The sequence below is a fragment of the Ralstonia flaminis genome, assembly GCF_958415495.1.
Lineage (GTDB): Bacteria > Pseudomonadota > Gammaproteobacteria > Burkholderiales > Burkholderiaceae > Ralstonia > Ralstonia flaminis.
Genome location: NZ_CATZLL010000006.1, coordinates 167,645 through 223,500, shown reverse-complemented (window position 1 = coordinate 223,500; position 55,856 = coordinate 167,645). Strand labels below are relative to the sequence as shown.

55 protein-coding genes and 1 tRNA gene (2 of these 56 running past the window's edge) are annotated in these 55,856 nt (G+C 63.8%); 35 read left to right on the top strand and 21 right to left on the bottom strand.

Features of this window, described 5'->3' with window-relative positions; genetic code table 11:
* The 3 genes from R2N11_RS11725 to R2N11_RS11715 form a co-directional block, all read right to left on the bottom strand.
* A protein-coding gene (locus tag R2N11_RS11725) for an OmpA family protein (protein WP_199026742.1) crosses the window boundary here: on the bottom strand, positions 1–211 show its beginning. The gene continues 707 nt to the left of window position 1, outside the view; the window shows 211 of its 918 coding nt (coding positions 1–211); the start codon lies at positions 209–211; the stop codon falls past the left edge of the window.
* Positions 212–414: 203 nt separating this feature from the next.
* Positions 415–981, bottom strand: a complete 567-nt coding sequence (locus R2N11_RS11720; RefSeq protein WP_199026743.1) for a single-stranded DNA-binding protein — start codon at positions 979–981, stop codon at positions 415–417.
* A 46-nt stretch (positions 982–1,027) separates the two neighbouring features.
* Complete coding sequence (locus R2N11_RS11715; protein WP_316681255.1) at positions 1,028–2,191, bottom strand: MFS transporter; 1,164 nt, start codon at positions 2,189–2,191, stop codon at positions 1,028–1,030.
* Between the two features lie 224 nt (positions 2,192–2,415).
* On the opposite strand from R2N11_RS11715, the gene uvrA reads away from it, so the two are divergent.
* Positions 2,416–5,280: an excinuclease ABC subunit UvrA gene (gene uvrA, locus R2N11_RS11710; protein WP_199026744.1), complete on the top strand. Its 2,865-nt coding sequence runs from the start codon at positions 2,416–2,418 to the stop codon at positions 5,278–5,280.
* A 67-nt stretch (positions 5,281–5,347) separates the two neighbouring features.
* Here uvrA and R2N11_RS11705 read toward each other — a convergent pair whose 3' ends face one another.
* The 3 genes from R2N11_RS11705 to R2N11_RS11695 all read right to left on the bottom strand — a co-directional run bounded on the left by R2N11_RS11705 (position 5,348) and on the right by R2N11_RS11695 (position 8,392).
* Positions 5,348–7,021, bottom strand: coding sequence for a Na/Pi cotransporter family protein (locus tag R2N11_RS11705; protein ID WP_199026745.1), 1,674 nt, complete (start codon positions 7,019–7,021; stop codon positions 5,348–5,350).
* Between the two features lie 15 nt (positions 7,022–7,036).
* On the bottom strand, positions 7,037–7,657 hold the full coding sequence (locus tag R2N11_RS11700; protein WP_199026747.1) for a LysE family translocator: 621 nt from the start codon (positions 7,655–7,657) through the stop codon (positions 7,037–7,039).
* Positions 7,658–7,783: 126 nt separating this feature from the next.
* Entirely contained in the window at positions 7,784–8,392 is a 609-nt protein-coding gene (locus R2N11_RS11695; protein ID WP_199026749.1) for an adenine phosphoribosyltransferase, read from the bottom strand.
* 110 nt (positions 8,393–8,502) lie between these two features.
* On the opposite strand from R2N11_RS11695, the gene R2N11_RS11690 reads away from it, so the two are divergent.
* Both R2N11_RS11690 and R2N11_RS11685 read left to right on the top strand, forming a co-directional pair.
* Positions 8,503–9,081: a DJ-1/PfpI family protein gene (locus tag R2N11_RS11690; RefSeq protein WP_316681182.1), complete on the top strand. Its 579-nt coding sequence runs from the start codon at positions 8,503–8,505 to the stop codon at positions 9,079–9,081.
* 54 nt (positions 9,082–9,135) lie between these two features.
* Positions 9,136–9,540: a ribbon-helix-helix domain-containing protein gene (locus tag R2N11_RS11685; RefSeq protein WP_199026753.1), complete on the top strand. Its 405-nt coding sequence runs from the start codon at positions 9,136–9,138 to the stop codon at positions 9,538–9,540.
* Between the two features lie 10 nt (positions 9,541–9,550).
* Here R2N11_RS11685 and R2N11_RS11680 read toward each other — a convergent pair whose 3' ends face one another.
* On the bottom strand, positions 9,551–11,530 hold the full coding sequence (locus R2N11_RS11680) for a monovalent cation:proton antiporter family protein (protein ID WP_199026755.1): 1,980 nt from the start codon (positions 11,528–11,530) through the stop codon (positions 9,551–9,553).
* A gap of 321 nt (positions 11,531–11,851) precedes the next feature.
* Between R2N11_RS11680 and R2N11_RS11675 the strand changes: the two genes are divergently transcribed.
* From R2N11_RS11675 to R2N11_RS11620, 12 genes are all read left to right on the top strand, one after another.
* Positions 11,852–12,835, top strand: coding sequence for a KpsF/GutQ family sugar-phosphate isomerase (locus R2N11_RS11675; protein ID WP_199026757.1), 984 nt, complete (start codon positions 11,852–11,854; stop codon positions 12,833–12,835).
* Between the two features lie 16 nt (positions 12,836–12,851).
* Complete coding sequence (locus R2N11_RS11670) at positions 12,852–13,451, top strand: KdsC family phosphatase (RefSeq protein WP_316681181.1); 600 nt, start codon at positions 12,852–12,854, stop codon at positions 13,449–13,451.
* A 4-nt stretch (positions 13,452–13,455) separates the two neighbouring features.
* Positions 13,456–14,088 (top strand): LPS export ABC transporter periplasmic protein LptC, encoded by a 633-nt coding sequence (gene lptC, locus R2N11_RS11665; protein WP_199026761.1) that lies wholly within the window; start codon positions 13,456–13,458, stop codon positions 14,086–14,088.
* Positions 14,089–14,156: 68 nt separating this feature from the next.
* A complete protein-coding gene (gene lptA, locus R2N11_RS11660; protein WP_316681180.1) occupies positions 14,157–14,756 on the top strand; it encodes a lipopolysaccharide transport periplasmic protein LptA in 600 nt (199 codons plus the stop codon).
* Between the two features lie 28 nt (positions 14,757–14,784).
* The gene (gene lptB / locus R2N11_RS11655; protein WP_316681179.1) at positions 14,785–15,573 is read left to right on the top strand and encodes an LPS export ABC transporter ATP-binding protein; all 789 of its coding nucleotides are present in this window, start codon (positions 14,785–14,787) and stop codon (positions 15,571–15,573) included.
* Between the two features lie 120 nt (positions 15,574–15,693).
* Complete coding sequence (locus tag R2N11_RS11650) at positions 15,694–17,202, top strand: RNA polymerase factor sigma-54 (protein ID WP_316681178.1); 1,509 nt, start codon at positions 15,694–15,696, stop codon at positions 17,200–17,202.
* 51 nt (positions 17,203–17,253) lie between these two features.
* The gene (gene hpf / locus R2N11_RS11645) at positions 17,254–17,607 is read left to right on the top strand and encodes a ribosome hibernation-promoting factor, HPF/YfiA family (protein WP_199026772.1); all 354 of its coding nucleotides are present in this window, start codon (positions 17,254–17,256) and stop codon (positions 17,605–17,607) included.
* Between the two features lie 346 nt (positions 17,608–17,953).
* The gene (gene ptsN, locus R2N11_RS11640; RefSeq protein ID WP_199026775.1) at positions 17,954–18,409 is read left to right on the top strand and encodes a PTS IIA-like nitrogen regulatory protein PtsN; all 456 of its coding nucleotides are present in this window, start codon (positions 17,954–17,956) and stop codon (positions 18,407–18,409) included.
* 73 nt (positions 18,410–18,482) lie between these two features.
* Entirely contained in the window at positions 18,483–19,457 is a 975-nt protein-coding gene (gene hprK / locus R2N11_RS11635) for an HPr(Ser) kinase/phosphatase (RefSeq protein WP_021196399.1), read from the top strand.
* A 185-nt stretch (positions 19,458–19,642) separates the two neighbouring features.
* Positions 19,643–19,990, top strand: a complete 348-nt coding sequence (locus R2N11_RS11630; RefSeq protein ID WP_199026778.1) for a PsiF family protein — start codon at positions 19,643–19,645, stop codon at positions 19,988–19,990.
* A 106-nt stretch (positions 19,991–20,096) separates the two neighbouring features.
* A complete protein-coding gene (rapZ, locus tag R2N11_RS11625) occupies positions 20,097–20,999 on the top strand; it encodes an RNase adapter RapZ (protein WP_199026781.1) in 903 nt (300 codons plus the stop codon).
* A gap of 98 nt (positions 21,000–21,097) precedes the next feature.
* Positions 21,098–21,751: an LON peptidase substrate-binding domain-containing protein gene (locus R2N11_RS11620; RefSeq protein WP_316681176.1), complete on the top strand. Its 654-nt coding sequence runs from the start codon at positions 21,098–21,100 to the stop codon at positions 21,749–21,751.
* Positions 21,752–21,773: 22 nt separating this feature from the next.
* Here R2N11_RS11620 and mutY read toward each other — a convergent pair whose 3' ends face one another.
* From mutY to mutM, 3 genes are all read right to left on the bottom strand, one after another.
* Positions 21,774–22,922: an A/G-specific adenine glycosylase gene (mutY, locus tag R2N11_RS11615; protein ID WP_316681175.1), complete on the bottom strand. Its 1,149-nt coding sequence runs from the start codon at positions 22,920–22,922 to the stop codon at positions 21,774–21,776.
* Positions 22,923–23,033: 111 nt separating this feature from the next.
* Entirely contained in the window at positions 23,034–24,977 is a 1,944-nt protein-coding gene (locus R2N11_RS11610) for a dynamin family protein (RefSeq protein WP_199026791.1), read from the bottom strand.
* Between the two features lie 252 nt (positions 24,978–25,229).
* On the bottom strand, positions 25,230–26,102 hold the full coding sequence (mutM, locus tag R2N11_RS11605; protein ID WP_199026794.1) for a bifunctional DNA-formamidopyrimidine glycosylase/DNA-(apurinic or apyrimidinic site) lyase: 873 nt from the start codon (positions 26,100–26,102) through the stop codon (positions 25,230–25,232).
* A gap of 100 nt (positions 26,103–26,202) precedes the next feature.
* On the opposite strand from mutM, the gene R2N11_RS11600 reads away from it, so the two are divergent.
* From R2N11_RS11600 to R2N11_RS11565, 8 genes are all read left to right on the top strand, one after another.
* The gene (locus tag R2N11_RS11600; RefSeq protein ID WP_316681174.1) at positions 26,203–28,140 is read left to right on the top strand and encodes a tetratricopeptide repeat protein; all 1,938 of its coding nucleotides are present in this window, start codon (positions 26,203–26,205) and stop codon (positions 28,138–28,140) included.
* Entirely contained in the window at positions 28,140–28,751 is a 612-nt protein-coding gene (gene lolB / locus R2N11_RS11595; protein WP_199026799.1) for a lipoprotein insertase outer membrane protein LolB, read from the top strand. The genes R2N11_RS11600 and lolB overlap by 1 nt, the downstream gene beginning before the upstream one ends.
* An 18-nt stretch (positions 28,752–28,769) precedes the next feature.
* Complete coding sequence (ispE, locus tag R2N11_RS11590) at positions 28,770–29,639, top strand: 4-(cytidine 5'-diphospho)-2-C-methyl-D-erythritol kinase (RefSeq protein ID WP_199026802.1); 870 nt, start codon at positions 28,770–28,772, stop codon at positions 29,637–29,639.
* Between the two features lie 50 nt (positions 29,640–29,689).
* Positions 29,690–29,766: transfer RNA gene (locus tag R2N11_RS11585), tRNA-Gln, on the top strand.
* 81 nt (positions 29,767–29,847) lie between these two features.
* Positions 29,848–30,798, top strand: a complete 951-nt coding sequence (locus R2N11_RS11580) for a ribose-phosphate pyrophosphokinase (protein WP_021196389.1) — start codon at positions 29,848–29,850, stop codon at positions 30,796–30,798.
* Positions 30,799–30,950: 152 nt separating this feature from the next.
* Complete coding sequence (locus R2N11_RS11575; protein ID WP_199026806.1) at positions 30,951–31,577, top strand: 50S ribosomal protein L25/general stress protein Ctc; 627 nt, start codon at positions 30,951–30,953, stop codon at positions 31,575–31,577.
* 191 nt (positions 31,578–31,768) lie between these two features.
* On the top strand, positions 31,769–32,371 hold the full coding sequence (pth, locus tag R2N11_RS11570) for an aminoacyl-tRNA hydrolase (protein WP_199026809.1): 603 nt from the start codon (positions 31,769–31,771) through the stop codon (positions 32,369–32,371).
* A gap of 23 nt (positions 32,372–32,394) precedes the next feature.
* Positions 32,395–33,042 carry a DUF4124 domain-containing protein gene (locus R2N11_RS11565; protein ID WP_316681173.1) on the top strand — a complete coding sequence of 216 codons (648 nt, stop codon included), beginning with the start codon at positions 32,395–32,397 and terminating at the stop codon, positions 33,040–33,042.
* 61 nt (positions 33,043–33,103) lie between these two features.
* Here the strand turns inward: R2N11_RS11565 and R2N11_RS11560 are convergent, their stop codons facing one another.
* The 5 genes from R2N11_RS11560 to R2N11_RS11540 all read right to left on the bottom strand — a co-directional run bounded on the left by R2N11_RS11560 (position 33,104) and on the right by R2N11_RS11540 (position 37,697).
* Positions 33,104–33,364: a YfhL family 4Fe-4S dicluster ferredoxin gene (locus R2N11_RS11560; RefSeq protein ID WP_316681172.1), complete on the bottom strand. Its 261-nt coding sequence runs from the start codon at positions 33,362–33,364 to the stop codon at positions 33,104–33,106.
* 50 nt (positions 33,365–33,414) lie between these two features.
* Complete coding sequence (coaD, locus tag R2N11_RS11555) at positions 33,415–33,918, bottom strand: pantetheine-phosphate adenylyltransferase (RefSeq protein ID WP_199026817.1); 504 nt, start codon at positions 33,916–33,918, stop codon at positions 33,415–33,417.
* 205 nt (positions 33,919–34,123) lie between these two features.
* A complete protein-coding gene (rsmD, locus tag R2N11_RS11550) occupies positions 34,124–34,780 on the bottom strand; it encodes a 16S rRNA (guanine(966)-N(2))-methyltransferase RsmD (RefSeq protein WP_316681171.1) in 657 nt (218 codons plus the stop codon).
* Between the two features lie 77 nt (positions 34,781–34,857).
* A complete protein-coding gene (locus R2N11_RS11545) occupies positions 34,858–36,201 on the bottom strand; it encodes a M16 family metallopeptidase (RefSeq protein WP_316681170.1) in 1,344 nt (447 codons plus the stop codon).
* Positions 36,201–37,697 carry a M16 family metallopeptidase gene (locus tag R2N11_RS11540; protein ID WP_316681169.1) on the bottom strand — a complete coding sequence of 499 codons (1,497 nt, stop codon included), beginning with the start codon at positions 37,695–37,697 and terminating at the stop codon, positions 36,201–36,203. Before R2N11_RS11540 ends, R2N11_RS11545 begins: the two co-directional genes overlap by 1 nt.
* A gap of 59 nt (positions 37,698–37,756) precedes the next feature.
* On the opposite strand from R2N11_RS11540, the gene ftsY reads away from it, so the two are divergent.
* From ftsY to R2N11_RS11520, 4 genes are all read left to right on the top strand, one after another.
* Positions 37,757–38,965, top strand: a complete 1,209-nt coding sequence (ftsY, locus tag R2N11_RS11535) for a signal recognition particle-docking protein FtsY (RefSeq protein WP_316681168.1) — start codon at positions 37,757–37,759, stop codon at positions 38,963–38,965.
* Between the two features lie 278 nt (positions 38,966–39,243).
* On the top strand, positions 39,244–40,233 hold the full coding sequence (locus R2N11_RS11530) for a M35 family metalloendopeptidase (RefSeq protein WP_316681167.1): 990 nt from the start codon (positions 39,244–39,246) through the stop codon (positions 40,231–40,233).
* A gap of 136 nt (positions 40,234–40,369) precedes the next feature.
* Complete coding sequence (locus R2N11_RS11525) at positions 40,370–40,648, top strand: hypothetical protein (protein WP_316681166.1); 279 nt, start codon at positions 40,370–40,372, stop codon at positions 40,646–40,648.
* A gap of 12 nt (positions 40,649–40,660) precedes the next feature.
* Positions 40,661–41,167: an OmpA family protein gene (locus R2N11_RS11520; RefSeq protein ID WP_316681165.1), complete on the top strand. Its 507-nt coding sequence runs from the start codon at positions 40,661–40,663 to the stop codon at positions 41,165–41,167.
* A 39-nt stretch (positions 41,168–41,206) separates the two neighbouring features.
* On the opposite strand, the gene maiA is transcribed toward R2N11_RS11520, so the two are convergent.
* Positions 41,207–41,851 (bottom strand): maleylacetoacetate isomerase, encoded by a 645-nt coding sequence (maiA, locus tag R2N11_RS11515; RefSeq protein WP_316681164.1) that lies wholly within the window; start codon positions 41,849–41,851, stop codon positions 41,207–41,209.
* Positions 41,852–41,860: 9 nt separating this feature from the next.
* On the bottom strand, positions 41,861–42,562 hold the full coding sequence (locus R2N11_RS11510) for a fumarylacetoacetate hydrolase family protein (protein WP_316681254.1): 702 nt from the start codon (positions 42,560–42,562) through the stop codon (positions 41,861–41,863).
* Between the two features lie 423 nt (positions 42,563–42,985).
* On the opposite strand from R2N11_RS11510, the gene R2N11_RS11505 reads away from it, so the two are divergent.
* The 6 genes from R2N11_RS11505 (at position 42,986) to ybiB (ending at position 49,430) form a co-directional block, all read left to right on the top strand.
* Positions 42,986–43,624: an ANTAR domain-containing response regulator gene (locus R2N11_RS11505; protein ID WP_199027627.1), complete on the top strand. Its 639-nt coding sequence runs from the start codon at positions 42,986–42,988 to the stop codon at positions 43,622–43,624.
* Positions 43,625–44,122: 498 nt separating this feature from the next.
* Positions 44,123–45,394 (top strand): CmpA/NrtA family ABC transporter substrate-binding protein, encoded by a 1,272-nt coding sequence (locus tag R2N11_RS11500; protein ID WP_316681163.1) that lies wholly within the window; start codon positions 44,123–44,125, stop codon positions 45,392–45,394.
* A 49-nt stretch (positions 45,395–45,443) separates the two neighbouring features.
* On the top strand, positions 45,444–46,295 hold the full coding sequence (ntrB, locus tag R2N11_RS11495) for a nitrate ABC transporter permease (protein WP_316681162.1): 852 nt from the start codon (positions 45,444–45,446) through the stop codon (positions 46,293–46,295).
* A 10-nt stretch (positions 46,296–46,305) separates the two neighbouring features.
* Complete coding sequence (locus R2N11_RS11490; protein ID WP_316681161.1) at positions 46,306–47,109, top strand: ABC transporter ATP-binding protein; 804 nt, start codon at positions 46,306–46,308, stop codon at positions 47,107–47,109.
* Positions 47,110–47,179: 70 nt separating this feature from the next.
* On the top strand, positions 47,180–47,686 hold the full coding sequence (locus R2N11_RS11485; RefSeq protein WP_316681160.1) for a hypothetical protein: 507 nt from the start codon (positions 47,180–47,182) through the stop codon (positions 47,684–47,686).
* A gap of 733 nt (positions 47,687–48,419) precedes the next feature.
* Complete coding sequence (ybiB, locus tag R2N11_RS11480) at positions 48,420–49,430, top strand: DNA-binding protein YbiB (protein ID WP_316681159.1); 1,011 nt, start codon at positions 48,420–48,422, stop codon at positions 49,428–49,430.
* 10 nt (positions 49,431–49,440) lie between these two features.
* Here the strand turns inward: ybiB and R2N11_RS11475 are convergent, their stop codons facing one another.
* Entirely contained in the window at positions 49,441–50,310 is an 870-nt protein-coding gene (locus tag R2N11_RS11475; protein WP_199027639.1) for a pirin family protein, read from the bottom strand.
* Between the two features lie 18 nt (positions 50,311–50,328).
* Positions 50,329–50,733, bottom strand: coding sequence for an OsmC family protein (locus R2N11_RS11470; protein ID WP_199027641.1), 405 nt, complete (start codon positions 50,731–50,733; stop codon positions 50,329–50,331).
* Between the two features lie 229 nt (positions 50,734–50,962).
* Between R2N11_RS11470 and R2N11_RS11465 the strand changes: the two genes are divergently transcribed.
* Both R2N11_RS11465 and rpoH read left to right on the top strand, forming a co-directional pair.
* Positions 50,963–53,887: a diguanylate cyclase domain-containing protein gene (locus R2N11_RS11465; protein WP_316681158.1), complete on the top strand. Its 2,925-nt coding sequence runs from the start codon at positions 50,963–50,965 to the stop codon at positions 53,885–53,887.
* A 199-nt stretch (positions 53,888–54,086) separates the two neighbouring features.
* Positions 54,087–55,010, top strand: a complete 924-nt coding sequence (gene rpoH, locus R2N11_RS11460; protein WP_316681157.1) for an RNA polymerase sigma factor RpoH — start codon at positions 54,087–54,089, stop codon at positions 55,008–55,010.
* A gap of 80 nt (positions 55,011–55,090) precedes the next feature.
* On the opposite strand, the gene R2N11_RS11455 is transcribed toward rpoH, so the two are convergent.
* Complete coding sequence (locus R2N11_RS11455; RefSeq protein ID WP_199027652.1) at positions 55,091–55,696, bottom strand: SCO family protein; 606 nt, start codon at positions 55,694–55,696, stop codon at positions 55,091–55,093.
* A gap of 69 nt (positions 55,697–55,765) precedes the next feature.
* Positions 55,766–55,856, bottom strand: the 3' end of a protein-coding gene (cyoE, locus tag R2N11_RS11450; RefSeq protein ID WP_316681156.1) for a heme o synthase. 851 nt of this gene lie beyond the right edge of the window; 91 of the gene's 942 nt are visible here — the last part of the coding sequence; the start codon falls outside the window, past its right edge; its stop codon occupies positions 55,766–55,768.

Sequence of the window (55,856 nt, the reverse complement as noted above, 5' to 3'; positions counted from 1 at the left end):
CGGCAAGCCCGATGGCACCTGGCGCTGTGGTGTGCTCGCCCGCCGACGAACCTGTAGACAACGCTGCCGTTGCAGCACCACCGCCCGCCGACGCAGCGTCCTGGCCGCTGATGAATCGCACCGCATAGATGATCACGCCGATCAGCAAAACACCGACCACAGCGGCAACGACGGCAAGGGAAACGCGTTCTGACTGGTCTTCCGTGGACATGCGAAACACTCCCAAGTGGCGCCGCGCAGCCCAGAATGGGCCGGAGCGGATGACGAACCAGCAATCTGACAGATCAGGGATGACTTGTCGACCGCATCACCGTGTTCAACTGTCTGTTGGCAGTGCGGGAAACCCAAATAACAAAAAGCCCGTGGACACAAGGCACACGGGCTTCAACCAACAAAAATTACACGAAGTAGGTTCTAGAACGGAATATCGTCGTCCATATCCTCAAAACCATTCGACGGCGCTTGCTGACGACGTGCACCGCCGCCCTGGCCACCACCTTGGCCGCCTTGGCCACCGCCTTCACCGCCGCGCGAATAGCCACCGCCGCCTTGCTGGCTGCGGCCACCACCGTAGCCGCCACCACCGCCGCCGCCTTCGCCGCCGCGTGAGTAACCGCCTCCACCGCCGCCCTGCCCGCCACCGCCTTCACCGCGGCCGCCGAGCATCTGCATTTGGTCTGCAACGATTTCGGTGCTGTATTGCTTCTGGCCGTCCTTCTCCCACTGACGGGTCTTGAGGCGGCCCTCGATGTAGACCGACGAACCCTTCTTCAGGTATTCACCGGCAATTTCGGCCAGGCGGCCGAAGAAGGCGATGCGGTGCCACTCGGTGGCTTCCTTCATTTCGCCGCTGGCCTTGTCCTTGTAGCGGTCGGTGGTCGCCACGCGAATGTTGGTGACGGCGTCGCCGCTGGGCATGTAACGCGTTTCTGGATCGGCGCCGAGATTGCCGACGATGATGACTTTGTTGACGGACGCCATGATGAGTTTCCGAAGGTAATTGAAGTGATGCCGCCGTAGGCCCGGGTTAGTGTCGGCGCAAAGCCGGCATCTGCATGGGGCTGGCAATTATAAGCCACGCAAGCGCGAGGCCAGCGCATGTCAGGAAAACAGCATGCTGCCCCGCGTGCAGCAAAATCCAGCCGCCGCCGGCACCGCCCGCAAACAGCCCCAATGCCTGCGTCGTGTTGTACACGCCCATGGCCGCGCCCTTGCGCACACCCGGTGCGTACTTCGACACCAGCGAAGGCTGCGATGCCTCCAGCACGTTGAAGCCAAGGAAGTACACCAGCAGCGCGATCGACAGCGCGGTCAGCGTCGGATGCACCTCGCCCAGCGCCAGTTGCGCCACCATGACGAGCGCCACGGCAGACAGCAGCACGATCTTCATCTTGCCGCGCTTTTCCGCAGCAATGATGGCCGGCACCATCAGCACGAACGACACACCCATCACCGGCAGGTAGATCTTCCAGTGCGAGTCGACTGGCAGGCCAGCGGCTTCCAGCATGTGCGGCAGCACGACGAACAACGCCGTCTGGGTGGCATGCAGGGCGAACACACCAAAGTTCAGGCGCAGCAGTTCAGGGTTGTGCAGCACCTCGCGGAACGGCGCTTTGACGTGCTCGGGCGGACGCGGCGCATTGGGCACCACCCACAGCACCACGCCGATGGCGATGACGGCCAGAATGCCGATCGCCAGGAACATGCCCGGCATGCCCACCCAGCGGAAGATGATGGGCGCACTCACGATGGCCACGGCAAACGACACGCCGATGCTGCCGCCGATCATGGCCATGGCCTTGGTGCGGTGCTCTTCGCGCGTGAGGTCGGCCACGAAGGCGATCACCGCAGAAGAAATCGCCCCCGCGCCCTGAATGGCTCGCCCGACGGCGATGCCCGCTACGCTGTGCGAAAAGGCTGCGACAAGGCTGCCGATCGCAAAGATCACCAGCCCCGTCACGATGACAGGCTTACGACCGAAGCGGTCCGACAGCCAGCCGTAGGGGATATAGAGCATCGCCTGCGTAAGGCCATAGACGCCAATGGCGAAGGCGACGAGTTGGGTGTTGTTGCCGTCGGGTAGCGTCTTCGCGAACACAGCGAAGACCGGCATGATCATGAACAAACCCAGCATGCGCAGCGCAAAGATGCCGGCCAGCGAGGCCGCCGCGCGCAGCTCAAGGCCGGTCATGCGGCCGGAAGCGGAAGTCATGGATGGGGAGTCGGAAACAGGGTGCAGAAACCGCCGCAAAAAAGCGGCGGCAAGGACACTTGAACGATCTTTCGGACTGCCCCATCTGGGGCCGGGTACCCGCAAAACCGAAGTTCGGTATATTAGCAGGCTTACCCTTTTCCACCCCCTCCGCTGACTGCTGCACCCAATCTGGGCGGGTGGTCCTCAGCGCCAAGCCGCACATGGACGAAATCAAGATTCGTGGGGCCCGTACCCACAACCTGAAGAACATCAACCTTGATCTGCCGCGCAACCAGTTGGTGGTCATCACCGGGCTGTCGGGCTCTGGCAAGTCGTCGCTCGCGTTCGACACGCTGTATGCGGAGGGGCAGCGGCGCTATGTGGAGTCGCTCTCAGCGTATGCCCGGCAGTTCCTGCAGCTCATGGAGAAACCCGACGTTGACCTGATCGAAGGTCTATCGCCAGCCATCTCCATCGAACAGAAAGCAACGAGCCACAACCCGCGCTCGACGGTGGGCACCGTCACCGAGATTCACGACTACCTGCGCCTGCTGTATGCGCGCGCCGGCACGCCCTACTGCCCCGACCACGGCCAACCGCTGGAAGCGCAGAGCGTGTCGCAGATGGTCGACGCCGTGCTGGCGCTGCCGGCCGACACCAAGCTGATGATCCTGGCGCCCGTGGTCGCCAACCGCAAAGGCGAGCACGTCGATCTGTTTGAAGCGATGCAGGCGCAGGGTTTCGTGCGCTTTCGCATCCGCTCGGGCGGCGGCACGGCGCATGAGGCCGAAGCGAAAGTCTACGAAGTCGACAACCTGCCCAAGCTGAAGAAGAACGACAAGCACAGCATCGAAGTCGTGGTCGACCGCGTGAAGGTCAACCCGGAGCTCAAGCAGCGCCTGGCCGAATCGTTCGAGACCGCGCTGCGCCTGGCCGACGGCCGCGCCATCGCGCTGGAAATGGACACAGGCAAGGAGCACGGTTTCAGCTCCAAGTTCGCCTGCCCGATCTGCTCGTACTCCTTGCAGGAGCTGGAGCCGCGGCTGTTCTCGTTCAACAACCCGATGGGGGCGTGCCCGCATTGCGACGGTCTGGGCCAGATCACCTTCTTCGATCCGAAGCGCGTGGTGGCCTTCCCGAACCTGTCGCTGGCCTCGGGCGCCATCAAGGGTTGGGACCGCCGCAACCAGTTCTACTTCCAGATGCTGCAGAGCCTGGCAGTGTTCTACGACGTCGACATCGACGTGGCGTTTGAAGACCTGCCGCCCGAGATACAGCAGATCGTGCTGCACGGCTCGGGCAAGCAGCAGATTCCGTTCACGTACATCAACGAGCGCGGCAAGACCACCGTGCGCGAGCATGCGTTCGAGGGGATCATCCCCAACCTGGAGCGCCGCTATAAAGAGACCGACTCCATCGCCGTGCGTGAAGAGCTGGCCAAGTACCAGAACAATCAGCCCTGCCCTGAGTGCCAGGGCACGCGCCTGCGCCGCGAGGCCCGCTTCGTCAAGATTGGCGAGGCCGACCAGGCACGCGGCATCTACGAGATCAACGGCTGGCCGCTGCGCGATGCGCTCACGTATTTCCTGACGCTGAACATGCACGGCGCCAAGCGCGAGATCGCCGACAAGATCGTCCAGGAGATCACAGCGCGGCTGAACTTCCTGAACAATGTCGGGCTCGATTACCTGTCGCTGGAGCGCAGCGCCGATACGCTTTCGGGCGGCGAGGCGCAGCGCATTCGCCTGGCTTCGCAAATCGGCTCAGGCCTGACCGGCGTGATGTACGTGCTAGACGAGCCATCGATCGGCCTGCACCAGCGCGACAACGATCGCCTGATCGGCACGCTCAAGCACCTGCGTGATCTCGGCAACTCAGTGCTGGTGGTCGAGCACGATGAAGACATGATCCGCGCGTCGGACTACGTGGTCGACATCGGCCCGGGCGCCGGCGTGCATGGCGGCCAGATCATCGCCGAGGGCACGCCCAAGCAGGTCGAGCAATCGCCCGCGTCGCTCACGGGCGAATACCTCTCTGGCAAGCGCCGCATCGAGGTGCCCAAGCAGCGCACCGCACCCGATGAGGAACGCTGGCTGCGCATCATCAACGCTTCGGGCAACAACCTGAAGAACGTATCGGCGGACATCCCCATCGGGCTGCTGACGTGCATTACGGGCGTATCGGGCTCGGGCAAGTCCACGCTGATCAACGACACGCTGTATCACGCGGTGGCTCGCCATCTGTATGGTTCGACGCCGGAGCCTGCCGCGCACGACCGCATCGACGGGCTGGAGCATTTCGACAAGGTCATCAACGTCGATCAATCGCCGATCGGCCGCACGCCGCGTTCGAACCCTGCCACGTATACGGGCCTGTTCACGCCCATCCGCGAACTGTTTGCGGGCGTGCCGTCGGCCAAGGAACGCGGGTATGACCCAGGCCGCTTCTCGTTCAACGTCAAGGGCGGCCGCTGCGAGGCCTGCCAGGGCGACGGCGTGCTCAAGGTCGAGATGCACTTCCTGCCCGACGTGTACGTACCCTGCGACGTGTGCCACGGCAGGCGCTACAACCGCGAAACGCTCGAAGTGCTCTACAAGGGCAAGAACATCACCGAAGTACTGGAGATGACGGTCGAGCAGGCGCACGAGTTCTTCGCGCCGGTGCCGGTGGTGCGCCGCAAGCTGCAGACGCTGCTCGATGTGGGGCTGGGCTACATCCGCCTGGGGCAATCGGCGACGACGCTGTCGGGTGGTGAGGCGCAACGTGTGAAGCTGTCCTTGGAGCTGTCCAAGCGCGACACCGGCCGCACGCTCTACATCCTGGATGAGCCGACCACCGGCCTGCACTTCCACGATATCGAGCTGCTGCTCAAGGTCATCTACAAGCTGCGCGACCACGGCAACACGATCGTGATCATTGAGCACAACCTCGACGTGATCAAAACGGCCGACTGGTTGCTCGACCTTGGGCCGGAAGGTGGCGCGGGTGGCGGGCAGATCATCGCCAAAGGCACGCCGGAAGATGTGGCGAAGAGCAAGGCCAGCTTTACCGGCAAGTACCTCGCACCGCTACTCAAACGCAAGTAAGGCGCGCAGGTAAGCCCAAGAAAAAAGCGCAGCTTCGGCTGCGCTTTGTCTTTGGCGAGGCGATCGGCTAATGCCCGGCGGCCGCTTCCGGTTCGACTTCCTCAGCATCCTTCATGCGGCTGCGGTTCAGGGCCCCCGCGGCATCCAGCACCGGATACGCAGCCGCACAGAACAGCGAATTCAGACGCTTGAAGTCACTGATGATGTCCAGATGCAGCGAGCTGGTCTCGATGCTCTCGGCGGTCTGCTCCGACACGCGCGCCAGGTGGCTGCGCGCATAGCGCTTCTCCAGATCGCGGAAGTGCACCTTCTGCAGCATCAGCCGCTGGGCACTGGGCAAGTCGCCGATCAGGAATACCGACATCGACAGCTTCAGGTTGGCGACCAGTTGCGTATGCATGTCTTCCAGCTCCAGCAAGCCGGCCTCGGAGAAGGTCAGCTTGTGCGCGATCTTCTTCTCGCGCACATCCTGCAGCAGGCGGTCGATGATGTCACCGGCATGCTCCAGGTTGATGGTGACCGAGATGATGTCGGCCCATCGCTTGCCATCGCGCTCGTCCAGCGCCTCGTGGCTGAGCTGTGTGAGGTAGAACTTGACGCCTGTGTAGAGTGCGTCAACCTCGTTGTCGACGGCGCGTGTAGCCTGCAGCAGGCGCACGTCGTCAGTCTTGAGCACGCGCAGTGTGTTCTCCAGCATCTGCTCCACACGGTCGCCGATGCGCAGCACCTCGCGCGAGGCGTTGCCCAGCGCCAGCGTGGGCGTGGCCAGCGCAGACGGGTCGAGATAGCGCGGTGCGACCAGCTCATCCAGATGCCGCCCACCCGGCAGGACGCGCGTGCACAGGCGAGCCATCTGGTCGGTGAAGCCAATCAGCAGCGCAGCCAACGCCACGTTAAACAGCACATGAAACGCCACCACCACGTGCTGCAACGCCACGCCCGCATGCGGCGCCAACGCTGCCAGATGCCCCAGGAACGGCAGCACCAACGCAGCACCCAACACGCGCGAGAGCAGGTTGCCCAGCGTGGCCCGGCGTGCTGCCTGGCTGGATGCAGGCGTGGTCGCCAATGCGGCGATGGCGCTGCCGATGTTGGCGCCCAGCACAATCGCAAAGGCCACCTTGACCGACACCGCCGCAGAGGTCGCCAGCGTGGCACAGAACAGCACCACCGCCAGGCTCGAGTAGCACAGCAGCGTGAGCACCGCGCCGATCAGCATGTTCAGGCCCGTATCGGCCGAGATGGAGCTGAGCAGCACGCGCAGCGCGTTGGCTTCGACCATCGGGCTGGCCGCCACCGCAATCAGCTCCAGTGCCAGCATGATCAGCCCCAGGCCGATCAGCACGCGCCCGAAGTGCCCGACCGGGCTGCCCTTGCGCGACAGATGCAGGATCACGCCAAAGAAGATCAGCAGCGGTGACAGCCACGACAGGTTGAGCGCAAACACCTGCGCCATCAGCGCCGTGCCCACGTTGGCACCCAGCAGGATCGCCAGTGCCGAAGACACGCCCATCAGCCCCTGCGCAACGAACGCTCCAACAATGGTGGCCGTTGCGTTACTGCTCTGCACCAGGCACGTCACCCCAATGCCCGCCAGCAGCGCAGAGAACCGGTTCGACACGCTGCGCGACAGCAACCGGCGCAAGTCCGCGCCATACAAGCGCAGCATGCCGACCTTGACGGTCTGCGTGCCCCAGACCAGCAGGGCCACGCCCGAGAGCAGCTTGAGCAGTGTGTACATCGGTTCCTGTTGCGCTTACTTGGTCAGCGCAACGCGCAGGCCCAGGCCGATGAAGATGCAACCGCTCACGCGATCCAGCCACAGCGATGCACGCGGCGTGCGGCGCATCCAGCCGCCCAGTGCAGCCGCGCACCAGCCATACAGACTGAACACAACGACGGTCTGCGCCATGAACACGCCGCCCAGCAACAGCATCTGCAGCGCGGCATGCCCGGCCTGCGCATCAACAAACTGCGGCAGGAACACCACAAAGAACAGCGTCACCTTCGGGTTGAGCAGGTTGGCGAACACGCTCTGGCGGAACACCTGCCACAGATCCGGCGCTACCTGCAGGCCACCCTTGTTCAGGCCGACACTGCCTTTGCTGCGCAGCGCCTGCACGCCCAACCAGATCAGGTAGGCCGCGCCCAGCCAGCGGATCGCCTGAAACGCCAGGGGCGAAGACTGCAGCACCGCCGCCAGCCCGAGCGCCGCCAGCGTTGTGTGGAACAGGCAGCCCGAAGCAAACCCGGCCGCCGCCGCCAGCCCAGCCTTGCGCCCCTGGCTTGCGCCACGTGCGATCACTTGCAGGTTGTCCGGCCCCGGCATCACCGTGATGGCAATGGAGGTCAGCAGAAACAGCAGCACATGGGGCATCGGCGCCTCCTGGCAATGGAAGAAAAAACGGAAGCGACCATGCTACCGCGCACGGTCACAAAGTGTCATATTTTTGTCACATGAGCGTATGCCGTGGATGCATCGCTTCAGGGCCGTCCGGGTACGTCAATGGCCGTCGAAATGACAGACCGTGAACAGCGGCAGACCGCCCTCGATCAGCAGGCGCGAGCCGCCCAGTTCAGGCAGGTCGACAATCGCCGCGCCCTCCACCACCGTAGCGCCCAGGCGCTCCAGCAAGCGCTTGCCCGCCATCATGGTGCCGCCGGTGGCGATCAGGTCATCGATCAGCAAGACGCGATCGCCGGGCTTGCACGCGTCGGCGTGGATCTCCACCGTGGCGCTGCCGTATTCGAGCGAGTATTCCTCGGCCACCGTGGTGAACGGCAGCTTGCCCTTCTTGCGGATCGGCACAAAGCCCAGGTTCAGCTCGTACGCCACGATGGAACCCAGGATGAACCCGCGCGCATCGATGCCCGCCACCAGATTCAACCCCTGCCCCATGTAGCGATGGATGAACACGTCCACCAGCACGCGCAAACTCTTCGGGTCCTGCAGCAGCGGCGTGATGTCGCGAAACATCACCCCCGGCTGCGGCCAGTCCGGCACGGTGCGGATGCGCTCGCGCAGATAGCGCGTCACGTCGCCCAGCTCGGTGGACGCAGGCACGGACGACGGCGTCAGCAAAGCCGCCTGATGGTGAGGAACGTTGGTCATGACTGGAATGGGAAAAGACGATCAGCAATCGGCGTGTAGTAGCCGGCTACCACCCACGGCAGGCGGCGCGTCACCACAATGGGCAGACCGCAACCATACAGGAGACAACCGTGGCGAAAAAGATTCTGATGCTGGTGGGCGACTATGTCGAAGACTACGAAGTGATGGTGCCCTTCCAGGCCCTGCAGATGGTCGGCCACACAGTGCATGCGGTCTGCCCCGACAAGCGCGCCGGCGACTCCGTTGCGACCGCGGTGCACGACTTCGAGGGGGCGCAGACGTACTCCGAAAAGCCCGGCCACCGTTTCACCCTCAACACCACCTTTGCCGATATTGACCCGGCGGCGTATGACGCACTCGTCGTGCCCGGCGGCCGCGCGCCCGAATACCTGCGCCTGAACACCCGCGTGCTCGACATCGTGCGCCACTTCGCCCGCGCCGATAAACCCATCGCGGCCATCTGCCACGGGGCGCAGTTGCTGTCGGCGGCAGGCGTGCTGGAGGGCAAGGCGTGTTCGGCATATCCGGCGTGTGGTCCGGAAGTCACCGCAGCGGGCGGCACATTCCAGGATATCCCCGTCGATCAGGCCCACACCGACGGCAAGCTGGTAACCGCCCCCGCCTGGCCAGCGCATCCCGCGTGGCTGGCACAGTTTCTTGAAGTCCTGGGGACACGGGTTCTACACTGATCGGGCTGCCCGCCGGTTGCTCATCCGTGGGCGCCTTATTCGGGAGACCCGGCAATGTGCGAAATCTTCATCCGCGCCAATCCCCACTCGTACGACACCCTGGCCCGCTCGCTGCGCCTGCACGGCGTGGCGACCAGCGTGCGCCTGGAGTGTCTGTTCTGGGAGGTGCTGGAAGAAATTGGCCAGCGCGATGGCCTGACGGTCAGCCAGCTCATCAGCAAGCTGTATGACGAATTGCTGGAGCACCGGGGCGAAGTCGCCAACTTCGCCTCGTTCCTGCGCGTCTGCTGCCTGCGGTATCTGATGCTGCAGCAGGGTGGGCGCATTCCGGCCGATACGCGCGTGTCAATCCGTTCGCTGGATGCCGCTGCCGTGCTGGCGGGCCTGCCACCAAGCCTGGCTGACACCCCGCCGCCACGCCGCTCACGCGGGCCGCTGCTGGAGGCGCTCGCGAAGTAGCGTGCCAGATTCAACGCGGCGAGAGCCGCTCCTCCGCCATCTGCAGCCCCTCGGGGGTGCCACGCAACACGACGATATCGCCAAGCTCCAGCACCGTATCCGGGTCCGGATCAAGCGCGCGGATACCCTGGCGCCGGATCGCCGTGACCGACGTCTTGAAGGTCTCCAGCCCCATCGTGCCGAGCTTGCGGCCGATGGCGGGTGAGCCCTTGGCCAGCGGCACCGAATGCAGGCGCACGGCGTCGCGCTCGAGCATGTCTTCTTCATCGTCCTGGCCGTGGAAGTAGCCGCGCAGCAGGCTGTAGCGCGCGTCGCGCATTTCCTGTGCCCGACGCACCACGCGGCGCAGCGGCACGCCCAGCAGCACCAGCGCGTGCGACGCCAGCATCAGGCTCCCTTCGATGATCTCGGGCACAACCTCGGTGGCGCCGGCCTGCTGCAAGCGGTCGAGGTCGGCATCGTCAATCGTGCGCACGATCACGGGCAGGGTTGGCTCCAATGCCTGCACGTGGTGCAGTACCTTCAGCGCCGAGGCCGTATCCGCATAGGTGATGGCCACCGCCGCCGCGCGGTGAATACCCGCGGCCACCAGCGACTCACGCCGTGCCGCGTCGCCATAGACCACATGTTCGCCGGCCGCTGCGGCATCCCGCACGCGATCCGGGTCCAGGTCGAGCGCCATGTAGCCGATCCCTTCCTGCTCCACCATGTGTGCCAGGTTCTGGCCACTGCGCCCGTAGCCGCAAATGATGACGTGGCGCTCGGTGGCAATGCTCTGCGCAGCGATCTTGGTCATCGCCAGCGATTGCAGCAACCAATCCGTACGCGAGAACCGCATGGCGATCACATCGCTGTACTGGATCAGGAACGGCGCAATCAGCATCGACAGCAGCATCGCCGCCAGAATGGCCTGGCCGAGCACCGGGTCGATCAGGTGCATGCCGTCGATCTGGTTGAGCAGCACGAAGCCGAACTCGCCGGCCTGCGCCAGCCCCAGCGCCGTGCGGATCGCCGCACCACCGCCCGAGCCAAAGCCACGCGCAAGGAAAGCAATCAGTATGAACTTGAACAGCACCGGCCCGGTCACCAGCGCCAGCACCAGCGCCCAGTGCTCGACCACCACGCGCGGGTCCAGCAGCATGCCCACCGTCACAAAGAACAAGCCCAGCAGCACGTCGCGGAACGGCTTGATGTCTTCTTCCACCTGCAATTTGTACGGCGTTTCCGACACCAGCATGCCGGCCAGAAACGCACCCAGCGCCATCGACAACCCCAGCCGCTCGGTCAGCGCTGCCATGCCCAGCGTCACCAGCAGCAGGTTCAGCATGAACAGTTCCTGCGATCGGCGCGCCGCCACCAGGTGGAACCAGCGCGACAGCAGCTTCTGCCCTAGGAACAGGATCAGCACCAGCGCAACGGTGATCTTCACCGCCGCAATGGACAGCGCCAACACCAGATCGGTGGGGTTCTTGCCCAGCGACGGCACCACGATCAGCAGCAGCACCACGGCCAGATCCTGGAACAGCAGCACGCTGATGATGTTGCGGCCGTGCTCGGTTTCAAGCTGCAGCCGCTCGGCCAGCATCTTCGAGACGATGGCCGTGGACGACATTGCCAGTGCGCCGCCCAGCGCCAAGCCCGCCTGCCACGACAGCGGGTACCAGCGCGATAGCAGCATGGTGATCGGCACCGTCAGCAGCATGGTCAGCGCCACCTGCGACGCGCCCAGCCCAAACACCTGACGCCGCATCGAGCGCAGCTTGGCGAGGTTGAACTCCAGCCCGATCGAGAACATCAGAAACACCACGCCAAACTCGGCGAGGTAGCGCGTCTGCGCAGAATCGGACTCCAGCCCCGTCGCCTTCGGTCCGATCAGCACGCCCACCACCAGGTAGGCCAGCATTGGCGGCAACTGCAGCATGCGGAACAGCACCACGCCGATCACGGCGGCGGCCAACAACACGAGGGTGAGTTCCAGCGGCGAATGCATGCAGCGCGAAAAAACAGGCGAAAGGGGTTGGACAGGGTGGACGATACCCGCGCATCAGGACGGTGCACACGGCAAACATGTCGCAGGCAGCACGCAGCGCGCTGCAAGACCGATGCCAGGGTATAGACGAAGAACGCGATACGCGGGACGCCGTAGAGCAAACAATGACGGCGTGGCGACGGGAAGAAAAGTGGTTTGAAAGCTGAATGCCGCGGCGCAGCAAACCGGAGCGCCCGCACGCTCCGCAACTCCCCGCAAGCCCAGGCCCAAAGCGCGGCAAGCGGCCGAGACCAGTGTCAATCGTTGTTATACTTCGCCGCCATGATAGCGAATTTCAACCCAGATCGAGCGCTTGCGCTGGCGCAGCAAACCTTCGACATCGAAGCGCAAGCCGTACTCGGTCTCAAATCCCAAGTGTCCGCCGACTTTGCCCGCGCGGTCGAGATGGTGCTCGGCTGCACGGGGCGCGTGGTCGTCTCGGGCATGGGCAAGTCCGGTCACATTGCGCGCAAGATCGCAGCCACGCTGGCCTCGACCGGCACGCCCGCCTTTTTCGTGCACCCGGCAGAAGCCAGCCATGGCGACCTCGGCATGGTCACGCGTGACGACGTCTTCATCGGCTTTTCCAACTCCGGCGAGGTATCGGAGCTGAACGCCATCCTGCCGCTCATCAAGCGGCTGGGCGCCAAGCTGATCGCCGTCACGGGCAACCCGGAATCCTCCCTCGGCAAGCATGCCGATGTGGTGCTCAATTCGCACGTCGACGTCGAGGCCTGCCCGCTGAACCTGGCGCCGACGGCCAGCACCACCGCCCAGATCGCGCTGGGTGATGCGCTGGCCGTGGCCGTGCTCGATGCACGCGGCTTTGGCGCGGAAGACTTCGCCCGCTCGCACCCGGGCGGCTCGCTCGGCCGCAAGCTGCTCACACACGTGCGTGACGTCATGCGCGCCGGCGATGCCGTGCCGCGCGTGCTGGAAGACACGCCGCTGTCGCAGGCGCTGATGGAAATCACCCGCAAGGGCATGGCGATGACCGCCGTGGTCGACGCCGACGGCCACGCCGTGGGCGTCTTCACCGATGGCGACCTGCGCCGCCTACTGGAAACCCCACGCGACTGGCGTACCGTACCGATGGCCGAGGTCATGCACCGCAACCCGCGCTCCATCGGCCCGGACCAGCTTGCCGTCGAGGCCGTTGAAGTCATGGAAACGCACCGCATCAACCAGCTATTGGTGGTCGATGCCGCCGGCATGCTGGTGGGCGCCCTGCACATCCACGATTTGACGCGCGCCAAGGTCATCTGAGCCTGACACTTCGCTGATGTCCACCCCGGCTGAATCCCCCGTCCACAGCAACATCGACGCACGCTTTCCACAAGCGATGGAACGCGCCGCGCGCGTGCGCCTGATGATTTTCGATGTGGATGGCGTGCTGACCGACGGCCGCCTGCTGGTCGGCCCCGAGGGCGAGATCAGCAAGGCCTTCGACACGCTCGACGGCCACGGTATCAAGCTACTGGCCCAGGCAGGCATCACGCCGGCCATCATCACCGGCCGGCAATCCGAGATCGTGGCCTGGCGCGCCGGGGAACTCGGCATCGAACATCTGTACCAAGGCGTAGCCGATAAGCGCGAGGCGTTTGCCCACCTGCTGACTGCCACTGAACTGCAACCGCAGGATGCCGGCTACATGGGCGACGACTGGCCCGACCTGCCGGTGATGGCGCGGGTGGGCTTTGCCGCCTGCCCCGCCGAGGCCCACATCGAACTGCGCAACCGCGCCCACTATGTCGCCCAGGCGACTGGTGGCCGCGGCGCCGTGCGTGAAGTGGCTGACCTGATCCTCAAGGCCCAGGGCGCCTACGACAACCTGCTCGCCCAAATGCTGCCAACCCCACTGCAGGCCCCGCAAACTTTCTGACCCCATGGCCAGCGAACGCTCCCAACGCCTCGTCTCCACCGTGCTGCAGATCATGCTGCGCGGGCTGCCGATCCTGCTGATGGCGGTCGTCTGCGGTGTCACGTTCCTGCTGGTGCAGGTCAACACCCCGCAAACCGACGAAGCCGCCAACCAGCCCAAGCGCCACGTGGCCGATTACATGATGGACGGCGTCTCGGCCACCGCGCTGGACGAGAAAGGCGTGACCAAATACCGCTTCACCGGCGTCCACATGAACCACTATGAGGACGACCTGACTTACAACGTCACCTTCCCGGCGCTGCGCGTATACGCACCCGACCGCCCGCAGGTGACCGCCCGCGCTGACCTCGGCAAGATGAACGGCGAAGGCACCATCATCGATCTGTACAACAATGCCAAGGTCGTCCGCGCACAAGGCCCTGACCCGCGCCAGGACCCGCTGATGACCGCCGATTCGACCTACTTCCAGGTGCTGCTCAACGACGACATCGTGCGCACCGACAAGCCGGTCGAACTGCACCGCGGGCCGTCGGTCATGAACGCCAACGGCCTCACCTTCAACAACGTGACGCGCCAAGTACAATTGCTGGGCAATGTGCGCGGCCGGATCGAAGGGCTGGGGACGCCGAAGCAGTAGACAGTAAACTGCGCTCACCCCGCCCCTGACCACGCCCATCGACCGCGCTCTTCTCTGAATTGATTTCCATGACCGACTCCCTCCGTGCCGCCGGCCTTGTCATCGCCCAAGCCGTTGCCATGTTGCTGCTCCCGGCCCTGCCCGCGCATGCCGAGCGCGCCGACCGCGACAAGCCGCTGGTGCTCGAAGCCGACAACGCCAGCTATGACGACCTGAAGCAGGTCTACCACCTGACCGGCAACGTCGTGCTGACCAAGGGCACCATGGTGCTGCGCTCTGACGAGGCCGATCTGCGTACCGATCCGGAAGGCTACAACTACGCCATCGCCACCTCCAAGCCGGGCAATCTGGCGTTCATCCGCCAGAAGCGTGACAACGTCGACGAATACATCCAAGGCTGGGGCGAACGCATCGAATACGACGGCAAGCAAGAGATCTCCAAGCTGATCACGCGCGCCCGCATGGAACGCCTGCAGGGCGCCACGCAGCTCGATGAGATCCGCGGCGCCGTCATCACGTACGACGGCCAGAAGGAGTTCTACACGGCCTCGGGCGGCCCGGAGAACACAACCGCCGCCAACCCGTCGGGCCGCGTTCGCGCCGTTCTCGCGCCGCGCACCAGCACACCGGGCGCACCGGGCACGCCCGCGCCTGCCGCCAAGCCCTGATCCGCACGCCTGTCTTTTCGTTTCGCCTATGTCCGCAACTACCCTCGCCCCCAAGACCGCCGCTCCGCAGGCCACGACCTCCAGCACGCTGGTCGTACGCCATCTGAAGAAGCGTTACGGCACGCGCACGGTGGTCAAGGACGTATCGCTCGATGTGAAGAGCGGTGAAGTGGTCGGCCTGCTCGGCCCCAACGGCGCGGGCAAGACCACGTCGTTCTACATGATCGTGGGCCTGGTGGCGCTGGACGCCGGTGACATCGTGCTCGACGGCGAGCACATCAGCCGCCTGCCGATCCACCAGCGCGCGCGCATGGGCTTGTCGTACCTGCCACAGGAAGCCTCGGTGTTCCGCAAGCTCAACGTGCAGGAGAACATCCGCGCCGTGCTCGAGTTGCAGGAGCAGGATGGCAAGAAGCTCCCCCAAGACGAGGTCAACCGCCGCCTCGACGGCCTGCTCAACGATCTGCAGATCGCCCACCTGCGCGACAACCCCGCGCTGTCGCTCTCGGGCGGCGAGCGCCGCCGTGTTGAGATTGCCCGAGCACTGGCCTCGTCGCCGCGCTTCATCCTGCTCGATGAACCGTTTGCCGGTGTGGACCCGATCGCCGTGGGCGAAATCCAGCGCATCGTCAGCTTCCTGAAAGACCGCAACATCGGCGTGCTGATCACCGATCACAACGTGCGCGAAACCTTGGGCATCTGCGATCACGCCTACATCATCAGCGAAGGCACGGTACTCGCCGCCGGCATGCCTGAGCAGATCATCGAAAACGAAGACGTGCGCAAGGTCTATCTGGGCGACAACTTCCGGATGTAAGTCACGCGCCAGGGGTTGGATCACCCTTACGCCGTAAGGACGTGCAAAGGGGCGTGGTAAGGGCGCACCTTAAAGCAAAATCCGTTCCATCGACTGACTGTTGGGCATAGAATAGCCCGCATGAAACAGTCGCTCCAGCTCCGTCTCTCTCAGCATCTTGCGCTCACGCCGCAGTTGCAGCAGTCCATCCGGTTGCTGCAATTGTCGACGATCGAACTGCAGCAGGAAGTTGAACAGGCCCTGACCGAAAACCCGCTGCTGGAGCGGGAAAACGAGTGGCTCGACACCTCCGCGCGCATCGGCTCGGACGGCTCCGTCAACGCGCTGCAAAACAACAGCGCTACGCCGCTACCCACCGAATCACCGCCGCCTTCGCCCAACGGCGCAGACAACTCCGACGCCCCGGACAACAGCTACGACGGCCACGACAACGGCGCCGATTTCGACAGCGATTACGGCTCCGACCGCTCTGACTGGAGCCTCGACGACTTCGCCCGCAAGCCGCAATCCGATGAAGACGATCGCGCCCCGCTGCAGTTGCGCGAAGCCGAACAAAGCCTGCGCGAATTCCTCATGGAGCAGCTCGCGCCGCTCAAGCTGTCGATGCGTGACAGGGGTCTCGTCATCTTCCTGATCGAATCGCTCGACGATGAGGGCTATCTCTCAGCCACGCTCGACGAGATTCTTGGTGACCTGCCCGCAGAACTCGAAGTCGAACTCGATGAACTGCAAGCCGCGTTGCGCATGCTGCAGAGCTTCGACCCGCCGGGCATCGGTGCGCGCTCGGCAGCCGAGTGCCTATCACTGCAATTGCATCGGCTCGACTCACCAGCGAAGGCGCTCGCGCTCATCATCGTCAACCAGCATCTCGAACTGCTCGCTGCGCGCGACTACACACGACTGAAGAAGGCACTGTCCGTCGATGAGCCCGCGCTGAAGGCAGCGCATGAACTGATTCGCTCGCTGGCGCCATTCCCAGGACACGCATTCGGCCGCGCAGAAGCCGACTTCGTGGTACCCGATGTTGTCGTTCGCAAGACCAATGCCGGCTGGATGGCGCAACTGAATCCGGACGTCATGCCGCGCCTGCGCATCAACGACATGTATGCGCAGATTCTGCGCAGCAGCCGCGGTGAAACCGGCGCCGCCAATCTGCAGCAGAAGCTGCAGGAAGCTCGTTGGCTGATCAAGAACATTCAGCAGCGCTTCGACACGATCCTGCGTGTCTCGCAAGCCATTGTCGAACGTCAAAAGAGCTTTTTCACGCACGGCGAAATCGCCATGCGCCCCTTGGTTTTGCGGGAAATAGCTGATACGCTGGGCCTACACGAGTCCACGATCTCCCGTGTGACGACAAACAAGTACATGGCAACGCCCATGGGGACGTTTGAGCTGAAGTACTTCTTCGGCAGCCATGTATCGACGGAAACCGGCGGGGCCGCGTCATCAACTGCGATACGCGCGCTCATCAAGCAACTTGTAGGAGCCGAAGACCCGAAGAATCCTCTGTCCGATAGCAGAATTGCCGAGCTGTTAGGCGAACAAGGATTCGTGGTGGCCCGTCGGACGGTGGCCAAATACCGCGAAGCCCTCAAGATCCCTGCAGTGAATCTGCGCAAGTCTTTGTAGCCGCATCGCGGGCAATTCCGGTGCGGCCCATCCGTGAGAAGGAGAACCGCTATGAACTTCAAACTCAGTGGACACCACCTGGACATCACGCCACCGTTGCGTGAATACGTGGAAACGAAACTGGAGCGTGTGATCAGGCACTTCGATCAGGTGATTGGCGTCAGCGTGTTGCTATCGGTCGATAACCACAAGGAGAAGGACCGTCGCCAGTACGCGGAAATCAACCTGCACCTCAAAGGTAAGGACGTCTTCGTCGAGTCACACCATGAAGATCTTTATGCGGCCATCGACCTCTTGGTCGACAAGCTGGACAGGCAGGTCATCAAGTACAAGGATCGTGTGCAAGGGCACGATCGCGACAGCGTGAAGCACCAGGCCTTCCAGGCCGTGCAGATGCAGCAATAGCAATCCGCACCGCAAAAGACCGCGCCCTCAGATGGCGCGGTTTTTTTATGCCGTGGTGCATTCCCGACGAATCCGATTGCATCCGAATTAAGTCGGGCTAAAATCTGACGAAAGTATGAATGCCGGGCGTGGCGTGGGTTTTGCCGCCATGCTGGCAACAACAGGGTCGATGCTCAGGCGCCATTTGCCTGCACCGACTGATCCGCAGCCTTGGGGGATTCGCCTTCTGCCCTGCGCGGCACACCGCTGGTGCGCCGCACAAAGCCGCGCGGCACGTGGTCTATAATGACCCGATTGTCCGCGCCACTTTGGTGCAGAAGGACGCCGCTCATTTCACGCATTGCACATGAATCGCTTGGCCAAACTGCTGCCGCCCGGGAATATTGCCCTCGACGTCAGCGTAACCAGCAAAAAGCGGGTCTTTGAACAGGCCGGTCTGCTGTTCGAAAACAACCACGGCGTCGCCCGCGCGGTCGTCACTGACAACCTGTTCGCGCGCGAATCGCTCGGCTCCACTGGGCTGGGTGCCGGCGTAGCCATCCCGCACGGCCGCATCAAGGGGCTCAAGCAACCCTTGGCAGCATTCATGCGCCTGGCCGAGCCGGTGCCGTTCGAGTCGCCCGACGGCAAGCCCGTCTCGCTGCTGATCTTCCTGTTGGTGCCGGAACAGGCCACCCAGCAGCATCTGGAGATCCTCTCCGAAATTGCCCAGCTGCTGTCCGATCGCGACATGCGCGAAGGCCTCGCCACCCAGCCATCGCCCGAGGCGATTCACCAGCTACTGACCGACTGGCGGCCCTGAGCGCGGCGCAATCGGCGCAGCAACGCAACCGATTGCGAATGCGCACCGCCCAGCGGCATCACCGCGCCCTGCTATGGAACTGACCGGCGTCACCGCCCAATCGATCTTCGACGACAACGCAGCTGACCTGAAGCTGTCGTGGGTCGCTGGCCTGGAAGGCGCGGACCGCGCGTTCGATGTGGATTTCGCCAAGGAGGCCACCTCGGCGGCGGACTTGGTTGGGCACTTGAACCTCATTCACCCGAACCGCATTCAGGTGCTCGGCAAGCCCGAGATCACCTACTACCAGCGCTTGTCGGAAGAAAACCGCAAGCGCCAGATGGGTGAGCTGATCCTGCTGGAACCGCCCTTCCTGGTGGTGGCTGACGGCGTGGATCCCCCGCCCGATCTGGAACTGCGTTGCACGCGTTCATCCACGCCGCTGTTCACCTCGCCGATTTCGTCGGCGGCCGTCATTGACCACCTGCGTCTGTACCTGTCGCGCATCTCGGCACCACGTGTGACGATGCACGGGGTGTTTCTCGACATCCTCGGCATGGGCGTGCTCATCATGGGCGATTCGGGGCTGGGCAAGAGCGAACTCGGCCTGGAGCTGATCTCGCGCGGCCATGGCCTGGTGGCCGACGATGCGGTCGACTTCGTGCGTCTGGGGCCGGATTTCATCGAAGGCCGCTGCCCGCCGCTGCTGCAGAACCTGCTGGAAGTGCGCGGCCTGGGCCTGCTCGACATCAAGACGATCTTCGGTGAGACGGCCGTGCGCCGAAAAATGAAGATCAAGCTGATCGTGCAGCTTGTGCGCCGCAACGACGGCGAGTTCGAACGCCTGCCCTTGGATTCTCAGTATCTCGACGTGCTCGGCTTGCCGATCCACATGGTGAAGATCCAGGTGGCGGCCGGCCGCAACTTGGCCGTGCTGGTCGAGGCTGCCGTGCGTAACACCATCCTGCGCCTGCGCGGCATCGACACGCTGCGCGACTTCATGGACCGCCAGCGCGCTGCCATGCAGGCCGAAGCGGCGTCACACTCGCCCCAGGGCCGGTTGCTTTAACAAAGTCGTTACAAAGCTTCGCAATTCGAGGGGTTTTACCCTAGTTTTGTCGAGAAACGTCAACCCGACATGCCCCCGCCCCGTTGTGGAGGGGAATGCGCCGGGCACGCACGCGGCGGCGTTCATCGCGAGCGCGGCGGCTTGTCTGCCCCGCTCTTCTGACGGTACCCAAGGAGAACACGACGATGAAACAACTGATTGCCGCTTGCGCCCTGGCGCTCCCGTTCCTGGCTGGCCAGGCTTTCGCCCAAGGTAGCGCACCGGCCGCTGCTGCACCGGCCGCAACCGCAGCCGCCCCGGCAGCCAAGAATTCGCAGCAAGAGAAGATGGCCGCCTGCTCCAAGGCCAACAAGGGTAAGAAGGGCGCCGACTACAAGAAGGCCCAGAGCGATTGCCTGTCCGGCAAGACCGATGCTGCCCCGGCGGCCGCCCCGATGACCCAGCAGGAAAAAATGGCCGCCTGCTCCAAGGCCAACAAGGGCAAGAAGGGCGATGAGTACAAGAAGGCCCAGAGCGACTGCCTCAAGGGCTGAGAACCGCAGCTGAGCATCGGCTTAGCGCAGTGCCAGAAAGGCGGCCACCCAGGCCGCCTTTTTGTTTGGTCGCTGGTTTGCCACAGAGGGATGCTATCCTCGCGGCATGCGGATCATTCTCATCACCGGTGTTTCGGGTTCAGGGAAATCGGTCGCCCTGAACGTGCTCGAAGACGCAGGCTACTACTGCGTCGACAACCTGCCCGCGCAGTTCATTCCCGAACTGGCGCGCTATCTGGCGGACCAGGGCTACACGCACCTGGGCGTTGCCACCGACATCCGCAGCCGCGAATCGCTGCGCAAGGTGCCCGAGACCATCACGACGCTGCGCAAGGAACACGACGTGCGCATGCTGTTCCTGACCGCCAGCACAAATGCGCTGGTGCAGCGGTACTCCGAAACACGCCGCCGACACCCACTCTCCATCCGCAACGGTCGCCCCGCATCTGCGCATGCGAGCGCCGAACCGCCGCAAGCACCGAAAGGCGCAGACACGTCGCTCATCGAAGCCATCGAGATGGAGCGCGAGCTGCTCAGCCCGCTGGCCGACCCGGCACACCGCATCGACACCAGTACGCTGCGCACCAACGCCCTGCGCGCGTACATCAAGGAATTCATCAGTGACGAGCCGCACGACATCACGCTGATGTTCGAATCGTTCGGCTTCAAGCACGGAGTACCGACGGATGCAGACCTCGTCTTCGACGTGCGCTCGCTGCCCAATCCCTACTACGACACGCAGTTGCGCCCGCTGACCGGCCGCGACCAACCCGTCATCGATTTCCTGCAAAGCCAGCCGATGGTGCTGGCGATGGCCGAAGACATCCGCGCGTACGTCGAAAAGTGGCTGCCGAGTTTCATTGCCGACAACCGCAGCTACCTGACGGTGGCGATCGGCTGCACGGGGGGCCAGCATCGCTCGGTGTATATCGCCGAGCGGCTCGCCACGTACTTCCGCGCGCATGGTAATGTGTTGGTGCGCCACCGCGAATTGGCCGTAGAGGGCTGAACCGCGCGCCATGCGCGCCGAGCCGGTCCGGCAGGATGCACGGATACGGCTTGCGCGGCGCCATGCGAAAGTCTTGCCGCCGTCTGCTCCAACCGTTCATGCAAGAAGACATCGCTCTCTCGCCGTTCTCGCCGCTGCCGCCGCTGCCCACCGAGCTGCCGCTGTTTCCGCTGCACACGGTGCTGTTTCCCGGCGGTCTTCTCCCGCTGCGTATTTTCGAAGCCCGCTACATGGACATGGTCCGCACCTGCCTGCGCGACCAGACCCCCTTCGGCGTCTGCCTGATCGAGCGCGGCAATGAAGTTGCCACAGCAGATGCGCCGACCGAGCCGGTGGATGTCGGCTGCATTGCCCACATCGTCGAATGCGACATGGAGCAACTGGGCCTGCTGATGATCAAGGTGCGCGGCACGCAGCGCTTCAAGGTGCTGTCATTCGAGACCACCGCCAACGGTCTGATGCGCGGCACGGTGGAGCCCATCGGCGCCGACGTGCAGGACTGCAAGGGCGAGCTTTTCGACGATTGCGTGAACGCCCTGCGCCGCATCGTCACGACCTTGAGCACGCGCGAAGACGGCCAGGTGCTGATGGCCGAACCATACGAGTGGAACAGCCCAAGCTGGGTCGCCAACCGGCTGTGTGAACTGCTGCCGGTGCCGCTCAAGGCCAAGCAGAAGCTGATGGAACTGATGGATGCCGGCATGCGCATCGAGATCGTCCATCGCTACATGAAGCAGCATCACATTCTTTGATGCCGCACCGGCCAGGTGAGGCTTAGACCAAGCTCGGCTGCACCAAGGTCTCCAGCGCCAATTTCACGGGCGCGGGCAATCCCACCGAACTCAATTGCGCAAGCGGCACCCAGCGCCAGTCATCGTCGAGCGCCGCTGGCTTGGTGATGTTCGCGCGCAGCAGGTGCATGTGCAGACGGAAATGCGTAAAGGTGTGCGTGAGCGCGCCAGCAGCTTCCACATCTGAGACGGTGCCGTACGCCCGCGCGGCCTGGCGCACGGTATCCGCATCCAACGGATGCGCGTCGAGCGCATCGTCCATGTCTCCCACCAACGGCAGCGACCACAGCCCGCCCCAGATACCGCGTTGTGGACGTCGCTGTAGCAAGACAGTGTCAGCATGCAACGCGATCACCAATGTGGCGGCACGCTCCGGGATCGCCTTGCGCGGACGCGGCACAGGCAACGCCATCACCCGGTCGGTGCTGCGCGCCTCGCACAACGATTCGAGCGGACACGCACGCTCGCCTGTCAGACACGCGGGCTTGCCACGCGTGCAGACGGTGGCCCCCATATCCATCAACCCCTGCGTGTACGGCTGAATGCCGTCGGCAGGCGGCAGCACAGCTTCGGCGATCCGCCACATGGTGTCTTCGACACGCTTGTCGCCAGGAAAGCCGTCGATGCCGAACACCCGTGCGAAGACGCGCTTGACGTTGCCATCGAGAATGGCCGCGCGCACGCCATACGAAAACGCAGCGATGGCCGCAGCGGTCGAGCGCCCAATCCCCGGTAGCGACGCCAGCACCTCAGGGTCGCGCGGGAAGACGCCGCCATGCTCCGCCACGACGATCCGTGCGCAGCGATGCAGATTGCGCGCACGCGTGTAGTAGCCCAGGCCGGCCCATGCGGCCATCACGTCGTCGGCCGGTGCTGCAGCCAGGGCCTGCACGGTCGGAAAACGTTCGATAAAGCGCGCGTAGTAGCCGAGTACGGCGCTCACCTGCGTCTGCTGCAGCATGATCTCCGACAGCCACGTGCGATACGCATCGCCGGTGTTCTGCCACGGCAGATGATGGCGGCCATGACGCTGCTGCCAGGCGATCACGCGCACGGCAAAATCGTCGGGGAGCGAGGGCAAGGCGGGGGCAGGTTGCGCGGGTCGGCGCGTGCGGCGTGGGGTGGCGGTCATGCGTGTGATGAAGAAGCGGCGCACGGAAGATGCGCGCTGGCGGCGATCCTACCAGAACGAAAAAGGCGCCCGCAGGCGCCTTTTCATGAGCAACGTTGGCCGACAATCACATCAGGCCGCGACTGAGTGCCGCTCCAGGAGCGTCCCAGCCGCAAGGATGCGATCGGTGTACTGGGCAATCGTGCCGCTGCGCTCATCCAGCGTGTTGAGCAGCGCTTCAAGTTCAGCGATGCGCGCTTCCAGCGTATCGGTGGCCTCGTGGATGCGCTCGATCGAATCCACACGCTTGCGCAGTTGCTTCTGGTGATCGCGCACCTGCGCTTCCAGCGGCGTCATGACCGACTTCAGCCAGATCTCGATATCACGGTTCATGTCCTGGAAGGTATCCAGCACGCGGCTGGCCACCGTCGAGAACGCGCCGTGCACGAGCTGCGGCTTCGGACGCGTCAGGAAGCTGAACGCGCCAAAGTGGTTGTGCGCGAGCATCAGCGTCTCTTTCAGATCGGCGTCGTAGCGCGTGCCCAGGAAGCGCAGCGGCGGCGACAGCGTGAAGCCGTGCTCGGCGTTGAACTTCTTGTACATGCCGTCGACCATCTGGTGCAGTTGGTCGATGCGGTTGGCGGCGTCGCGCACCAGGCCGGTCAGGTGACCGAACAGCTTGTCCATGTCGTCGCGCAGGCCGCGCGAGAACACGCGCTCCTTCATCTTCTCGCGCGCTTCGCGCATGGTCGTGCGGATCTGCTTGAGCTGCACGCTCTTGATGATCTCTGCGCTATGGCGGCCGAACACCGTGCGCAGCGCCTGGAACTTGGCGATGCTCTGCTCGAACTCTTCCTTCTCGCCCTGCACACGCATCAGCATGTGCTTGACCATCGTGTGGTTCTTGCCGCGCAGGCCGCGCAGTTCGAACAGCTGCTCGACGATGTCGCGGCGGCGCATCTGCAGCAGTTGCTGCGCGCCGGCGGCCATGTCCTTCACCGCCAGCTGCACCTGCTCGGTGACAATCTCCCGACGCTGCGGAATCAGTTGATCCGACAGCACCGACTCCAGCTCCGGCAGCCGGCTCTTGGCCAGCAGTTCGTGGTCATGGCTGACCTTGGCCAGCAGGCCCTTCTGCGCCGACACCGGATACACGCGCTCGACATCGATATCGAGCACCTGCGCCGTGGTCATGATCTGGCGGCTGACTTCGTTCTCAACTTCCTGCTCGGTTTTGAGCGGGTCCCACAGGCCGTCGACCTTGTTGAGCACGGCGATGCAGCCCTTGCGCTGACCACCGCCCACGTGCGAGCGCCACAGTTCCAAATCGCTCTTGGTCACGCCGGCATCGGCCGCCAGCACAAACACGACGACATGCGCATCCGGAATCAGGCGCAGCGTCAGCTCAGGCTCAGTACCGATGGCGTTCAGGCCCGGCGTATCCAGGATCACCAGACCCTGCTTGAGCATCGGGTGCGGGAAATTGATGATCGCGTGGCGCCACTTCGACACTTCCACCGTACCGGCGGCATCCACCGAGAACGCGGCATCCGGATCGGCATCGTTGAAGAGGCCGAGCTGCTCAGCCTCTTCCTTGGGCACGCGCACGGTTTCCACCACGTGGCGGAACGCTTCGAGCATGCCCTCGGGCGACGACGGATCGAGCGGCACCGACAGCCAGTGACTGCCGGCATCTCGGAAGTCAGCGGTCGAGGCGTCATGCAGACGCGTCTCGATCGGCAGCAGTCGAATCGACGGCGGGTAGCTTTCGTCGTACATCAGCTCGGTCGGACACATCGTGGTCCGGCCCGCTGACGACGGCAGAATGCGGCGGCCAAAATCTGCAAAGAAAATGGCGTTGATCAGTTCGCTTTTGCCGCGAGAGAACTCGGCAATGAAAGCGACCTTGAGCTTGTCGCTGCGCAGAACGCCGCGAATGCGTTGCGCGCGCATGTCGGCCTGGGCGTCGTACAGCTCCTGATCTTGCAGCCAGTCCTGGAATTCTCCTACCGACTGCAGGACCGAAGCGCGCCAGGTACCGTACTGCTCGAACTGTGTGCTCAGTGTGTTATTCATCGTTCTGTCTTATTTTGTGCGCGCCCCGACATGCAAAATGCACGCGCCCCCTCGGCATTGCTGTTACCGCCCATTACGGCACAGAAATGCACAAATTTAGGTGGAACGATACAGGGAACCGACAGGTTCCGGGAGAACTTTCCGCCGACTTGTCTGGGCCGGACAGCCAAGTGTTGCGGGATGCCATCGACCGCCCGTCACCCCCCTTCGAAAACCTTGCGAAATGACGGGCAAATCGCTCCGAAAGCCGCCTCAGCGCTGGCAGGTCGGGCAATAGAACGTGGAGCGCTGACCCTGGACAATCTGGCGGATCGGCGTACCGCACACGCGGCATGGCAGACCGGCCCGGTCGTACACGAACGCATCAAGCTGGAAATACCCGCTCTGGCCATCCGAACCGACAAAATCGCGCAGTGTGCTGCCACCCCGGGCGATGGCGTCAGCCAGCGTGGCGCGAACGGCCTCAGCCAGCGCGGCGTAGCGCGGCCGGCTGATGCGCCCGGCTGCCGTGGTGGGCCGGATGCCGGCCCGAAACAGGCTTTCCGAGCAGTAGATGTTGCCCACGCCGACCACGATATCGCCCGCCAGCAGCGCCGATTTGATGGCGACGGTGCGCCCGCGTGTGCGGGTGTACATCCAATCGCCGCCGAAACGCGCATCGAAAGGTTCGATGCCGAGGTTGCGCAGCAAAGGGTGGTCGGGCAGGCCGGCCCCATCCACTTCCTTGCCCGCGTGCCAGAGCACGGCGCCGAAACGGCGCGGATCGCGATAGCGCAGCGTGATCGGCACGCCGGCTGCGTCGACCAGTTCAAGGTCCACGTGATCGTGCGGGCCGGGTGAAACCGGGGTCTCCAGTACGCGCAGCGTGCCGGTCATGCCGAGGTGGATCAGCAGCCAGCCGCCGCCGGTATCGGCGTGGCCTGCGTCGGGCATGCATTCGATCAGCAGATACTTGCCACGGCGCAACAGGCGCGTGACGGTCAGGCCGGCGAGCAACGCTGGCAAGGCAGGATCGACCGGCCAGCGCAGCCCGTGATGGCGCACCACCGCGCGCACAATACGCCGCCCCGTAATATGTGGTAGCAAACCCAGGCGGGTGACTTCCACCTCTGGCAACTCAGGCATCGAACCTCCGTCGCATGTGCTGCTCCAACCTTTTTTACGATGCGGGCGATTGTAGCGGTCAGGCTACAATGCCCTGAACCCCATCCGGAGCTTCAAGACCATGCCCCACGCTTTCTCCCGTTCGCCAGCGATGCAACGCCCGCGGCGATTTCCGCGCAGCCGAGCGATCCTGCTCGCCTCGCTGATTGCGGGAGGGCTGGCCGGTCTGCCGGCATGGGCGGCACACCCAACCTCCGCAGCCCCGCTGATCGCCCAGGCAGCGCAGGAAGGCGGCACCGGCAACCGCCCAACCATCACGCTCGAGCGCTCGCGCCCGCGTGGCGGCCTGCTGAATTCGGAGCGCACCGATCTGCCTTCGATCGCACTCGATCAGGACATCATGTACCGCGTGCTGGCGTCGGAGATTTCGCTGCAGCGCGGGCTGGTCGAGCCGGCATACCGCACCTATCTGGATCTCGCGCAAGACACGCGCGACCCGCGCTTCGCCCAGCGCGCCACCGAGATCGCCTTCCTGACCCGCTCACCCGCGCAGGCGCTAACCGCCTCGCGGCTGTGGGTCGAACTGTCGCCGACCTCCATGCCAGCACGCCAGGTGCAGCAGCTTCTGCTGGTGGCCACGGGCAAGTGGTCGGAAGTCGAGCCGATGCTGCAGGCGCAGCTGAACAAGGTTTCTCCCGGTCAACGCGCCGACGCCATCCTGCAACTGCAGCAGCAGATGTCCAAGAGCACCGACCCGGCCGGCGCGGTAGCGGCGCTGCAGCGCATCGCCTCGCACGACATGCAGCGCCCCGAGACGCACTTGGCCCTGGCTCGCGCCAAGGTCGTCGCCAAGGATGTGCCCGGCGCGTTGGCCGAACTGGACACCGCCCTCAAGCTGCGCCCCGGCTATGAAGACGCCGCCATCCTGGCCGCTGAGCTGCGCGCCGACGACGACCCTGATGCCGCCATTGCCGGCCTGCGCACTTTCCTGAAGGCCGCGCCCGCTTCAATCGACGGCCATCTGGCGCTCGCCCGCATGTACCTTGTGCGCGATCAGCAAGACAAGGCCCGCGGCGAATTCGAGGCACTCAAGAAGATCGCCCCCAACGATGCGCGCATCACGCTGGCACTCGGCCTGCTGACACTGCAACAGCGCCAGTACGACGCCGCCGAGCGCTACCTGAAGGAATACGTCGCAGCAACGGCCAAGTCGCCCACGCTGAGCCCCGAACCCGGCTACCAGGGCCTCGCCCAGCTCGCCGAAGAAAAGCACGACTACGCCGGCGCGCTGGCCTGGGTCGACAAGATCACCGGCTCGGCCAACGGCGACGCCGACGGCCAGACCGCGCTGGCAGCCGGTATCAAGCGCGGCCAGTTGCTCGGCAAGCTGCGCCGTATCGACGAAGCGCAACAGGCCTTCGACGAACTCGTTGCCGATTCGGAAGACATTCCCGATGGTCCGCGCCGCCAGGCCCTGATGGATGGCATCCGCCAGGCTGAAATCGGTATGCTGATGGACGCCAAGGCCTTCGGCCGTGCCCGCGCACGCGTCAACGAACTCTTGGCGAACGACCCGGACAACGTCGAATACACGTACCAGCTGGCAATGCTCGAAGAGCACGACGGCCACTACGACAACATGGAAACGCTGCTGCGCAAGGTGATCGACCTGCGCCCCGGTCAAGCCATCGGCTACAACGCGCTCGGTTACTCGCTGGCGGATCGCAACGTGCGCCTGCAGGAAGCGCAGGAGTTGCTGGAGAAAGCCGTTTCGCTGGCCCCGGGCGATCCCTACATCGCCGATAGTCTGGGCTGGGTCAAATACCGCCGCGGCGATCTGCCGGCAGCCACCGACATCCTGCGCAAGGCATGGAGTTCCGCGCCGCAAGCCGAGATTGGTGCCCACCTGGGTGAAGTGCTGTGGCAATCGGGCAAGCAGGACGACGCGCGCAAGATCTGGACGGAAGCCACCAAGCTCGACATCAACGACAACACCCTGCGCGACACGCTGCGCCGCTTCGGCCAGCCGATTCCCGACGTTCCCGTGAGCGCGAACTGATGACGCTGCAGTTTTCCCGCGCGCTCGGCGCATTGGTGCTGGGCGTCAGTTGTGTGGTATTTGCAGGCTGCGCAAGCGTGCGCCCAGCCAACGACCTGTTCGCCGACTCACAAGACAACGACACCACCATCACCCGCTACCAGGGCCGCTTCTCTGCCCGCTACACGCAAGGCAACGCGGAGCAAAGCGCGGTGGGCAGCTTCCTGTGGCGCGAGCGCGGCACCGATGTGCAGCTTGAGTTGATGTCCCCACTGGGCCAGACGCTGGCGGTGGTCAGCCAGAGCAATCAGGGCGCCACGCTTGAATTGCCCAACCAGCCACCGCGTCGCGCGCCCGAAGTCGACACGCTGATGCAGGATGCACTCGGCTTCTCGCTGCCCGTATCCGGCCTGCGCGACTGGCTGCGTGCCCGCCCCGCCCCGGGCACGCCGGCTCGCGTGGCACGCGACGCGCAATCGCGGCCCGAAATCATCGAACAGAACGGCTGGACCGTGCACTACGTCGCCTGGACGGACGACACCTCCGCCGATGCGCATATCCGCCGGCTCGATCTTGATCGTTCGCAGGGCGCCAACGGGCCGCTCACGGTGCGGCTTGTGCTGGACCAGTAACGTCGTCATCGCCTCACCATGACCTCCGCACCCACCGAGCTGCGTGATTGCCCCGCGCCCGCCAAGCTCAACCTGTTCCTGCATGTGGTCGGCCGACGGCCCGACGGCTACCACCTGCTGCAGACGGTCTTCCAGCTCATCGACTGGTCCGACACGCTGCACTTCTCGCGACGCGCAGACGGCCGCCTCGCCCGCACCACCGATGTGCCCGGCGTGCCCGCCGATGAAGACCTCGTGATGCGCGCCGCACGCCTGCTGCAAGCGGAAACCGGTTGTACTTACGGCGCCGACATCGCCATCGAAAAACGCCTGCCGATGGGCGGCGGCATTGGTGGCGGCTCGTCCGACGCGGCCACCACGCTGCTCGCGCTCAACCATCTGTGGGGCCTCGATCTGCCGCGCACAACGTTGATGGCACTGGGCCTGAAGCTCGGCGCCGACGTACCCTTCTTCGTCTTCGGCCAGAACGCGTTTGCCGAGGGCATCGGTGAAGAACTCACGCCCGTCACGCTGCCGCCGGCGGCGTTCGTGGTGATCCATCCGCGCGTGCATGTGCCCACCCCTACAATTTTTTCCGATGAAGGGTTGACACGCGACACGCCACTCACCATAATTACGGACTTTCCTGACCAACAAATTGTTTTCGCTTACGGTCGCAACGATCTGCAAGCGGTGGCGGAAAGGAAATACGGCGAAATCGCCCGAGCACTTGCCTGGCTACGACAGTTCAGCCCTCTGGCAAGAATGACCGGATCCGGCGCCTGCGTGTTTGCTCCGTTCGATAACGTTGAGCATGCGCAAGCGGTGGCGGATCAGGTGCCTTCCGAGTGGGAAGGTCGATGTGCGGCAGGTCTGACGCATCATCCGCTCGCAAGATTTGCTGTGTAAGGTTTGCAGTTATTGCTTCTGCAATGGAAGCAGTAACCGATCGGTTGTGTAGGGGCGTCGCCAAGCTGGTTAAGGCACCGGATTTTGATTCCGGCATGCGTAGGTTCGAATCCTTCCGCCCCTGCCATTTCTTCCTTATGTTTCCAGCAATAGCCCGGTTGGTGCTTCATCCAACCGGCGCGTCTGAAGTCGAAAAACAGGTGCCCCGATGAGCAGCGAAGGCTTGATGGTTTTTACCGGCAACGCCAACCCGAAACTCGCCGAAGCTGTCGTCAAACACCTAGGCATCCCGCTCGGCAAGGCCCTCGTCGGCCGATTCTCCGATGGTGAAGTTCAGGTCGAGATCCAGGAGAACGTGCGCGGCAAGCACGTGTTCATCCTGCAATCCACCTGCGCCCCGACCAACGATAACCTGATGGAACTGATGGTGATGGTCGATGCGCTCAAGCGCGCGTCCGCCCGCCGCATCACGGCTGCCATCCCCTACTTCGGCTATGCCCGCCAGGATCGCCGCCCGCGTTCGGCGCGTGTGGCCATCACGGCCAAGGTCGTGGCCAACATGCTGGAAGTCGCCGGCGTCGAGCGCGTGCTGACGATGGACCTCCACGCTGACCAAATCCAAGGCTTCTTCGATATCCCGGTCGACAACATCTACGCGTCGCCTGTTCTGCTCGAAGACCTGCGCAAGAAAAACTACAGCGACCTGCTGGTCGTGTCGCCGGACGTTGGCGGCGTGGTGCGCGCCCGTGCGCTCGCCAAGCAACTCAACACCGACCTCGCCATCATCGACAAGCGTCGCCCGAAGGCCAACGTGGCCGAGGTGATGAACATCATCGGTGAAGTCGAAGGCCGCAACTGCGTGATCATGGACGACATGATCGACACTGGCGGCACGCTGTGCAAAGCCGCGCAGGTGCTCAAGGAACGCGGTGCCAAGCAGGTGTTCTCGTACTGCACGCACCCGGTGCTGTCAGGTGGCGCAGCCGCCCGCATCGCTGATTCCGCGCTCGACGAAGTGGTCGTGACCGACACCATCCCGCTGCGCGAAGACGCCATCAAGTGCGGCAAGATTCGCCAGCTCTCGACCGCCCCGCTGCTGGCCGAGACCTTCACCCGCATCGTGCGCGGCGATTCGATCATGTCGCTGTTTGCTGAATAATTCAGCAAATATACGGGTCCCTGTTATAATTCAAGGCTTTACTGCAGAAAACGTCGACTAGACGGCACTTCTGTGGTGTCTGCGGGGCGCAATATGGCGCCCCGTTCACCAGACGGCTTGGTCGCGAGTCGTCTTTTTCGTTTGGAGCAATCATGAAAGTTGTCGCTTTCGAGCGTAGCGTTCAGGGCACTGGTGCGAGCCGCCGCCTGCGCAACGCCGGCAAGACCCCGGGCATCATCTACGGCGGTGAAGCCGATCCGAAGATGATCGAACTCGATCACAATGCGCTGTACCACGCGCTGAAGAAGGAAGCCTTCCACTCGTCGATCCTCGATATCGAAGTGGCTGGCAAGGTGGAAAAGGCGCTGCTGCGCGATTTCCAGCTGCACCCGTTCAAGCAACTGGTTCTGCACGTTGATTTCCAACGCGTGTCGGCCAAGGAAAAGATCCACGTCAAGGTGCCGCTGCACTTCCTGAACCAGGAATCCGCACCGGGCGTGAAGCTGGGCCACGGCATCGTGAACCACATCCTGAACGACGTTGAAGTGTCGTGCCTGCCGGCCGACCTGCCGGAGTTCATCGAAGTGGATCTGGGCGCTCTGGAAATCGGCCAGACTCTGCACATCTCCGACCTGAAGCTGCCGAAGGGCGTGTCCATCCTCACCCACGGTGGCGATGAGAACCCGGCTGTGGCTAACATCAGCGTGCCGGCTGGCGAGAAGTCCGCCGCTGCCGAAGAAGGCGCTGCTGCTGCAGGCGAAGACAAGCCGGCCGCCTAAGGTTGCCGCACCGTCGTGCTTTCGGGCACGACACGAAAAAGCCCGCCGAGCTGGTCTCGCCGGGCTTTTTTTTCTGCCTGAGTTTCCGCATCCAAGCCGCCCCGTGTCCATGCCGTGAATCCAGTGGGCGAAAGCGGCTATGCTTGTACGGTCAAGGGGCGCATCCCTCACCCCACCCTGGTATCCATCGCATGATCAAACTCATCGTCGGGCTCGGCAATCCGGGCGCCGAATACGCAGCCACGCGGCACAATGCCGGCTTCTGGCTGGTCGACCAGCTCGCACGCATCGGCAACGTGACCTTGCGCAACGAGACGCGCTTCCACGGCTATGCTGCACGCGCCAACCTGTGGGGCAACGAGGTGTGGCTGCTGCAGCCGCAGACCTTCATGAACCGCTCGGGCCTGTCGACCGTGGCACTGGCGCGCTTCTACAAGGTAATGCCCGACGAGATCCTGGTTGCGCACGACGAACTTGATCTGCCGCCCGGTGCGGTCAAGCTCAAGCTTGGTGGAGGCTCGGGTGGTCATAACGGGCTGAAGGACATTGCCGCGCATCTGACCACGCAGCAGTTCTGGCGCCTGCGCTTGGGCATCGGCCATCCGCGCAACCTGCTGCCGCCGGGCACGGCACCGTCAGGCCAGCATGATGTGGCCAACTTCGTGCTCAAGGCCCCGCGCAAGGAAGAACAGGATCTGATTGACCGCGCCATCGACCGCAGCCTGGACGCGCTGCCCGATCTGATTGCCGGTCATGCCGAGAAATCCATGATGCGCCTGCACACCGCAGGCTGATGCACTCACACTAGGATATCGCCATGAAACCGTTCACCATGCTCAGCTCACGCGCCGCCGCGCTGGCGGGCTTGGCGCTCGGCCTGCTGGTGGCAGCACCAGCGCAGGCGCAGGTCTATCGCTGTAGTGAGAATGGCCAGACAGCGTATTCCGACCGCCCCTGCGGCACACGTGCAAAAGAGATACCGCTGATCGACAACACGCCGAGTGCCGCAGACCAGAAAGCCGCTCGGGAGCGCGCCGCTGCCGAGGCGGCCGAAGTGCGAGAGATGGAATCCTCGCGCCGCAAGACACAAGCCGCCGAGGATGCTCGCCAGGCACAGATCGCTGCGCAGGCCGCCGAACAGGCGCGCCGCGACCAACGGCAGAAGGTGGTGGTGGCGCAGGAAGGCGTGCGCTACTGCCATCGCGTCTACGTAGGGCCGATGCCGTACCCGATGCCCTATCCGACGCCAATGCCGGTGGTCAGCCCGCCGGTTACCGTCACGCCGGCGCCAGCCGCAGGTGCATTGCGCCAACCGAACGGCGGCACCAAACCGTTCGTGCAGGCGCCGGTTACTCCGACACCTGTCGTGCCGCGGCCACCACGGCCTCATCTGCCGCACTACCGCATCGTCTGCGAGCCGGGTTATGCGTATGAAGGCCCGGAGGATCTGCTGCCGATTCAGTAAGCAGTGCGCGAGTCGGCTCGCACCAATGAAAAGAGACGGCCTGAGCCGTCTCTTTTTTTGCTTACGCTGCGCGCGGGGCGGAGGTGAGCTGAATGTACTTCTGCATCAGCTGCTCTTGCGTCTCGGCATGGGCCGGGTCCTTGGGAATGCAGTCGACCGGGCACACCTGCTGGCATTGCGGCTCATCAAAGTGCCCGACGCACTCCGTACATTTGCCCGGGTCGATCACGTAGATCTCCGGGCCCATCGAAATTGCGTTGTTCGGGCACTCGGGCTCGCACACGTCGCAATTGATGCACTCATCAGTAATTATGAGCGCCATGATGCTTTCCTTGAAATGACCGGCGGGAAGGCTCCCGCCAACGTGCCATTTTATTCCGATTTGTCGGAGGCATCTGCCTTGCCCGTCTTCTCCTTGAGCCATTTCTCGACCGAGGGGAACACGAACTTGCTAACGTCGCCGCCAAGAATGGCGATCTCGCGCACGAAGGTGCCCGAGATGAACTGGTATTGGTCCGACGGCGTGAGGAACATGGTTTCCACGTCCGGCAGCAGGTAGCGGTTCATGCCGGCCATCTGGAATTCGTACTCGAAGTCCGACACGGCACGCAGGCCCCGCACGATCACGCGCGCGCCGTTCTTGCGCACGAAATCCTTCAACAGGCCGGAAAACCCTTCGACCCGCACGTTCGGATAGTGGCCGAGCACCTCGCGGGCGATCTCGATGCGCTCTTCCAGCGCAAAGAACGGCCGCTTGTTCGGGCTCTGTGCCACGCCGACGATCAGCTCGTCGAAGATGTTGGACGCACGGCGGACGAGGTCTTCGTGGCCGCGCGTGAACGGATCGAAAGTGCCGGGATAAACCGCGATCACCATGGTTCCTCCACCAAGGGGAAAAGAGTATCCACCGGCGCGGCGTGGGACATTGCCGCGCCAATCTGCGTTTGGACACCGTTGCGTTATCGAGCGCGGCAAGTCCCGAGCCTGCCGCCCGCACGTTCCGGCTGCCTTTCGGCGACCTCACAATCAGACTGTAGCGAGGTGCCGCCAGATGCTCATGCACCGGAACGAGCGGCGTAGTTTAACCGTTTTTGCGCAGCAGCAAATGCGCATGCACCGCGCCGGCGCGCAGGTGCTTGTGAAGTGCCACATCGGACGGCAGTGGAATGCCTGCAGCATCGACCGCAGATTGTGAATCAGCACTCACATCCACCAGGGGCTGCGGCGCTTCTAGATAAATCACCCCGCCCGGCTTCACTACACGGATGGCCGCCTCCAACGCACGCAACGACCAATCCTGCGCAAATGGCGGGTCGATGAACACCGCGTCGAATGCACCGTCAGCCTGGCGCGCAAGCCATGTGAAAGCGTCCCCCGAGACGATGTCGACCATGTGCGCATCGAGCTTGTCGCGCACGGCGTGCAGCGCACGTACGGCGGGCGCATGGTTCTCAACCAGCGTCACGTGCGCCGCGCCACGCGAGGCTGCCTCGAGGCCAAGCGCACCGGTGCCGGCAAAGAGGTCGGCACAGCGCCAGCCGGTCAGGTCCTGGCCAAGCCAGTTGAAGACGGTTTCGCGGACGCGGTCGCTGGTCGGGCGCAGGCCGTCGGCGTCAACCACCGGCAGCGGTGTGCGCTTGTATTGCCCGCCGATGATGCGCACCTGCTGCGGCGCGCGCGCATGCGACGTGGCGGTCTTGGCCTTGGGGCCCTTGGAACTGGAAGATCGGGATGCCATGGGCGCGATTGTAGTGCCAGCCAAAACAAAAACCGGCGGGAATACCGCCGGTTTTTTTCGGTTGAAGGTGCCGTGCGTCAGTTTGTCGCCGGGCCGCCCACCACAATGGTCGCCATGGTCTGCGGCTGCAGCACGCGCTGGAATGCCGTACGCACCTGGTCGCGCGTGACGGCGGCAATGCGCTGCGTCCACGTATCCAGGTAGTCGAGCGGCAAGTTGTACCAGCCGATGTTGGCCACGTTGTCCAGCAGCTTGCGGTTGCTGTCCAGGCGCAGCGGGAAGCCGTTGACGAGGTTGTCTTTCGCGGCCTTGAGCTCCGCGTCGGTCGGGCCGTCTGCGACGAACTTGGCGACGGTGTCGCGCACCACGGTCAGCGCTTCCTCGGTCTGGTCCTTGCGCGTCTGCAGAGCCAGCTCGAACGGGCCGGGCTGCGCGGCCGGCGCGAAGTAGCTGCCGATGCTGTAGGTCAGGCCACGTTTCTCGCGCACCTCGTTGGTCAAGCGCGCGCTGAAGCCACCACCGCCCAGCACGTAGTTGCCGACCAGCAGCGGGAAGTAATCCTTGTCGCTACGCGAGATGCCAGGCTGGCCAACGATGATGGTGGCCTGCTGTGCCGGGTGCGGAATGCGGATCGTCTCGCCCTTGGTCAGCGGCATCTTCACGTCGGGCAGTGCCGGCGGCGCGGCGCCGTCGGCGGGCAGGCCCTGCGTGATCTGCACGGCGATGGCCTCGGCTTCCTGGCGGCTGATCGCGCCAATCAGCGTCACCACCGCGCGCTTGGCCGTGTAGTTAGCCTGGTAGTAGCGCACGATGTCGTCGCGCGTGATGCTCTCCACCGTCTCCGGCGAGGCGGTCTGCCCATACGGATGCGTGCCGTAGATGGCCGTACCAAACGCACGCTCGGCCAGCACGCCCGGCTTTGTCAGCGATTCACGGATGGACGCGACCAGGCGCTGCTTGTCGCGCGCGAGCACCGCGTCAGGAAAGGTCGGTGCGGAGACGATCTGCGTCATCAGCGCGATGGCGGGGCCGCGTTCAGCCGGATCGGACAGCGTGCGCAGGCGCAAGCTCGTGCGGTCACCGCCAGCGCCGCCGCCGAAGCTCGCCCCAACGTCGGCAAATGCATCGGCAATGGCCGCCTCATCGCGTGCAGGCGCGTTGGTCTGCGCGGCAACGCCCTTGTCGAGCATGCCGGCCGTCAGCGACGCCAGACCCACCTTGGCTGCGGGCTCGTAGCGTGAACCGGCATCCACATCGAGGTTGATGTCGAGCATCGGGATCGACGGGCTCGGCACGAAGAACACGCGTGCGCCGGTGGGGGCTGTCCAGTGTTCGATGGGCAACGCGGCCAAGGCGCTCTGCGCCGCAGCCGCAACAATGGCGACCAGCGCCGTCTTCAGGGTCAGGGACATGGCGCGCATCAACGCAGCCCTCCTTCTTCGCGCATGCCGGGAACAGGCTTGCGCGCCGGTTTGTTGGGATCGATCGGTTGCGGCAGCAACGTGGCCACGACGAGGTTGTCTTCACTGAAGTACGTCTTGGCAACCTGCTGGATCTGCGCCGACGTGACCGCCTTGATCTTCTCGAGCTGGCGGTCGATCGAACGCCACGACAGACCACTCATCTCGGTCATGCCGATCTCCATGCCCTGGCCGAACACCGAATCGCGCTTGTAGATCTGCCCGGCAACGACCTGCGCCTTGACGCGCTTGAGCTCGGCGTCGGTCACGCCTTCCTTGGCGATGCGGTCGATCTGCGCACGCAGGGCCTGCTCGATCTCGGCGGTGGTATGGCCATCAGCGGGGGTGCCGTCCATGATGAAGATTGACGGGCCACGATTCAGGCCGTCGTAGCCGGCGTTGACGTCATCGGCGATGCGCTTTTCGCCCTTGACGAGCTGGCTCGACAGGCGCGCATTGTCATAGCCGTCGAGTACAGCGGAGAGCACTTCGAGCGCGTACGGGTCAACGTCCTTCTCCACATCCCTAAGCGCCGGTACCTTGTAAGCCAGCACCACGTACGGGTTCTCCGCCGGCGCCTTCACCCAGATGCGCTTCACGCCGATCTGTTTGGGCTCCTCCTGCGTGTAGCGGCGCGGCAGTGCGTGCGGCTTGAGCTTGCCGTAAGTGCGCTCCGCAAGGCGGAAGGCCTCATCGGGGTTCACATCCCCGGTGACGATCACGGTGACATTGTTGGGCGTGTACCAGGCGTGGTACCAATCCTGCGCGTCCTGCACGGTCATTGTGTCGAGATCGCCCGGCCAGCCGATGGTCGGGTTGCGATACGGCGCGGCATTGAACAGCACAGCGAGCATCTGCTCGTAGACAGTCGAACGGGCGGAGTCGTCGATGCGCATGCGGCGCTCTTCCTTCACCACGTTCATCTCCGGCTTGAACTCCTTGTCGGTGAGCTGGAGATTGGCCATGCGATCGGCTTCGAGCTTCATCACATCGCCCAGGTGCGACTTCTCGATCTGCTGGTAGTACATCGTGAAGTCGCGCGTGGTCATGGCGTTCTCGCGGCCACCCATGGCGGCCACGCGGCGGGAGAATTCGCCGGGGCCGACGTCCTTGGTGCCCTTGAACATCATGTGCTCAAGCATGTGGGCCACGCCGGTGGTGCCGTTGTGCTCGTCGATGCTGCCGGCGCGGTACCAGACCATGTGGGCCACGGTGGGCGCGCGGTGGTCTTCCTTGACGATCAGGCGCAGGCCATTGGAGAGCTTGTATTCGTGCGTATCGGACTGGCTGGCACCGACCCTGGCACCGGCAACAGCGGCCGCCGGGCGTACTGGCGCGGCTGCCAGTTCCTGCGCAGCAACGGGGCCGGCCAACAGGCCCGCCGCCAAGGCCATCGCGGCCAATTGCCAGGCACCCAACCGGGTCCGGCTTGAGACGTTTCGCATGGAAGAGCGCATAAGGGCCGTCTGATAAAATTCGACGCTTGATTCTAACGGCGAATAGACTGCCTTTTACGATGTTTAGTTTCTGGAAGAAGCGCAAGGCAGAGCCGCAGCCGGCTGCCGAATCGACACCGGTGGCAACACCCGCTGCCGCCCCCGAAGCCGTTCAGGCCCCGATACCTGCCCCGGCTGCAATCCCCATCCCCGCGCCTGTACCCGCTGCGGTTGTCGCCCCCGTACCCGTACCGACCCCTGCGCCGGCCCCTGTTACTGCACCGGCCCCCGTGGCTGTGGCGGTACCGGACTCGCCCGCCGAGCCTGCCACGCTCGACATGCAGGCCGACGACATCGAAACCGTGCCGACGCCACAGGTGGTCGAGCAGGCCCGCAAGGGCTGGATGTCGCGCCTGCGCTCGGGCCTGTCGAAGACGAGCAAGAATCTGACGACGCTGTTCGTTGGCGTGAAGGTGGACGAGGCGCTGTTCGAAGAACTGGAAACCGCGCTCCTGCTGGCAGATGCCGGCGTCGACGCCACCGAATACCTGCTGGGCGAACTGCGCCGCCGCATCAAGGCCGAGCGCATCGAAACCGCCGAAGGCGTGAAGACCGCTCTGCGCGACCTGCTGGTCGAGCTGCTGCATCCGCTGGAAAAAACCATGGTGCTCGGCCGCGAGCAGCCGATGGTGATCATGATTGCGGGCGTCAACGGCGCCGGCAAGACCACCAGCATTGGCAAGCTGTGCAAGCACTTCCAGACCTATGGCCAATCCGTGCTGCTGGCTGCGGGCGATACGTTCCGCGCTGCGGCACGCGAGCAGCTCGTGGTCTGGGGCCAGCGCAACAACGTGACGGTGGTGGCACAGGAATCGGGCGATCCGGCCGCTGTGATCTTCGACGCCGTAAACGCAGCCCGCGCACGCGGCATCGACATCGTCATGGCCGATACCGCCGGCCGCCTGCCGACGCAGTTGCATCTGATGGAAGAGCTCAAGAAGGTGCGCCGCGTGACCGCCAAGGCCATGGCCACGGCACCGCACGAAACATTGCTGGTGATTGACGGCAACACGGGCCAGAACGCACTGGCGCAAGTGAAGGCGTTTGACGAAGCGCTGGGCCTCACGGGCCTGATCGTCACCAAGCTGGATGGCACCGCCAAGGGCGGTATCCTGGCCGCCATCGCGCGACAGCGGCCGGTGCCGGTGTACTTCATTGGCGTGGGGGAGCAGGTGGAAGACCTGCAACCGTTCTCCGCACGCGAATTTGCGGACGCGCTGTTGGGGTAAGCCCCTGTAAAACAGGGTCGTGCAAAAACGCCCTGACTTGCTCAGGGCGTTTGTATTTGTGCGCTCACGCATTGCGCATCGGATATCGCCTCGAAATAACGGGCCACATCGCGCACGGTTCTGCTTTCAACCGATATTGACTTTCTTGCCTACGCCATTCGGCAAAGATGGCGGGTGTTTCGTCCTTCATGCTTTAACGGAGACACCGCCATGCAAAACATCGGAGCGTATTCCCCACAAAGAAAGAGGTTGCCAGCCGCGCCTGAAGGATCGGCGACATGATCCGGTACTTCCTCGCGCGAGGCGACCGGGCCGGTAGCGCAACAATCGTGGAGGGACTGCCGAGCATCACCTGCTCCAACCCGCCACCCAGCGTGCAAATCGCCACGCTGTACATGAAAACGTACTGCACGGCGTGCAAGCGAGAAGGGTTCATTGCGCCGAAGGGGCCGCGCCATGCCGGCACCGGGCCCAACGGCAAGCCGTGGGCATTGAGTGGGGATATCAACGTTTGTGGGTGTAATCCGCCGCCAGTCTTTTATGCCGTGCGTGCGATGAAGATGAGTTTCACGAGCGAGGAGGTTGCACGAACGAGCTTGCCGATTGCGCCCGCCTATGTGCCGCAGCGCGAATATACCCACGAAGAGCACGCACACGAGAAGGTCAGTGAGGAAGAACCAAGCACGTTGGAGGATCATCCAGACTTGATTTGTCCAAACATGACGAACGAGGAGTTCGCTCAGAAGGTCATGAAACGACGAGACAAAGCTGTTTCGCTTGTCGATAAGCGCATAGCAGAACTAACACGATGGTCTTCCACTGCGCAGGCCCGCGTCGCCCAGTGGTTCGGGAATAGCGACAGTGCAACGAGGGACTATCTAGCAGCCGGGCTTTCCCGTATACGGCACGTACTGGCCGGACTGACTCCGGGCAATTTTGTCCGCTACTCGGAAGCAGCCATGGCAAACGTCGGCTGCGTATCAGACTCAAAGAAAAAACTCGGGGTGGTTGCAGAAGTATGTGCACCAGATACGGCAACACACACCATCGCCATTCATCTGGATTTCTGCGAATTGCGAGACTTCGCTTACAACGTGGACTCACAAGTCTCTACATTGATCCATGAGGTATCGCACTTCCACGACACCATGAGCACCGGAGACCCGGTCTACTTCATGAGAGAAGCTCTAAAGGCCGCAAGAACCAATCCGGAGATTACGCTCCGTAACGCCGATAGCATCACAGGCTATGTCATCTATGAAGATTAGGCGGACGCTAGCAGCGTTGCTGCTCCTGGGTATCCACCCTGCATATGCTTGCATGCCAGGTCAGAATTTCGATGTGTACTTTCCCCCTGACTCCGCCGCAGTATCCACGTCAGAAGTACTCCGCATGGCGAATTGGATGGTAGATCAGCGCATCAAATATCCCAGGCAAGAGCTATTTCAAATCAATGGACGGGCCGAGGAACGCGAGCACAACGCGCGTTCATTGGCGAAAGCACGCTTGCAGGCAGTCGTATCCATCCTGAAAACTCAGCACTTCAATCAGGTGCCGATGGACGAGCACTACGGCGTCTATCGCTCAGGCGATGTGGAAAACGGGCGACGTGTCGAAATCTCGATTGTGCCGGCGTGCCCTAACCCATGCTGCCCTGGAGTTAAGTCGATCAACGCGCCGTAGCACAGGCCTTCAATGTACCGCCCGGCCAACGCCGGGCACGCCCATTCTCTGAAGATTCAGGCCATGCCACCAATTCTCAACAAGTTACTGGCGCTTTCGATCGCCTTCTGCGCAACAACAGCACTTGCCTGTAGCCCGGTGCAGCAGTTCAACATCACGTTTCCACGTAACTCTGCAGTGCTAGATGCCAGCGTTGTATTCCAACTCAGCGATCAGTTGGCCGATCTGAAAGCGCATTTCCCGAACTACAGCAATTTCTCGATCATGGGGCTTGCAGATTCAAAGCAACCCGCAGACATGACGTTAGCCACTCAGCGCATGAAAACCGTCCATCAGTTTTTGATGCAACAAGGCTTTCTGCCTGAGCGGGTGTACGTCGATCCGGCCGTTGTGGCGGCAGACTCGGTGGGCCATATCGTTCCTGGAAGAGTTGAGATCGAATTCGTTCCGGCCTGCCCGCACTACTGCTGCAACCTACCCACCCACAAGGTCAAAGACCTCGGCGTTCCCATGCCTTGAGGTCAATACAAAAACGGGGGCACTCAGTGCCCCCGCCCATCAAGCCGCATCCGGCTGCGCCGCAGGCGCCGCCCGCTGAAACGCTTCCTGCGCCATGCAGTGCTCAAAGATGCGCGCCAGCGTCGGATATTCCTCCACCGCCACATCAAAGCGCTTGCCGTTGAACACCTGCGGCACGAGGCACACGTCGGCCAGCGTTGGCGTGTCGCCCACGCAGTAGGCGCCCGTGAGCGGCGACGCCGACAGGCGCGTTTCCAGCGCCGCAAACCCCAGCTTCACCCAGTGGCGATACCAGTCGTTGCGCGCTTCCTCTTCCACGTCGAACGTGTTCTTCAGGTACTTGAGCACGCGCGGGTTGTTGAGCGGATGGATCTCGCACGCAATCGCCAGCGCAATCGCACGGATGTGCGCGCGGTTGCTGGGCGAGCCCGGCAACAGCGAGGGCTCGGGATGCGTCTCTTCCAGATACTCGACAATCGCCAAGGACTGGTTCAGCACGTCGGTGCCGTCGCACAGCACGGGCACCAGTGCATCCGGGTTCAGCTTCACGAAGTCGGGCGCCATCTGCTCGCCCTTAAGCAGGTGCACCGGCGCGTAGTCATACGGCAGGCCCTTCACCTCCAGGGCAATGCGCACACGAAACGACGCCGAACTGCGGAAGTAGTTGTACAGCTTGATCGACATGGTTCTGCCTCAGATGACCTTGACGTGCAGCTCGCCCACGCCGTCGATCTTGCCGACCATCAGGTCGCCCACCGAGATCGGGCCGACACCTTCCGGCGTGCCGGTATAGATCAAATCACCGGGCTGAAGCTCGAACAGCTTGGAGAGATACGCAATGGTTTCCGGCACCGACCAGATCAGGTCGGACAAATCCCCGCGCTGGTGTTCACGGCCATTGACCGACAGCGTGACGGCGCCCTTATCCGGGTGGGCGACATCCTTGGCCGGCACGATCGGGCCGATGGGTGCGGAGCCATCGAACGCCTTGCCGGTTTCCCACGGACGGCCACCCTTCTTGGCAGCGTTCTGCAGGTCGCGGCGCGTCATATCCAGGCCGATGGCGTAGCCGTAGATGTGATTGGCCGCAGTTTCCACGGCAATGTCGCGACCGCCCGTACCGATGGCAACCACGAGTTCGATCTCGTAGTGGCAATCGCGGGTCTCGGTGGGGTAGACGAACTGGCCGGTCTCGCCATCAGGGATGTAGCGCACGGCATCCGCCGGCTTGCAGAAGAAGAACGGCGGCTCACGGTCGGGGTCGGAACCCATCTCGCGAGCGTGGGCGGCGTAGTTGCGGCCGACGCAGTACACACGGCGCACCGGAAACTGGCCTTGCCCGCCACGCACGGGAATGCCGTTGACGGCGGGCGGGGTGACGACGAATTCGGTCACATGAGCGGTCATGCAGGTCTCCTCGGACTAAGCTGGAACGAAACAGAAACTAACGGGGACACGGCCACCGCCCCCCCGGCGACCGAGCTGCGAGCATACACCCGCACCGCCCCGGCGCGGTTCTTGCATAGAGCGTGCGATGCCCCTTTTTCGGGAGTGCGAAGCCCATCAAAAGGTCGCAGGGAAAGACGTGGCGAGCGCGGTGTGGCCTGCCACATAAGCGAGTCACAACGCCGCCATGCGGCCTTTTGATGGGCTTCCCGGAGGGTTCGCCGCAAAACGGCCCGCGTGGGGTGTTGCAGCCCTTGCCCTTAGTTGACTAAGGGCGGCGGTCTGCGCCTACCACGCGAACCGTTTTGCGGCGAACGCATCTCCCGAAAAAGGGGCATCGCACGCTCCGTGCACACTGCCCCACATTGCGCCATGCAAGCGAAACCGCCCACCCCATCTGCTCTGCCCGCCGCCGCCCACCCGGGCGCACCGATGCGCGTGCTGCTGGTGCGTGATCCGCTGGATACCGAACCGGTCAACCTGGAGCTGATCCGCGCCGGGCTGGCCGAGGCCGGCTTCGTGGACGTGGGCCTGGCCGACGCCGACCTCACCCTGCCCGATCGCATCGCCCAGACACAGCCCGACATGGTGATCGTTGCGTCGGAATCTGCCGCGCGGGACACCATCGAGCACGTCTGCGTGGCCACGCAGCATGCACCGCGCCCCATCGTGCTGTTCACCGACAACGACGATGCGGCGCGCATCAAATCGGCATTCGCGGCGGGCATCACCGCCTACATCGTCGACGGGCTCAAGCCCACGCGCGTCAAGGCCGTGCTGGACGTGGCCTACGCTCGCTTCGAGCACGAACGCGAACTGCGTGCCGAGCTGGACACCGCCAAGACCCAACTGGCCGAGCGCAAGGTGCTGGAGCGCGCCAAGGGCCTGCTGATGAAGCAAATGAACCTGTCGGAAGACGACGCCTTCAAGCGCCTGCGCAAAATGGCGATGGACCGCAACATCAAGCTGGTGGAAGCCGCCCAGCGGGTGATCGACGTGATGGCGACGTAGTGGCCGGTTGCGCCTCCGGCGCCACCCAGTTCTGGTGCACCGCACAATTTCGGCACCACAAATGCACCAGCCACACGCCACATTCCGCTGTGGCACCCACGCAGATATCCAGACGGTTTGGTCGTTCCTGCCCTTGATGGCGCCTTGAATTTCTGTTGCGAGGAGGAAAAAGAAGGGAGGCTTGTCTGAGCGCAGCGAGTTTGCCTCCCTTCCCTCCCCGCGACATAAATTCAAGGGGAAATCGCCATCTCGGGCGCGCCTTTCTTTGCTTACTTTCTTTGGCAAGACAAAGAAAGTGAGTCGGCCCCGGCAGGGGACGAAACAGGGTGACAACCGATACGCCCTCCGTTGGCACACCCCTTGCAAGTGCTGCTGCGAAGCCGATGCCAACGTGGGTATCGGCACGGGACAACGGCGTCTCGATGCACGGCACCTCACCCCTCTCCTTGCGGATAGGCGGGTGCCGCGCATCGGGGCGCTTTTTCTTTGGAGCCATGGATGGCCGCGCCAGACCAGACCGACACCGTCATCAACCCCAAGCGCCGCAGCGTCATGAAGGTGGCGGCAACCATCGCAGGAGGTAGTGCCGTGGCATTGATCGATCCGCTGGTACGTGCCGGTGCCTGGGCCGCTGGCTCCGATGCGCCCGAGAAGACCGAACTCAAGGTCGGCTTCATCCCGCTCACGGACTGCGCCTCGGTGGTGATGGCGTCCACGCTCGGCCTCGACAAGAAGTACGGCATCAAGATCACGCCGTCCAAAGAGGCGTCGTGGGCCAGCGTGCGCGACAAGCTCGTGTCAGGCGATCTGGATGCAGCGCACGTGCTCTATGGCTTGATCTACGGCGTGCAACTCGGTATTGGCGGCCCGAAGAAGGACATGGCCGTGCTGATGACGCTCAACAACAACGGCCAGGCGATCACGCTGTCATCCAAGCTCAAGGAAGCCGGCGTGCGTGACGGCGCATCGCTCAAGGCGGTCATGGCGAAAAACAAGCGCGACTACGTCTTCGCGCAGACCTTCCCGACCGGCACGCACGCCATGTGGCTGTACTACTGGCTGGCCGCGCACGGCATTCACCCGCTGCAGGATGCGAAGGCGATTACCGTGCCGCCCCCGCAGATGGTCGCCAACATGCGCGTCGGCAACATGGATGGCTTTTGCGTGGGCGAGCCGTGGGGCGCCCGCGCGCTTGCCGACAACATCGGCTTTACCGCCGAGACCACACAGGCCATCTGGAAAGACCACCCCGAAAAGGTGCTCGGCACCACGGCGGAGTTCGTGCAGAAGTATCCGAACACGGCACGCGCGCTCACCGCCGCAGTGCTGGAGGCATCCAAGTTCATTGATGCCTCCGCATCGAACCGCCGCAAGACGGCCGAGACCATTGCCGCCAAGTCCTACGTCAACACCGACATGGACATCATCCTTGACCGCATGCTCGGCCGCTACACGAACGGCATCGGCAAGACGTGGGACGACACCGACCCGATGCGCTTCTATCACGACGGCGCGGTCAACTTTCCGTACCTGTCGGATGGCATGTGGTTCCTCACGCAGCACAAGCGCTGGGGCCTGCTGAAGGCGCACCCGGATTACGCAGCCGTGGCCCGGCAGGTCAACCGCATCGATATCTACAAGCAGGCTGCTGCGGCCACCGGCACACCCTTGCCCAAGAGCGACATGCGCACCGCCAAGCTGATCGACGGTGTGGTGTGGGATGCCAAGAACCCCGCCGCCTACGCAGACGGTTTCAAAATCAAGGTCTGACGCTTCCGGCCTTCTCTGATTGCGGTTCTTCCCGTCGATGGAGCCCGACATGAACACGCTCGTCAAAACGTTGTCCGGCGTGCAGTCCGACGCCGCTGTTCCCACGCGCCGCATCGTTTGGCGTGACTGGTTTGTTGCTGCCGTGGTGAAAGGTTTTCCGCCCTTGCTGGGTCTGATGATGTTTGTGCTGGCGTGGCAGGGCATCGCCACGGCCATCCCCGCATTGCCCACACCGGCTGTGACGTGGAAGGCTGCCGTCGCGCTGTTTTCAGATCCGTTCTATCGCAACGGCCCGAATGACCAAGGGGTCGGCTGGAACGTGCTGGCCTCGCTCGCCCGCGTGGGTGCGGGCTTTGGGATGGCGGCGGTCATTGGTATTCCTGCGGGCTTCCTGATCGGGCGCTTTGCGTTTCTGAACGCGATGGCCTCGCCCATCATCAGCCTGCTGCGGCCGGTGTCGCCGCTGGCGTGGCTTCCGATCGGGCTGCTGCTGTTCAAGTCCGCCAACCCGGCGGCCATCTGGGCAATCTTCATCTGCTCGATCTGGCCGATGGTGATCAATACCGCCGTGGGTGTGACGCGTGTGCCGCAGGACTACCTGAACGTCGCGCGCGTGCTGAACCTGTCGGAGTGGAAGGTGTTCACGCGCGTGCTGTTTCCGGCGGTGCTGCCGTACATGCTGACGGGCGTGCGGCTGTCCATCGGCACCGCGTGGCTGGTGATCGTGGCGGCGGAGATGCTCACTGGCGGTGTCGGCATCGGCTTCTGGCTGTGGGATGAGTGGAACAACCTGAAGGTCGAGCACATCGTCATCGCCATCTTCGTGATTGGCGTGGTGGGGTTGCTGCTGGAGCACGCGCTGCTGGCCATTGCCCGCAGGTTCTCGTACGACGCGGTTTGAGGGGGCGACCATGAGCGATAAATTCCTGCGCATTGAAAACGTCGGGCAGACGTTCAAGACCAAGAGCGGGCCGTTCGTTGCCCTGCGTGATATCGACCTGACGGCGGCGCGCGGCGAGTGCATCGCGCTGATCGGGCACTCCGGTTGCGGCAAATCCACGTTGCTCAATCTGATTGCCGGGCTCACGCGGCCGACCACCGGTGCACTGATCCTGGCCGAGCGTGAGATTGCCGGTCCAGGGCCGGACCGGGCGGTGGTGTTTCAGAACCATTCGCTGCTGCCCTGGCTCACGTGCTTTGACAACGTGTACCTCGCGGTCGAGCGCGTCTTCAGCAAGAGCGAATCAAAGGCTGAACTGAAGGCGCGAACGCATGCGGCGCTGGCGCTGGTGGGCTTGTCGCATGCCGAGCACAAGCATCCGCATGAGATTTCCGGTGGGATGAAGCAGCGCGTGGGCATTGCGCGAGCGCTGTCGATGGAGCCCAAGGTGCTGCTGATGGATGAGCCCTTTGGCGCGCTGGATGCGCTCACGCGGGCGCATCTGCAGGATGAGCTGCTAAAGATCATTGCCGCTACAGGCAGCACTGTTGTGATGGTCACCCATGATGTGGATGAGGCCGTGCTACTGGCGGATCGCATCGTCATGATGACGAATGGGCCGGCGGCCACTATCGGGGAAGTGTTGAAGGTGGAACTTGCGCGGACTCGGGATCGTGTTGCGCTGGCAGATGACCCGACGTATCACGCTTGCCGGACGGCGGTGTTGGATTTCTTGTATCGGAAGCAGCGGCATCCGGTGGCGGAAGCGGCGTGATATTTTGGAGTTGGGCTTTTGATTGTTTGTTGGTGGGAGCCTGTCAGCCATTTCGTCTTCAAGGCACAACATGCTCGCTCGCAACATCGCACTGCTCTGCGCCACGGCGTCTCTCGCTGGGTGCATGACCTATCAGGACCCGCGCACGCCCGAGCAGCAGAAGATTGCGCTGCGACGGGCCGCCAACGCGCTGATGGGCACCTACGAAGTCACAGACAGCCGCAACGACGATGGCCGCGGCTATACGCAGGCCATCGTCAGCAAGCAAGACGGCTCAGACCAGCTCAGCCTGTTGATGATGGGCCCGACAATCGGCGCCACGACGTTATGCGGGTCGGACTGCCGAGGGTGGTATACCGAGAACCGCCGTTACACGGCCATGCAGTGCGATGCGTTGACCGGCGAGGTCAACTTCTTTTCCCTGCAGAGACAGACCAGCCCGGACCCCGTGAACTCCGGCACCATGCCACCCTCTTTTGCAACGATGACGATTCCGGAGGGAAGCTACCTCTTCGACATTGCAGACCGCAGCGGGAGGCATCACTACTACGTGCTGACCAAGACGGCGCAACATTAGATGCGCGAGGCGCCTGGGGCGGACGCGGCTTGATGATTGGGCGTTGGGCTTTTGGTTTTTTTGTTGGTGGTCCATCCCTTGTTTCATCCCCTGCCGGGGCGAGCTTTGGTGGTCCACCCCTTGTTTCATCCCCTGCCGGGGCTGACTCACTTTCTTTGTCTTGCCAAAGAAAGTAAGCAAAGAAAAGCGCGCCCGATGCGGCGAAAGATTCCTTGAATTTCTGTCGCAAGGAGGGGAAGGGAAAAACTCGCTGCGCTCAAACAGTTTCCCTTCCTTTTTCCTCCTTGCAACAGAAATTCAAGGCGCCGCATAGGGCAGCGGAAAAGCAAACAATCTCTTGCCAGCGCACGACTTCGTCTTGAGTCCCACTGCGCGCAGCTCACGATCAACGTGCTTTGGCGCTCGCCTTGGTACTCCGCCGGTTTGGCCTTTGACGTTCCTGCCCTTGATGGCGCCTTGAATTTTCGTAACCGGGCGGAAAAAAGACGGGAAACTGTTTGAGCGCAGCGAGTTTTTCCCGTCTCCGCCCGGTTATGAAAATTCAAGGAGGGGGGTCGCCATCTCGGGCGCGCCTTTCTTTTGCTTACTTTTCTTTGGCAAGACATAGAAAGTGAGTCAGCCCCGGCAGGGGACGATACCGGAGATGGACCGACAACAAAAAAACCACCCCAGCGCCCGCGCCAAACCCACAGCGCTATGATCAACCCCACGCCAATACCACCCACCCACAACAATGCCCGCTCCCCCCATCCTCCCTGACAACGCCGCAGAAGAGGCCCTCAATAACGGCCCCTTCCCCGCCGCCCGCTTCATCAAGGAAATCGGCCGCGGCGCAGACGGCGCCCGCGCGCTCGTCAAGCACGACGCGCGCGCCTTGTTCACCGCCATGCTGGAAGGCCGCGTGGCCGAGATCCAACTCGGCGCCATCCTCATGGCCTACCGCATCAAAGGCGAAACCCCGGAAGAGCTGGACGGCATGCTGGAAGCCACCCACGCGCACTGCCGGCCGCTATCCGCACCGGATACGCCAGAACACGCGCTGCCGGTCGTCATCCCGAGTTACAACGGCGCCCGCCGCCAACCGAACCTGGTGCCGCTGCTAGCCAAGCTGCTGGCACGTGAAGGCGTGCCAGTGCTGGTGCATGGCATCCGCCGCTTCGATGGACGCATCACCACGGCCACGCTGTTCGACGCACTCGGCTGGCCCATCTGCGACCACATGGACGAAGCGCGCGAGCGGTTGGAGAACGATCGACTGGCCTATGTGCCGATCGACGTGCTCTCGCCCGAGCTGGCAACGCTGCTGGACAAGCGCGAGATCGTCGGCCTGCGCAATTCCGCGCACACGGTGGTGAAGATGCTGCAGCCGATAGGCAACCACGCGCCGCACGAAGCACTGCGTCTGGTCAGCTATACGCACCCCGAATACCGCGACACCCTCACCGATTACTTCCTGCGCCATCCGGCCAACGTGCTGCTGGCGCGCGGCACCGAGGGCGAGGCGGTAGCCGATGCGCGGCGCGGCAGCGCTGTGGAATGGCTGCGTGATGGAGCCCACGAAACGGTGATCGAAGCGGTGGAAGGGTCGAGCGATACGCCGCCCGAACTGCCCACCGGCACAGATGCGGCGGCAACGGCGCGGTGGATTGAAGCGGTGCTCGACGGCAGGCAGCCCGTGCCCGAACCCATCGCCAAGCAGGTGCGCGCCATCGTGCGTTGCGCACGACCGGCGCAGCCTGCCTGATCGGCGCGTCTTACTTGGACGGCAGCGGAATGCGCTCCGTCTCGCCGGGCACGTGGGCGAAGGCGTCGCTCTCCCAGCGTTGCTTGGCGTCTTCGATGTCAGCCTTGTCGCTGGCAACGAAGTTCCAGTAGATGTGGCGGTGGCCATCGGTCGGCTCGCCGCCCAGCAGCATCACGCGTGACGACACCTGCGCGGTGAGCGTCACGTCGCCGCCGGGTTCGAGCACGGCCAGGTGCTGCGGATCGAGCGATTCGCCATCAATCGTGACGGCGCCGTCGACGAGATACAGGCCGCGGTCTTCATGCTCGGGGGGGATCACCAACGATGCCCCCGCTGCCAGTTCCAGCGCCACGTACAGCGTGCGCGAATTCACCTTCACGGGCGACGTCAGCCCAAACGCATCCCCCGCGATGACCACGCCCTGCACGCCAGGGCAATCGAGCTTGGGCAGCGTGTCGGCGCCATGGTGCGCGAAGCTGGGGCCGACCTTTTCCTGATCCTTCGGTAGGGCGACCCAGGTCTGGATGCCGTGCAGGCGGGCGCCCTTCTGCCGCGCCTCGGGTGTCGAGCGCTCGGAATGCGCGATGCCGTTGCCGGCCGTCATCCAGTTCACATCCCCGGGGACGATGGTCTGCACGTGCCCCAAGCTGTCGCGGTGGACCATGCTGCCGTCAAACAGGTAGGTGACGGTGGCCAGGCCGATGTGCGGGTGCGGGCGCACGTCAATGCCCTCGCCCGGCGGGAAGTCCACCGGCCCCATGTGATCGAAGAAGATGAACGGGCCGACCGTCTGGCGCGCCGCCGAGGGCAGCACGCGCTTGACAGAGAAGCCGCCCAGGTCGCGCACGTGCGGACCGATGATGTGCTGGATGGAAGTCATGGTGGCGGTCTCCCCTGCTCAGGCGCGTTCGGCCAGTTCAGTGTCGACGCTGATCTCCACCTCGGTCATCAGCTTGTGGACGGGGCACTTGCCAGCCACGCGCAGCAGGTCGGCGCGCTGCTCGTCGGTCAGGTCACCGTGCAGGGTGAGGACGGTGCGCAGCTTGTAGCGCCCCTGGCGCTCCTGGCTGCCGTCATGCTCGACCGCCACGTCGATGGAGTCCAGCGGATATTTGCGCTGCCGGGCGTAGAGCGTGACGGTCAGCGCTTTGCAGCTCGCCAGTGCGGCGTCGAAGTAGGCGTGCGGGTCGGGCGCGCTGCCCTCGCCCGTGGGCTTGGGTACATCGGTGTAGGTCACGCCTTCGGGAAAGGTGACTTTGTGGCGGAACAGGCCTTCGGTGTCCTTGCTAACGACGATGGTCATGGCGGCTCCAGGTGCGGTTCAAGGGTATCCGGGGAGTGTAGCGAAGTTACGTGACGCCACATGAGGTGCAGTACACATCGCATTTCCGGCAAACGACTCCCCCATCTCGTCGGGGGTAGAGCAATTTGCCCCTGCAAACGCTCAAGCAGCGCACGTTTGCGCCGATTTCCCGGTTAGGGCGCGTTCGTCCAAACCCACCCCTCTTCGGGCCCATCTACAGACCGACTGCATGGTTTCTCGCCAGCCGCTTGTCGCCATCGCCGGCGGCATCGGTGCTCTTCTCACGCTGATTGGGCTGACCGTCATGGCCAGCTGGCTGCTGCATTGGCCGTGGGGCGTGAAAGTGGGCAACGACCATCTGGTGATCGTCTTTGCAACGGGGCTGAACCTTCTGCTGCTGGGTGGGGGGCTCGCCGCGCTGCTGGTTGGCACGCTACGGCCCAACAACCGCTGGGCCGACCGGGCTGCACGCTTGGCCGGCGGCGCGGTGGCCGTGCTGTGCACGCTGCGTCTGGTGGAGGTGGTGACCGGCTGGCCCGTGGCGTTCGATTTTCCTGGCGTGCACGTCTGGCTGGAGCGCAACTGGCTGACGGGCTGGATCGGCGGCATGCACCCGAGCCACGCACTGGCGCTGGCCTCCGGCGCAGGCGCGCTGTGTCTTGTCCCGACGGCGCGACAGGCGCATCGCGTGCAGTGGCTGTTTGCGCTGCTGGTCGTGTCGGTCCTGCTCTGCGTCGGAGACCTGCTCGGCCGGGCGATGGCGCTGGAGTATCTGTACCCGGCCTGGCTGCAGTGGCGCGCCTCCGACGTGGCGGCCGGCTGCACACTGCTGGTGGTGGCGGGCGTGCTGTGCACGGCACTGGCCCGGTATCCGCGCCTGTTCCACATCCGATTGTCGCCAGAAGACACCATTGTCTGGATCAGCGGCGGCTGTGTGGTGCTGGCGGGTCTGGGCGCCACCGTTACGGCCTTCATCATCCAGGTCGATAGCGCCAGCGTGGCGTTCGGCAACACGCGGACGCGCGCGCTGTCGAGCTACGCCGAAGAGTTCGACCAGGTGCTGGCCATGCGCGCGGAAAACCCGCGACTGGTGGCCGCCGCGCAGCGCATCCAGGAAGCGCTGCGCGATCCCGCCGACACCGCCGCCCGCCTGCATGGCGAGAGCGCACTGCAGGCCTATCGCGAGCAGGGCTATTCATACCTGCAACTGCGCACGCTGGCCGGCGAGGGCATCATCAGCCTCGGCACGGAGGTGTCGCACCCGGAACTGGCGATTGCGCTGCACGCAGGCCTGGCGCCTGAGCGCGTCACGCTGCAGTGGAACCACGGCTTTGCCATGCGCACCGAAACGCCGGTCCTGGAAGACGGCGTGCAGGTCGGCTGGCTCGTTGCCGAGCAGCCGCTGGCCCACATGACGGCCCGCTACACCAGCCTGCCCGAAGCGGGCACGACGGAAACGCTCGCCATGTCGGGGTTCGATGCGACTGGCCGTGCGATGTCGTTTCCGCAGCGCTTCGATGCGTACATCTTTGAGTTGCCAAGGCAGACGGTCGAACAACGGACGCTGCCCTCGCGCTTGGCGCTGGCGGGCCAGTCGGGCTACGGCCAATGGCGCGACATTCATGGCGTGCCGACCTCGCTCAGCTACATGCCTATCGGCCACACGGGCCTGGCGTTGATCAGCAAGATCTCCAGCGCCGAGCTGTACACACCCATGCGCGCCCAGTTCGAGCGGCTGGCAGCGCTCATGCTGTGCGGGATCATCGGCAGCGTGGCGGCCATCCGGCTGACAGTGCGGCCATTTGCCAACCGTCTGGCGGCGTCTGAGCGCGCACTGCGTATCGCCAACGAAAGCTTGGAACGACGGCGCGACGCCCTGCGCGCCAGCCGCGAGCAACTGCGCCTGGTGGCCGACAACGTGCCAGCGCAGCTCAGCTATGTCGATCCTGAAGGCATCGTCCGCTCTGCCAGCCGCACGCTGCTGGAGGCGTTTGGCCGCACGCAGGACCAGATGATCGACCGCCACGTCAGCGAGATCTACACGCCCGAGGACTACCGCACGCTGCTGCCCTACATGACCGAGGTACTGGCCGGCTACCCGGTGCAGTTCGACATCACCTCGCTGCGCACGGGCAAGCCGCGCTACCTGAGCGGCCACTACTACCCCGACTACGACGACCGCGGCACGCTGCGTGGCTACTTCTCGATGTTGCAGGATCTGACCGAGCGCACCACGGCCGAAATCGCCCTCGCCCGCAGCGAACGCGCGCTCACGCTGGTGCTCGACAACGCACCGCTGCTGGTCTCGCACATCAACGCCGACGGCATCTTCACCTTCTGCAATGTCACCCATGCACGCTGGCTGCAGCGCACGCCCGAGGAGGTCTGCGGCCAGCCGGCGCAGGACGTCTTCACGCCGGGCACCTATGCGCTGCTGGCGCCGTATCTGACCCGCGCGGTGCGGGGCGAGACGGTCGAATTCGAGATCAACGCGCCGTGGTACGAGAAGACGCACGCCGGCAGCCCGCGCCACCGCACGCGCTACCTGCGCGGCCAGCTGGTGCCGGATGCCACCGATACCGACGCCGGCGCCGAGCGCTGCGGCTTCTACGCCTTCGTCCAGGACGTGACCGAGGCCAAGCGCAGCGAGATGGAACTCTCGCGCATGGCGCGCTTCGATGCGCTCACCGGCCTGGCCAACCGCTATGAACTCTACGAGCGCCTGCGCACGGCCCTGGAGCGCCGCCAGCGCCAGCCTGCCCCGATGGGCGTGCTGTACCTGGACGTGGATCACTTCAAACACATCAACGACACCTACGGCCACGCCGCGGGGGACGCGGTGCTGGTGGAAGTCGCCCGCCGCCTGCAGCAGGCCGTCCGCCGCACGGACACCGTCGCCCGCCTCGCAGGTGACGAATTCGTCATCCTCCTGGACCCGATTGACGCCCCGGATGATGCGCTGCACACCGCACACAAGGTGGTGAGCGCGATCCGCCCGCCAATTCCCCTGCGCGGCGATGTATCGCTGCATGTGACAGCCAGCATCGGGGTGGCCTGCCCGGCGCCCGATATCAGTGATCCTGACGTGGTTTTGCGCGAAGCGGACCGTGCACTTTATTGGGCCAAGTCACGCGGACGTAACACTGCGGCATAACTGAGAACCGACGCCGCCGGCGGCTGTCTATGACTGGGTGCGCGGCCATGTCTGTTGCGGCGCAATCATCATACTATTGAGGTTCATCATCTGATTTACGGGAACTATCAACCGGCACAAAATGTCCTATTAGCACTCTTCCGGTTGGAGTGCTAAGATGCCTTTCCAAACTTCCACTGGATTTCGACAGGAGTCCTGAGTGAACGCAGTCATTCCCGTGAATACCGTCTCCCCCATTGCCACGCAGCAGTCTTCGGGCAACGCGTGGGCGCTGGCCTTCCCCGGCAACCTCGGCAACATTGACGCCTATATCCAGAGCGTCAACCGGGTGCCGATGCTGTCGGCTGAAGAAGAACAACGTCTGGCCCGCGAGTACCGCGACAACGACGATCTCGATTCGGCGCGCCGTCTGGTGCTCTCGCACCTGCGCCTGGTCGTGTCCATCGCCCGTCAGTACCTCGGCTACGGCCTGCCGCATGCCGACCTGATCCAGGAAGGCAACATCGGCCTGATGAAGGCCGTCAAGCGCTTCGACCCGGATCAAGGTGTGCGTCTCGTCTCGTACGCGATGCACTGGATCAAGGCCGAGATGCACGAGTACATCCTGAAGAACTGGCGCATGGTCAAGGTGGCCACCACCAAGGCCCAGCGCAAGCTGTTCTTCAACCTGCGCAGCCACAAGCAGGATGCACAGGCCACCTTCTCGCCCGATGAGATCGACGCCGTAGCGGCCGAACTCAACGTCAAGGGCGCCGAGGTGCGCGAGATGGAAACGCGCCTCTCGGGTGGCGACATCGCGCTGGAAGGCCAGATGGACGACGGCGAAGAGTCGTACGCCCCGATCGCCTACCTGGCCGATACGCACAACGAGCCGACCCGCGTGATCGAGTCGCGCGGCCACGACCGCATGCAAAGCGAAGGCATCGAGTCCGCCCTCGCCAAGCTGGACGACCGTAGCCGCCGCATCATCGAAGCCCGCTGGCTGAACGTGAACGACGACGGATCGGGCGGCGCCACGCTGCACGAGTTGGCTGACGAGTTTGGCGTGTCGGCCGAACGCATCCGCCAAATCGAAGTGGCCGCGATGAAGAAGATGAAGGGTGCGCTGCAGGCGTTTGCCTAAGCGGTTACCCCAGCAGTAAAAAAGCCCGCCGGGTTGTGCAAACCTGGCGGGCTTTTTGTTTGGGTGCGTGCTGCGCGCGGTTACTCGTTCAGCAGCAGTTTGACGTCGTGCGCGATCGGCTCGGGGCCTTGACCATGCTTGATGAACAGTCGCAGGTTGCCCTTCGTGTCGAACATATAGCTGCCGGCGGTGTGATCCATCGTGTAGTTGTCGGGCTTGCTGCCTGGCACCTTGCTGTAAAACACCTTGAAGTCGGACGTGACCTTCTTCAGCTCCGCCTCGTCGGCCGGGCGCAGGCCGATGAAGCGCGGATCGAACGCGGGCACGTACTTGCCCAGCAGGTCTTGCGTATCGCGCTCAGGATCGACGGTCACGAACAGCACCTGCACGCGGTCGGCGTCCTTGCCGAGGGTGTCCATCACGCCACGCAGTTCGGCCAGCGTGGTCGGGCAAACATCGGGGCAATGCGTGTAGCCGAAGAACATCACGACGACCTTGCCGCGAAAATCCTCCAACGTGCGGCGCTTGCCGGTGTGGTCGGTCAGCGAGAAGTCTTTGCCGAAACTCTTGGCACCGGTGATGTCGAGGTTCGTGAAAGCCGGCTTGTCGCTGCAGGCCGTCAGCGCCAGCACGGTGGCAGCCAGAGCGGCAAACAGAACGCCGCGGAAGTATCGGAAAGAGAGCATGGTCATCGTGTTGAAGAGGGGCGGTCTAGCGTAGCGCCAATTGCACGCACTCGGCCGCAGCCCCGTGCGTCACAGCGCCGCGCCTTGGGTCAGCGTGGGCCCGAACTTGAAGTAGTGATCCACCAGCAGCGCCGCGAACAGGATCGACAGATAGATGATC

Excerpts from the sequence above, each read along its gene's own strand:
- R2N11_RS11720 (WP_199026743.1), bottom strand. The coding sequence starts at position 981 with ATGGCGTCCGTCAACAAAGTCATCATCGTCGGCAATCTCGGCGCCGAT.
- R2N11_RS11715 (WP_316681255.1), bottom strand. The coding sequence starts at position 2,191 with ATGACCGGCCTTGAGCTGCGCGCGGCGGCCTCGCTGGCCGGCATCTTT.
- uvrA (WP_199026744.1), top strand. The coding sequence starts at position 2,416 with ATGGACGAAATCAAGATTCGTGGGGCCCGTACCCACAACCTGAAGAAC.
- R2N11_RS11705 (WP_199026745.1), bottom strand. The coding sequence starts at position 7,021 with ATGTACACACTGCTCAAGCTGCTCTCGGGCGTGGCCCTGCTGGTCTGG.
- R2N11_RS11700 (WP_199026747.1), bottom strand. The coding sequence starts at position 7,657 with ATGCCCCATGTGCTGCTGTTTCTGCTGACCTCCATTGCCATCACGGTG.
- R2N11_RS11695 (WP_199026749.1), bottom strand. The coding sequence starts at position 8,392 with ATGACCAACGTTCCTCACCATCAGGCGGCTTTGCTGACGCCGTCGTCC.
- R2N11_RS11685 (WP_199026753.1), top strand. The coding sequence starts at position 9,136 with ATGTGCGAAATCTTCATCCGCGCCAATCCCCACTCGTACGACACCCTG.
- R2N11_RS11680 (WP_199026755.1), bottom strand. The coding sequence starts at position 11,530 with ATGCATTCGCCGCTGGAACTCACCCTCGTGTTGTTGGCCGCCGCCGTG.
- R2N11_RS11675 (WP_199026757.1), top strand. The coding sequence starts at position 11,852 with ATGATAGCGAATTTCAACCCAGATCGAGCGCTTGCGCTGGCGCAGCAA.
- R2N11_RS11670 (WP_316681181.1), top strand. The coding sequence starts at position 12,852 with ATGTCCACCCCGGCTGAATCCCCCGTCCACAGCAACATCGACGCACGC.
- lptC (WP_199026761.1), top strand. The coding sequence starts at position 13,456 with ATGGCCAGCGAACGCTCCCAACGCCTCGTCTCCACCGTGCTGCAGATC.
- lptA (WP_316681180.1), top strand. The coding sequence starts at position 14,157 with ATGACCGACTCCCTCCGTGCCGCCGGCCTTGTCATCGCCCAAGCCGTT.
- lptB (WP_316681179.1), top strand. The coding sequence starts at position 14,785 with ATGTCCGCAACTACCCTCGCCCCCAAGACCGCCGCTCCGCAGGCCACG.
- R2N11_RS11650 (WP_316681178.1), top strand. The coding sequence starts at position 15,694 with ATGAAACAGTCGCTCCAGCTCCGTCTCTCTCAGCATCTTGCGCTCACG.
- hpf (WP_199026772.1), top strand. The coding sequence starts at position 17,254 with ATGAACTTCAAACTCAGTGGACACCACCTGGACATCACGCCACCGTTG.
- ptsN (WP_199026775.1), top strand. The coding sequence starts at position 17,954 with ATGAATCGCTTGGCCAAACTGCTGCCGCCCGGGAATATTGCCCTCGAC.
- hprK (WP_021196399.1), top strand. The coding sequence starts at position 18,483 with ATGGAACTGACCGGCGTCACCGCCCAATCGATCTTCGACGACAACGCA.
- R2N11_RS11630 (WP_199026778.1), top strand. The coding sequence starts at position 19,643 with ATGAAACAACTGATTGCCGCTTGCGCCCTGGCGCTCCCGTTCCTGGCT.
- rapZ (WP_199026781.1), top strand. The coding sequence starts at position 20,097 with ATGCGGATCATTCTCATCACCGGTGTTTCGGGTTCAGGGAAATCGGTC.
- R2N11_RS11620 (WP_316681176.1), top strand. The coding sequence starts at position 21,098 with ATGCAAGAAGACATCGCTCTCTCGCCGTTCTCGCCGCTGCCGCCGCTG.
- mutY (WP_316681175.1), bottom strand. The coding sequence starts at position 22,922 with ATGACCGCCACCCCACGCCGCACGCGCCGACCCGCGCAACCTGCCCCC.
- R2N11_RS11610 (WP_199026791.1), bottom strand. The coding sequence starts at position 24,977 with ATGAATAACACACTGAGCACACAGTTCGAGCAGTACGGTACCTGGCGC.
- mutM (WP_199026794.1), bottom strand. The coding sequence starts at position 26,102 with ATGCCTGAGTTGCCAGAGGTGGAAGTCACCCGCCTGGGTTTGCTACCA.
- R2N11_RS11600 (WP_316681174.1), top strand. The coding sequence starts at position 26,203 with ATGCCCCACGCTTTCTCCCGTTCGCCAGCGATGCAACGCCCGCGGCGA.
- lolB (WP_199026799.1), top strand. The coding sequence starts at position 28,140 with ATGACGCTGCAGTTTTCCCGCGCGCTCGGCGCATTGGTGCTGGGCGTC.
- ispE (WP_199026802.1), top strand. The coding sequence starts at position 28,770 with ATGACCTCCGCACCCACCGAGCTGCGTGATTGCCCCGCGCCCGCCAAG.
- R2N11_RS11580 (WP_021196389.1), top strand. The coding sequence starts at position 29,848 with ATGAGCAGCGAAGGCTTGATGGTTTTTACCGGCAACGCCAACCCGAAA.
- R2N11_RS11575 (WP_199026806.1), top strand. The coding sequence starts at position 30,951 with ATGAAAGTTGTCGCTTTCGAGCGTAGCGTTCAGGGCACTGGTGCGAGC.
- pth (WP_199026809.1), top strand. The coding sequence starts at position 31,769 with ATGATCAAACTCATCGTCGGGCTCGGCAATCCGGGCGCCGAATACGCA.
- R2N11_RS11565 (WP_316681173.1), top strand. The coding sequence starts at position 32,395 with ATGAAACCGTTCACCATGCTCAGCTCACGCGCCGCCGCGCTGGCGGGC.
- R2N11_RS11560 (WP_316681172.1), bottom strand. The coding sequence starts at position 33,364 with ATGGCGCTCATAATTACTGATGAGTGCATCAATTGCGACGTGTGCGAG.
- coaD (WP_199026817.1), bottom strand. The coding sequence starts at position 33,918 with ATGGTGATCGCGGTTTATCCCGGCACTTTCGATCCGTTCACGCGCGGC.
- rsmD (WP_316681171.1), bottom strand. The coding sequence starts at position 34,780 with ATGGCATCCCGATCTTCCAGTTCCAAGGGCCCCAAGGCCAAGACCGCC.
- R2N11_RS11545 (WP_316681170.1), bottom strand. The coding sequence starts at position 36,201 with ATGCGCGCCATGTCCCTGACCCTGAAGACGGCGCTGGTCGCCATTGTT.
- R2N11_RS11540 (WP_316681169.1), bottom strand. The coding sequence starts at position 37,697 with ATGCGCTCTTCCATGCGAAACGTCTCAAGCCGGACCCGGTTGGGTGCC.
- ftsY (WP_316681168.1), top strand. The coding sequence starts at position 37,757 with ATGTTTAGTTTCTGGAAGAAGCGCAAGGCAGAGCCGCAGCCGGCTGCC.
- R2N11_RS11530 (WP_316681167.1), top strand. The coding sequence starts at position 39,244 with ATGATCCGGTACTTCCTCGCGCGAGGCGACCGGGCCGGTAGCGCAACA.
- R2N11_RS11525 (WP_316681166.1), top strand. The coding sequence starts at position 40,370 with ATGGTAGATCAGCGCATCAAATATCCCAGGCAAGAGCTATTTCAAATC.
- R2N11_RS11520 (WP_316681165.1), top strand. The coding sequence starts at position 40,661 with ATGTACCGCCCGGCCAACGCCGGGCACGCCCATTCTCTGAAGATTCAG.
- maiA (WP_316681164.1), bottom strand. The coding sequence starts at position 41,851 with ATGTCGATCAAGCTGTACAACTACTTCCGCAGTTCGGCGTCGTTTCGT.
- R2N11_RS11505 (WP_199027627.1), top strand. The coding sequence starts at position 42,986 with ATGCAAGCGAAACCGCCCACCCCATCTGCTCTGCCCGCCGCCGCCCAC.
- R2N11_RS11500 (WP_316681163.1), top strand. The coding sequence starts at position 44,123 with ATGGCCGCGCCAGACCAGACCGACACCGTCATCAACCCCAAGCGCCGC.
- ntrB (WP_316681162.1), top strand. The coding sequence starts at position 45,444 with ATGAACACGCTCGTCAAAACGTTGTCCGGCGTGCAGTCCGACGCCGCT.
- R2N11_RS11490 (WP_316681161.1), top strand. The coding sequence starts at position 46,306 with ATGAGCGATAAATTCCTGCGCATTGAAAACGTCGGGCAGACGTTCAAG.
- R2N11_RS11485 (WP_316681160.1), top strand. The coding sequence starts at position 47,180 with ATGCTCGCTCGCAACATCGCACTGCTCTGCGCCACGGCGTCTCTCGCT.
- ybiB (WP_316681159.1), top strand. The coding sequence starts at position 48,420 with ATGCCCGCTCCCCCCATCCTCCCTGACAACGCCGCAGAAGAGGCCCTC.
- R2N11_RS11475 (WP_199027639.1), bottom strand. The coding sequence starts at position 50,310 with ATGACTTCCATCCAGCACATCATCGGTCCGCACGTGCGCGACCTGGGC.
- R2N11_RS11470 (WP_199027641.1), bottom strand. The coding sequence starts at position 50,733 with ATGACCATCGTCGTTAGCAAGGACACCGAAGGCCTGTTCCGCCACAAA.
- R2N11_RS11465 (WP_316681158.1), top strand. The coding sequence starts at position 50,963 with ATGGTTTCTCGCCAGCCGCTTGTCGCCATCGCCGGCGGCATCGGTGCT.
- R2N11_RS11455 (WP_199027652.1), bottom strand. The coding sequence starts at position 55,696 with ATGCTCTCTTTCCGATACTTCCGCGGCGTTCTGTTTGCCGCTCTGGCT.